The sequence below is a fragment of the Mesorhizobium sp. B1-1-6 genome (assembly GCF_006443035.1).
Classification (GTDB): domain Bacteria; phylum Pseudomonadota; class Alphaproteobacteria; order Rhizobiales; family Rhizobiaceae; genus Mesorhizobium.
On record NZ_VFWR01000025.1, the window covers coordinates 1 to 44,766 of the forward strand.

45 protein-coding genes and 8 pseudogenes are annotated in these 44,766 nt (G+C 61.1%); 38 read left to right on the forward strand and 15 right to left on the reverse strand.

Features of this window, described 5'->3' with window-relative positions; genetic code table 11:
• From FJ979_RS32765 to FJ979_RS30725, 3 genes are all read left to right on the forward strand, one after another.
• Window positions 1-192: hypothetical protein (locus FJ979_RS32765; RefSeq protein WP_181172045.1), on the forward strand; the 192-nt coding region annotated here is incomplete at its 5' end.
• Between the two features lie 1,327 nt (window positions 193-1,519).
• Complete coding sequence (locus tag FJ979_RS30720; protein WP_140584578.1) at window positions 1,520-1,759, forward strand: DUF768 domain-containing protein; 240 nt, start codon at window positions 1,520-1,522, stop codon at window positions 1,757-1,759.
• A gap of 36 nt (window positions 1,760-1,795) precedes the next feature.
• On the forward strand, window positions 1,796-2,620 hold the full coding sequence (locus tag FJ979_RS30725; RefSeq protein ID WP_140562330.1) for a Ku protein: 825 nt from the start codon (window positions 1,796-1,798) through the stop codon (window positions 2,618-2,620).
• Between the two features lie 25 nt (window positions 2,621-2,645).
• On the opposite strand, the gene FJ979_RS30730 is transcribed toward FJ979_RS30725, so the two are convergent.
• Window positions 2,646-3,680, reverse strand: coding sequence for an alpha/beta hydrolase (locus FJ979_RS30730; protein WP_181171903.1), 1,035 nt, complete (start codon window positions 3,678-3,680; stop codon window positions 2,646-2,648).
• 513 nt (window positions 3,681-4,193) lie between these two features.
• Here FJ979_RS30730 and FJ979_RS30735 point away from each other — a divergent pair.
• The 9 genes from FJ979_RS30735 (at window position 4,194) to FJ979_RS30775 (ending at window position 10,465) form a co-directional block, all read left to right on the forward strand.
• Window positions 4,194-4,769 carry a hypothetical protein gene (locus FJ979_RS30735; RefSeq protein WP_140584555.1) on the forward strand — a complete coding sequence of 192 codons (576 nt, stop codon included), beginning with the start codon at window positions 4,194-4,196 and terminating at the stop codon, window positions 4,767-4,769.
• A 41-nt stretch (window positions 4,770-4,810) separates the two neighbouring features.
• On the forward strand, window positions 4,811-5,206 hold the full coding sequence (locus tag FJ979_RS30740; protein WP_140562324.1) for a phage holin family protein: 396 nt from the start codon (window positions 4,811-4,813) through the stop codon (window positions 5,204-5,206).
• Complete coding sequence (locus tag FJ979_RS30745; protein ID WP_140562322.1) at window positions 5,203-6,120, forward strand: hypothetical protein; 918 nt, start codon at window positions 5,203-5,205, stop codon at window positions 6,118-6,120. Before FJ979_RS30740 ends, FJ979_RS30745 begins: the two co-directional genes overlap by 4 nt.
• Before the next feature lie 54 nt (window positions 6,121-6,174).
• Window positions 6,175-6,519 carry a SemiSWEET transporter gene (locus FJ979_RS30750; protein ID WP_224656178.1) on the forward strand — a complete coding sequence of 115 codons (345 nt, stop codon included), beginning with the start codon at window positions 6,175-6,177 and terminating at the stop codon, window positions 6,517-6,519.
• An 83-nt stretch (window positions 6,520-6,602) separates the two neighbouring features.
• Entirely contained in the window at window positions 6,603-7,520 is a 918-nt protein-coding gene (locus tag FJ979_RS30755; protein WP_224706175.1) for an NAD(P)/FAD-dependent oxidoreductase, read from the forward strand.
• A gap of 285 nt (window positions 7,521-7,805) precedes the next feature.
• Window positions 7,806-8,324 carry a ferritin-like domain-containing protein gene (locus tag FJ979_RS30760; RefSeq protein WP_140562320.1) on the forward strand — a complete coding sequence of 173 codons (519 nt, stop codon included), beginning with the start codon at window positions 7,806-7,808 and terminating at the stop codon, window positions 8,322-8,324.
• Between the two features lie 34 nt (window positions 8,325-8,358).
• Window positions 8,359-8,697: a hypothetical protein gene (locus FJ979_RS30765; protein WP_140584556.1), complete on the forward strand. Its 339-nt coding sequence runs from the start codon at window positions 8,359-8,361 to the stop codon at window positions 8,695-8,697.
• 2 nt (window positions 8,698-8,699) lie between these two features.
• Entirely contained in the window at window positions 8,700-9,986 is a 1,287-nt protein-coding gene (locus FJ979_RS30770; RefSeq protein WP_140584557.1) for an SDR family oxidoreductase, read from the forward strand.
• Window positions 9,986-10,465, forward strand: coding sequence for a DUF2269 family protein (locus FJ979_RS30775; protein WP_140584558.1), 480 nt, complete (start codon window positions 9,986-9,988; stop codon window positions 10,463-10,465). The genes FJ979_RS30770 and FJ979_RS30775 overlap by 1 nt, the downstream gene beginning before the upstream one ends.
• Window positions 10,466-10,625: 160 nt before the next feature.
• Here the strand turns inward: FJ979_RS30775 and FJ979_RS30780 are convergent, their stop codons facing one another.
• Both FJ979_RS30780 and FJ979_RS30785 read right to left on the reverse strand, forming a co-directional pair.
• A complete protein-coding gene (locus FJ979_RS30780) occupies window positions 10,626-11,507 on the reverse strand; it encodes a manganese catalase family protein (protein WP_140584559.1) in 882 nt (293 codons plus the stop codon).
• 227 nt (window positions 11,508-11,734) lie between these two features.
• Window positions 11,735-12,555, reverse strand: a pseudogene (locus tag FJ979_RS30785) (SIR2 family protein).
• Window positions 12,556-12,952: 397 nt separating this feature from the next.
• On the opposite strand from FJ979_RS30785, the gene FJ979_RS30790 reads away from it, so the two are divergent.
• Entirely contained in the window at window positions 12,953-14,128 is a 1,176-nt protein-coding gene (locus FJ979_RS30790; RefSeq protein ID WP_246678976.1) for a beta-glucosidase, read from the forward strand.
• A gap of 73 nt (window positions 14,129-14,201) precedes the next feature.
• On the opposite strand, the gene glf is transcribed toward FJ979_RS30790, so the two are convergent.
• Entirely contained in the window at window positions 14,202-15,344 is a 1,143-nt protein-coding gene (gene glf / locus FJ979_RS30795) for a UDP-galactopyranose mutase (protein ID WP_140584560.1), read from the reverse strand.
• Window positions 15,345-15,346: 2 nt separating this feature from the next.
• Window positions 15,347-16,405 (reverse strand): glycosyltransferase family 1 protein, encoded by a 1,059-nt coding sequence (locus FJ979_RS30800; RefSeq protein WP_224706177.1) that lies wholly within the window; start codon window positions 16,403-16,405, stop codon window positions 15,347-15,349.
• A 508-nt stretch (window positions 16,406-16,913) separates the two neighbouring features.
• Here FJ979_RS30800 and FJ979_RS30805 point away from each other — a divergent pair.
• Window positions 16,914-17,837 (forward strand): hypothetical protein, encoded by a 924-nt coding sequence (locus tag FJ979_RS30805; protein WP_140584562.1) that lies wholly within the window; start codon window positions 16,914-16,916, stop codon window positions 17,835-17,837.
• A gap of 242 nt (window positions 17,838-18,079) precedes the next feature.
• On the opposite strand, the gene nadE is transcribed toward FJ979_RS30805, so the two are convergent.
• On the reverse strand, window positions 18,080-18,919 hold the full coding sequence (gene nadE / locus FJ979_RS30810) for an ammonia-dependent NAD(+) synthetase (RefSeq protein WP_140584563.1): 840 nt from the start codon (window positions 18,917-18,919) through the stop codon (window positions 18,080-18,082).
• Between the two features lie 155 nt (window positions 18,920-19,074).
• On the opposite strand from nadE, the pseudogene FJ979_RS30815 reads away from it, so the two are divergent.
• The 5 genes and pseudogenes from FJ979_RS30815 to FJ979_RS30830 all read left to right on the forward strand — a co-directional run bounded on the left by FJ979_RS30815 (window position 19,075) and on the right by FJ979_RS30830 (window position 22,122).
• A pseudogene (locus FJ979_RS30815) lies at window positions 19,075-19,592 on the forward strand (DUF2243 domain-containing protein).
• Between the two features lie 94 nt (window positions 19,593-19,686).
• Window positions 19,687-19,848 (forward strand): hypothetical protein, encoded by a 162-nt coding sequence (locus tag FJ979_RS32770; protein ID WP_181167365.1) that lies wholly within the window; start codon window positions 19,687-19,689, stop codon window positions 19,846-19,848.
• Between the two features lie 367 nt (window positions 19,849-20,215).
• On the forward strand, window positions 20,216-20,455 hold the full coding sequence (locus FJ979_RS30820) for a hypothetical protein (RefSeq protein ID WP_181171902.1): 240 nt from the start codon (window positions 20,216-20,218) through the stop codon (window positions 20,453-20,455).
• 275 nt (window positions 20,456-20,730) lie between these two features.
• Window positions 20,731-20,913, forward strand: coding sequence for a hypothetical protein (locus FJ979_RS30825; RefSeq protein WP_140584564.1), 183 nt, complete (start codon window positions 20,731-20,733; stop codon window positions 20,911-20,913).
• 309 nt (window positions 20,914-21,222) lie between these two features.
• Window positions 21,223-22,122 (forward strand): DUF3991 and toprim domain-containing protein, encoded by a 900-nt coding sequence (locus FJ979_RS30830; protein ID WP_140584565.1) that lies wholly within the window; start codon window positions 21,223-21,225, stop codon window positions 22,120-22,122.
• Between the two features lie 114 nt (window positions 22,123-22,236).
• On the opposite strand, the gene FJ979_RS30835 is transcribed toward FJ979_RS30830, so the two are convergent.
• Window positions 22,237-22,485, reverse strand: coding sequence for a hypothetical protein (locus tag FJ979_RS30835; protein WP_140584566.1), 249 nt, complete (start codon window positions 22,483-22,485; stop codon window positions 22,237-22,239).
• Between the two features lie 473 nt (window positions 22,486-22,958).
• On the opposite strand from FJ979_RS30835, the pseudogene FJ979_RS30840 reads away from it, so the two are divergent.
• Window positions 22,959-23,563: pseudogene (locus FJ979_RS30840) on the forward strand (DUF1419 domain-containing protein).
• 9 nt (window positions 23,564-23,572) lie between these two features.
• A complete protein-coding gene (locus tag FJ979_RS30845; RefSeq protein WP_140584568.1) occupies window positions 23,573-23,938 on the forward strand; it encodes a DUF3085 domain-containing protein in 366 nt (121 codons plus the stop codon).
• Window positions 23,939-23,964: 26 nt separating this feature from the next.
• Here the strand turns inward: FJ979_RS30845 and FJ979_RS30850 are convergent, their stop codons facing one another.
• Window positions 23,965-24,462 (reverse strand): RES family NAD+ phosphorylase, encoded by a 498-nt coding sequence (locus FJ979_RS30850; protein WP_140501385.1) that lies wholly within the window; start codon window positions 24,460-24,462, stop codon window positions 23,965-23,967.
• Window positions 24,463-24,470: 8 nt separating this feature from the next.
• Window positions 24,471-24,821, reverse strand: coding sequence for an antitoxin Xre/MbcA/ParS toxin-binding domain-containing protein (locus tag FJ979_RS30855; protein WP_140501383.1), 351 nt, complete (start codon window positions 24,819-24,821; stop codon window positions 24,471-24,473).
• A gap of 343 nt (window positions 24,822-25,164) precedes the next feature.
• Here FJ979_RS30855 and FJ979_RS30860 point away from each other — a divergent pair, with 343 nt between their 5' ends.
• The 6 genes and pseudogenes from FJ979_RS30860 to FJ979_RS30890 all read left to right on the forward strand — a co-directional run.
• A complete protein-coding gene (locus FJ979_RS30860) occupies window positions 25,165-26,904 on the forward strand; it encodes a ParB N-terminal domain-containing protein (RefSeq protein WP_140584569.1) in 1,740 nt (579 codons plus the stop codon).
• A gap of 89 nt (window positions 26,905-26,993) precedes the next feature.
• A complete protein-coding gene (locus tag FJ979_RS30865) occupies window positions 26,994-27,470 on the forward strand; it encodes a hypothetical protein (RefSeq protein ID WP_140584570.1) in 477 nt (158 codons plus the stop codon).
• Entirely contained in the window at window positions 27,467-28,351 is an 885-nt protein-coding gene (locus tag FJ979_RS30870; RefSeq protein ID WP_140584571.1) for a hypothetical protein, read from the forward strand. The genes FJ979_RS30865 and FJ979_RS30870 overlap by 4 nt, the downstream gene beginning before the upstream one ends.
• 778 nt (window positions 28,352-29,129) lie before the next feature.
• Window positions 29,130-29,717, forward strand: a complete 588-nt coding sequence (locus FJ979_RS30880; protein WP_140501375.1) for a hypothetical protein — start codon at window positions 29,130-29,132, stop codon at window positions 29,715-29,717.
• A gap of 332 nt (window positions 29,718-30,049) precedes the next feature.
• Window positions 30,050-30,976: a zincin-like metallopeptidase domain-containing protein gene (locus FJ979_RS30885; protein WP_140584572.1), complete on the forward strand. Its 927-nt coding sequence runs from the start codon at window positions 30,050-30,052 to the stop codon at window positions 30,974-30,976.
• 6 nt (window positions 30,977-30,982) lie between these two features.
• Window positions 30,983-31,316 (forward strand): annotated as a pseudogene (locus FJ979_RS30890) (hypothetical protein); the annotation flags it as partial.
• 148 nt (window positions 31,317-31,464) lie between these two features.
• Here FJ979_RS30890 and FJ979_RS30900 read toward each other — a convergent pair.
• A pseudogene (locus FJ979_RS30900) lies at window positions 31,465-31,617 on the reverse strand (type II toxin-antitoxin system VapB family antitoxin); the annotation flags it as partial.
• A gap of 827 nt (window positions 31,618-32,444) precedes the next feature.
• On the opposite strand from FJ979_RS30900, the gene FJ979_RS30910 reads away from it, so the two are divergent.
• From FJ979_RS30910 to FJ979_RS30930, 4 genes and pseudogenes are all read left to right on the forward strand, one after another.
• Window positions 32,445-32,753 (forward strand): DUF736 domain-containing protein, encoded by a 309-nt coding sequence (locus FJ979_RS30910; RefSeq protein WP_140501371.1) that lies wholly within the window; start codon window positions 32,445-32,447, stop codon window positions 32,751-32,753.
• Between the two features lie 321 nt (window positions 32,754-33,074).
• Window positions 33,075-33,239 (forward strand): hypothetical protein, encoded by a 165-nt coding sequence (locus FJ979_RS30915; RefSeq protein WP_224647530.1) that lies wholly within the window; start codon window positions 33,075-33,077, stop codon window positions 33,237-33,239.
• Window positions 33,240-33,247: 8 nt separating this feature from the next.
• A pseudogene (locus FJ979_RS30920) lies at window positions 33,248-33,605 on the forward strand (zincin-like metallopeptidase domain-containing protein); the annotation flags it as partial.
• 613 nt (window positions 33,606-34,218) lie between these two features.
• Window positions 34,219-34,530, forward strand: coding sequence for a DUF736 domain-containing protein (locus FJ979_RS30930; RefSeq protein WP_140562286.1), 312 nt, complete (start codon window positions 34,219-34,221; stop codon window positions 34,528-34,530).
• Window positions 34,531-34,593: 63 nt separating this feature from the next.
• Here FJ979_RS30930 and FJ979_RS33420 read toward each other — a convergent pair whose 3' ends face one another.
• On the reverse strand, window positions 34,594-34,749 hold the full coding sequence (locus tag FJ979_RS33420) for an HU family DNA-binding protein (protein ID WP_140584573.1): 156 nt from the start codon (window positions 34,747-34,749) through the stop codon (window positions 34,594-34,596).
• 254 nt (window positions 34,750-35,003) lie between these two features.
• Here FJ979_RS33420 and FJ979_RS33255 point away from each other — a divergent pair.
• Window positions 35,004-35,263 (forward strand): annotated as a pseudogene (locus FJ979_RS33255) (type II toxin-antitoxin system prevent-host-death family antitoxin); the annotation flags it as partial.
• A gap of 20 nt (window positions 35,264-35,283) precedes the next feature.
• Window positions 35,284-35,682: pseudogene (locus FJ979_RS33520) on the forward strand (hypothetical protein).
• Here FJ979_RS33520 and FJ979_RS30950 read toward each other — a convergent pair.
• The 4 genes from FJ979_RS30950 to FJ979_RS30965 all read right to left on the reverse strand — a co-directional run bounded on the left by FJ979_RS30950 (window position 35,657) and on the right by FJ979_RS30965 (window position 38,533).
• Window positions 35,657-35,929 (reverse strand): WGR domain-containing protein, encoded by a 273-nt coding sequence (locus tag FJ979_RS30950; protein ID WP_140562283.1) that lies wholly within the window; start codon window positions 35,927-35,929, stop codon window positions 35,657-35,659. The pseudogene FJ979_RS33520 and the gene FJ979_RS30950 overlap by 26 nt on opposite strands.
• A 226-nt stretch (window positions 35,930-36,155) precedes the next feature.
• The gene (gene traG / locus FJ979_RS30955; RefSeq protein WP_140584574.1) at window positions 36,156-38,072 is read right to left on the reverse strand and encodes a Ti-type conjugative transfer system protein TraG; all 1,917 of its coding nucleotides are present in this window, start codon (window positions 38,070-38,072) and stop codon (window positions 36,156-36,158) included.
• Window positions 37,993-38,277 (reverse strand): conjugal transfer protein TraD, encoded by a 285-nt coding sequence (traD, locus tag FJ979_RS30960; protein WP_318012573.1) that lies wholly within the window; start codon window positions 38,275-38,277, stop codon window positions 37,993-37,995. The genes traG and traD overlap by 80 nt, the downstream gene beginning before the upstream one ends.
• A 7-nt stretch (window positions 38,278-38,284) precedes the next feature.
• On the reverse strand, window positions 38,285-38,533 hold the full coding sequence (locus FJ979_RS30965; protein WP_140584575.1) for a TraC family protein: 249 nt from the start codon (window positions 38,531-38,533) through the stop codon (window positions 38,285-38,287).
• Between the two features lie 198 nt (window positions 38,534-38,731).
• On the opposite strand from FJ979_RS30965, the gene traA reads away from it, so the two are divergent.
• From traA to FJ979_RS30990, 5 genes are all read left to right on the forward strand, one after another.
• Window positions 38,732-42,100, forward strand: a complete 3,369-nt coding sequence (gene traA / locus FJ979_RS30970) for a Ti-type conjugative transfer relaxase TraA (RefSeq protein ID WP_140584576.1) — start codon at window positions 38,732-38,734, stop codon at window positions 42,098-42,100.
• A 2-nt stretch (window positions 42,101-42,102) separates the two neighbouring features.
• Entirely contained in the window at window positions 42,103-42,639 is a 537-nt protein-coding gene (gene traF, locus FJ979_RS30975) for a conjugative transfer signal peptidase TraF (RefSeq protein ID WP_140562278.1), read from the forward strand.
• A gap of 13 nt (window positions 42,640-42,652) precedes the next feature.
• Window positions 42,653-43,792, forward strand: coding sequence for a conjugal transfer protein TraB (locus tag FJ979_RS30980; protein ID WP_140584577.1), 1,140 nt, complete (start codon window positions 42,653-42,655; stop codon window positions 43,790-43,792).
• A gap of 109 nt (window positions 43,793-43,901) precedes the next feature.
• The gene (locus FJ979_RS30985; RefSeq protein WP_140501355.1) at window positions 43,902-44,153 is read left to right on the forward strand and encodes a type II toxin-antitoxin system Phd/YefM family antitoxin; all 252 of its coding nucleotides are present in this window, start codon (window positions 43,902-43,904) and stop codon (window positions 44,151-44,153) included.
• 2 nt (window positions 44,154-44,155) lie between these two features.
• Window positions 44,156-44,599 (forward strand): type II toxin-antitoxin system VapC family toxin, encoded by a 444-nt coding sequence (locus FJ979_RS30990; protein WP_140501354.1) that lies wholly within the window; start codon window positions 44,156-44,158, stop codon window positions 44,597-44,599.
• Window positions 44,600-44,766 lie beyond the last annotated feature (167 nt).

Genomic DNA, 44,766 nt, shown 5'->3' on the forward strand with positions numbered 1-44,766 from the left:
GGCTTCCAGGCTCTTCCCGCCAGCAGCTTCACCATCGGTGGCGCCGAGCCCAACCGCAACGCCCTGCTCGTCGACGCCGGCGCCCAATACACCTCTCCCTCCGGCGTCTTCGCCGCAGCCACCTTCCAGGGCGAGTTCTCCGGCAACGTGAAGAGCTATTCCGGCAAGCTCAAGCTCGGCATCACCTGGTGAACGATGGTGTCCATGGCCCTACGAAGTTGCAGGCGGACAAACAATACCCGTGGCCATCGGGGCAGCCGAGATGCGGTCGATTTTGCCGGTCGGGTTGGACCGTCTGAGGGCAAAGAATCGGTTTTAAGATCCTCCAATTCGGGGGATTCCGGGAGCCGGGCAGATGGGTAGAAAAGTCGATGTCACGCGGACTCGCTTGACGGCTGCCCTGCTTGGGCAAACCTGTCTGTCGACGTCGGGAACACGCCTGACGCTGGCATCCTTCTAACAGCAGGCACGCTGTGGACAGCGTTTCCGGCAAGAGCCACCGACTGGATTGTCCAAGACGAGACGGATCTCAGGAGTGCTATCATCCACGCCCACGACGGCGACAGCATCACGTTCACCCATGGACAGCACCTTGCGTGCCAACCTGCCGATCATGCAGAAGGACGTGACCGTCATCGGCGGCAACCACACGCTCTCCGGCGACAACCAGCATTGTAGCGTATTCGTGCAGTCCGGCAACGTCGCGATCAACGATCTCACCATCGCCAATGCCAAGGCACTGGTCGGCAAGGGCGGCGACGGTGCGGTCGATGTCGGCCTCGACTGGGCGGTGGCGGCGGCGGTAGCGGTACAGCTGGGTCCGACGGTTTTGGCGGCGGCGGTAGCGGACTGGGCGGGACCGGTGGCTGCTGCAATGGCGGCGGCGTTGGCACAGTGGCTGCGCACGGTGGCTTCGCCGGCGGCAATAGCAACAGCAACGACCGCAATGTTGGTGGCGCATTGCGGTGCCGGCAGCATTGCTGGCCGTGGCGATCTGGCTTGGAGGCGGGAAGGAAGGGGAGGCCGGCTCTCTAGCTTGAGCGACTGGGGTGTGCACGTGTATTGCCGGGACAAGCGATATATCCATTGTGCCCCGGCAGTATTGAGGTTGCGAGGCAGAAGCGCTGCTCCACGGTGTTCCGTCGCTTCCTCGCCTCGACATCTATTTGGTGAGATACAACAGTCGCTGAACGACATCTGGAAGGTAAAAACCGACGGCCTGTCGCTTTCGCGCCTGGTGCGGGTGCGTGCGGCAAGTCTCGGCCTGGTTGCCGCACTGGGTTTCGTGCTGATGGTATCGCTGGCGGCAAGCGCAGCGATCACTGCGCTAAGCGAAGTCATCAATCACCACCTGCCGTTCGACGAACTGGTGCTCAGCACGGTCAACACGGTTGTCTCTTTCTTGCTAATTGGGCTGCTTCTTCGCAGCGATCTACAAGCTCTCCCGATACTCAGGGTCGGTGCTCCGGTTCGTCAATATAAAGCGGAACCTATTAAAGGCTCAAAGCTTGTTGGGGGCATGAGCACCCGGGGCATGAACTTCCTCCGCCAATGGCTGTCGAACAACGTTCCGGAGACGGCGAAGGCGGATGTAATCGTCATCAACGAACTGATCCATAAGCTGATCGCGGACGCAAAAGCGCTTGGCATCAAGCGCGACGAGATTGATGAGGAGGTCGGCCGCCTCGATTGCACGATCCGTGATGCGATCGTGCGCGTCGATGCTGATCAGGCGGGCGGAACGGAACGATCTGGCTGACGTTTGTGCCAAGGATCGGCGCGACAGGAGGACTGCATGGCGGCCCCACGAGCAGTTTGGAAAGGGTTTCTGAAAGTCGGGTCCGTGTCGTGCGGAGTGAAGCTTGTGGGTGCAACCAGTGAGGCATCGAAAATCCACTTCAAGATTTTGAATCGGAAAGATGGATTGCCCGTCAAGGCTGCCTATGTTGACGAAGAGACGGGCGATGTCGTCGATAGCGAAAACCAAGTCAAAGGCTACGAGGCAGACGCGGGCGATTTCATCAAGGTCGAACCGGACGAGATCAAAAAGCTCAAGATGACGTCTGAGCACACGCTTGAGGTCGACGAGTTTGTCGCCATCAAGGATATCGAGACGCGCTACCTGGAAAAGCCCTATTACCTGATCCCTGCCGACGGCGCCTCCACCGAGGCCTTCTCAGTGCTGCGCGAAGCGATGGCCAAGAAGGGTGTGGCGGCGCGGTCCTGCGTGGTGCTGTACCAACGCGGGCGCGAAGTCGTGATACAGCCATATGGCAAGGGAATGCTGCTTACCGAGTTGCGGACCCATGACGAAATGATCTCGGAAGAGACCGTATTCAAAGACCTGAAAAGCCACGAATACGATCAGGAACTGCTCGAAATCGCAGGCCTGCTGATCGACAAAAAAGTGACCAAGTTTGATCCGTCGAAATTTGAAGACACCTACGAGGATGCGCTCATCGCGTTGATCGACGCAAAACGCAAGGGCAAGCAGCCGCCCAAACCGGTGCCCCCGCCGAAGGAGAACGTTATCGATCTGGCGTCGGTTCTTCGCAAGAGTCTCGCCAAGGAAGGCATCAAGGACCGTCCCAAAAGCAAAGCCGGGCGAAAATCGGCATAGTCGCGCCATCTGAACGCCGCGCTGTTTAGATTGGCCGGTCGGGCTCGAGGCTTCCGCTCGAGTCAGGAGCAGAGTGTGAAGCTTTTTCAGGTGACGGCGATCCGGCAGCCGCGATGCTGTCCACCATCTCCAGCACAAGATGCGGCGCTGCATGATGAACCATGTGACCCGCACCTGCAACGATGCGTATCATCGAGCCCGGTAAGGCCCTGTGCCGGCGTTGCGAATGATAGCTGGTGTCGAGCAGGCTGTCGGCTTCGCCGGCCATGATACCTATCGTCGCGTTTGTCCTCCCTGCGGTCTTGGGGGCTAATGCGGCAACGGGGATCAGCAGACCAGACTCCGCCGCGGTCGTTCGCAGGTGAGACGGTGCAGTGACCAGACCTCGCAAGGCCTCGGAAAACTCTGGCGGGACAAGTTGCGGCCTGAACAGGCGGCGCATCAACACGGGCCAGATCAGCCTGACGACGGGCGGCAGGACGGTGTGGCAGATAATGGTTCCCACGATCGGCAGTGCCGGCAGGGCGGCAAGCAGGGCATCGAACCTGGGGGAAGGGAAATGATAGCCGGAGAGGAGAACCGCGCCACCAATCTCGTCCGGATACCGGGCCGCCCACTGGAGGGAGACCGATGCCCCCCAGGAATGGCCAAGAACGATAGGATTGTCTGCCCCGATCCTCTGCGTGGCGCTCCGGAGCAGATCCGCTTGGGCCGCGGCGGTCCACAGACGATCGCGCGGTCGTGTACTGCCGCCAAATCCTGGACGGTCGAAGACAATGACGCGATAACGCTTGGCTGCCTTGTCTACCAGGCCGCTGGTTTGAAAATCCTCAGCGGCGGAACCGTTCCCGTGCAGGAGAACCAGGTCCCTGCCGCTTCCAGCCTCGACATATCGAAGGCGGACACCGTCGACCTCTATGGTCCTTCCTTTCGCGCGGACGGAAAGCGCTTGCTTGGTCGCTGCTCGATTGTTCAACGCTAGCAAGGCCACCGCCGCAACCAGGCCGCCGACCCAGACGCGTGATGATCGTTTCAGTGAGAATTGAAACCGGAAAGACAAGCTGCCGTGCTCCTTGCATAGGTTGAGGCGACTGGCGAATCCGCTGGGACGTCGCACCCCAAAGGCTCACCATTTTTCGCCATCCGAACCGAGACGCCACACGGTTGTTCCGGGCCCCTGATCGCCTGACCTTCGAACGAGGCTACGGGCTTACCTCGGCCCAGGGCTCTTCGAGATTGTGCCCGCGGAAGGTCAAATGACAGCCGGAGGAGGCGTTAGTCTTGCCAGCCGTTTCCACAGACTGGATAGCCAAAGAGCGCCGGTGACGAGTAACCCTTAGGCTCCAAACCTGGCGACGTGCTCGCGTTCAACTCGCACGATCAACCCTCGCAGGGGGTCTGTAAATCTAAGGGAGCTAAAAAAGTTTTGGCTAATGGAACATCGCGCGGTTCAGCGTGTTTGCTTTCGACGAAAATGGAGAAATCAGGCCGTGAACAGCGTCATTTATCTGATAGGCCTCGTTGTAGTCGTGCTGGCAATTCTCTCCTTCCTCGGTTTTCACTAGGAGCCATTATGCAACGCGAAGGCGATCCAGGACGTCCAGCATCCGATTTCGATACGGCAAAGAGCGAGCTCTCCGACCGGCTCCAGGAAGAAACCCAAAATGCCACCCGGTTAATTCACGACGCCAGTGACGAAGTCGTAAGCAAAGCTGGCGAGTACACGTCTGAAGCGCAGGAGGCGTTGTTAGGGAAGGCGCAGGAAACGCAGCGCGACATGAGCGCGAGCTTAGCTGCTTTTGGGGGCGCGCTGCGGGCGGCAAGTGAGCATCTGGCCAACAGCGATCAAGCCACCGTTTCGAAGGTCGTGCTTACTGCCGCTGGCGGGCTGGAGCGCCTCTCGTCCTCGTTGCGCGACAAACCAGTCGAACAAGTGTTAGGCGAGGTCAGGTCATTCGGGCGCGAAAACTCTGGAGTGCTTATCGCCGGCTCGGTTCTCGCCGGTTTGGCTCTGGGACGCTTCATCAAAAGCTCGCCACCCGCTGATTCGAGCGAAGCGGACGGTCGGCTGAAAAGCAGTAGCGCCCCAAAGACTGTGAGGCGCCCGAAGACCACAGGCAGCTCTCCACGGGACGACCTCACGTCATAACGAATGCAGCCACTTTCTTGGCCGAGCACGGAGCATGACCGATGAACAACGATCAGGACGGCCGCAGTCTCGCGAGCCTTGTGAGCGACCTCACACAGCAAGTGACGACCCTGCTACAGACCGAAACAAGGCTTCTGCGGGCCGAAATATCCGAAAACGTCAGCAAAGCCGGGCACGGCGCGGTCGAAGTCGTAGGCGGTGCCGTGTGCTTGCTGGCATCGCTGGTGGTACTGCTCCAAGCCCTCGTGATCGCTTTGGCGAAGGCAGGGCTTGGGGCAGGGTGGGCCTCGCTGCTCGTCGGTGTCGTCGTGGCGATCCTGGGGGTGATTCTCCTTCGCACGGGAATGGCCGGCATTGCGCCTTCCGGATTGGCTCCTGACCGCACACAAGAACAACTCAAGAGCGATGCGCGTGTGATCAAAGGACAAATGAGATGAGCGAGAAATCGGCAGCCGAACTCGAACGCGAAGCCGAGATTGCCCGCGCAGCGGTCGTCGATACCGCCGAATCCATCCGCAGCAAAATGACACCCGGTCAGTTGATCGACGAGTTCACCGGGTTGTTTGCTGGCGGCGCAGGGACCGCCGCCCTCAGCAGATTCCAGACCCAAGTCAGCGACAACCCTTTGGCCCTGATGCTGGTTGGAACCGGCCTGGCTTGGCTGATGCTTGGCAGCGGTGCTTCGGCGGGTGGCTCTCCTGCAACCCAGGCTGTCAACAATCAGGCCGACACGGATGGGGGGACGTTCGGGGTCAGCGATGTGACGGGGGCTGCGGAAGGGCTGAGTTCCGGACAAGAGATCCCCAATGGTGGACCATCGGCGGTCGCAGAGATGCTCTCGGATGCCGGCGGTACCGTTGGCGCGAATGCGAGCAATGCAAGCGAAGCGGTGGCAACTGCGGCTGGCGAGACCAAGGATAAGGTTGTAAACACCGTGGGGCAGCTTGGCTCCAGTGCGGGTGATATGGTTGTGCAGGCGAGTCGAACCGCGCAGGAACTATTTGAGCGCGAACCACTGGCACTTGCCGTCCTCGGCCTGGCGGCGGGTACGGCTATAGGCGTGCTTCTGCCTCGCACAGCCATGGAAGACGAGCAACTCGGCGGCTATCGCGACAAACTACTTGGCAGCGCCAACAGTGCTTTAGAGGACAGCGTGGAGCAAGCGAAAGAGATCGCTGCCGAAGCTTACGAGACAGTCAAGAGCGAGGCGGACCGGCAGGGCTCGAGCGGCACCGCCGACACGTTAGCCGGTAAGGTCGGTGAGGTCGTCAAGGCCACCGCAAAAACTACCGAAAAGGCTGTTCGAGATCGACTTCCCGAATCGGATCAGTCCTCCACGGCCAAGCCCTAAAGCCATCTGCAGGGTGCCAGGGCAGCGGTCAAATTGAACTTAGAGACACCCGTCGTGAACAAAACCGCGCGCCGACGGTTTGATTGCATGGAAACTGAGACACTGGTCGGCTATCTCGCGGCACTATGTTCGATGGTGAGCTTTACGCCGCAAGCCTGGAAGATCATAAAGACGCGAGACACGGGCAGTATCTCCGCGCCTATGTATGCGATTACGGCAGCAGGGTTCGCCCTCTGGCTCATCTTCGGGTCCATGAAAGGCGAGTGGCCGATCATCATCACAAACGCCGCCTGTCTCGTTCTCTCGGCATTCATTCTTCTGATGACGCTCCTTCCTCGCGCGAAGAAGGACGCGGTCGCGGACGTGCTGGATCCCGCTGCCTCAAGGACTGAGCGATGATCTTCGTTTGGTTGCGTTCTGAGGTTTACGAGGCGCTCAGCGGTGGCAGCCAGGAATGACGCGCTCATGTCGGGAGTTCTCTTGTGGTTTCAGACGATGAAATCCGTCCTGGCGAATCATACGACTGCCTGGTCATCGGCGGCGGACCGGCCGGCCTGACCGCCGCGACCTACCTGGGGCGTTTTCGGCGCCGGATCGTCCTTGTGGATGCCGGCCAAAGCCGCGCAAAGTGGATACCGGTAACCCACAACTGTCCCGGGTTTCCTGACGGTATTGCCGGTGTTGAGCTGCTTGATCGTCTGCGGCAGCAGGCACTGCTGAGCGGAGTCGATCTCGTGGACGATACGATCCACGACATTAAGCGGGGTGGGACCGATTTCATCGCCACGGCATCGGTTCCCATTCGGGCTCGCGCGGTGCTCATGGCCACCGGTATTGTCGATACGCTTCCAGACACGCCCGACGCCGCCGATATGATCAAGGCCGGCACGTTGCGGCTGTGTCCGATCTGTGACGCCTACGAGGTCATCGACGGACGGGTTGCGGTGATGGGCCCGGCAGATCACGCAATGAAGAAGGCGTTGTTTATGCGAAGCTACACAAGTGACGTCACCATGTTGGTGGAGACGACAACTCGACTCGACCCCGCCGCCGACGCCTTGCTCAAAAAGGCTGGAATCAAGGTGCACGCGTGCCTCCCGGGCTCGATCCGCTCTGCCGGCCATCAGGCGACCATCAGGCTCGTTGCCGGAAACACGCTGTCTTTCGATACCATCTATCCCGCATTGGGCTGCACGATGCGATCGAAGCTGGCCACCAACCTCGGCGCGGAATGTGACGAAATCGGCAATCTTGTCGTGGATTCGCGCCAGCGAACCGCAATTGCGGGCCTCTACGCCGCAGGCGATGTGGTTGACGAAATCAACCAGGTCGCGGTCGCCTTCGGACACGCGGCGATCGCCGCAACCGATATGCACAGCTATCTTGCGCAAAACGAGTGAACAGGTCCGCCCTCGTTCAGTCGTACAGGATGGCGCGTGGCGCAGCCCTCGCGGGGATATTCGTCGCTTCCCCGGCATCCTGGTGCCCCATTGGCGCCGTAAGAGCCTCAATGCGGCATTGGCGAGACAACACCAATTGTGTGCGCATTCAGGCACTGCCGTCGATGCCGCTTATTCGCAACCGACGGGGTGCCGGCGTCTGCTGGGGAAAAACGGCGGAACAAACAAGGAGCCGCCTCGTTTGAACGGGGTGCCGCCCGGCGCGCTTTCAAGCAGGAGATGAGGATGGCAACCAAGAAAGCTTCGCAGACAAAGGGACTTGAGGATCTCTTCCACGACGGCTTGAAGGATATCTACTACGCTGAGCGCAAAATCCTTTCCGCCTTGAAGAAGATGGCGAAGGGAGCTGAATCCGAAAAGGTGATTGCTGCCTTTGAGAAGCATCGCGATGAGACGGAAGGCCAGATCGAGCGTCTGCAGCAGGTGTTCGAGATCCTCGGCAAGCGGGCACAGGGAAAGACCTGCCCGGCAATCGACGGCATCATAAAAGAAGGGCAGGAGATCCTGGAGGATTTTCAACAGGCTCCAGCCCTGGATGCCGGGCTCGTGGCCGCCGCGCAAGCCGTCGAGCATTATGAGATCGCCCGTTATGGAACGCTGATCACCTGGGCCGGTTTGCTTGGGCTGAAAAACGCCGTTCCGCTGCTTGAACAGTCGCTCAAGGAGGAGAAGGCGACCGATGAAGCACTGACGCAACTCGGGGAGGCCGGTGTGAACGAGAGAGCGATGCAAAAGGCGGCCTAGATAGCCGCACTGGATCACGCCGAGGAGGTCCGTCATGGATGTCCGGCAATTGATGGCGCTTGACCAAGCAGCGGCCGCGCCTATGTCCGCGGAACCGGCGTCGAGCAAAAGACAGCTCCTGTTCGAACGTCGCACCAAAGCTGTTGAGATCGATGAGATCGACCCAGGCGACGGCCGGGTGATCAACCATGATGGCGAGCAACTCGCTATCAGCGAGGCGGCAGACGGTTCGATTGCCGGCTGCATCGACGGTTGGAACCCGGTCGACCGGACATGGTACTGGTCCTGCCACAAATGGGCCTTCGACGAACAAGACGTGCTTCCGGCAAACAGGCCGCCGGAGGCTCGAGCGCCGGTGCTGGCCGGGCTCTAGGGATGAAGATCCTTGTCACCGGCGCTACAGGTTTGATAGGCGCCTCACTATGCGCGCGCCTGGAGGCGGAGGGACACGAAGTACGGCGCGTGCTCCGCCGCTCCCGACCTGCCGGCTCTTCGAAAAGTTCGGACGTCATTTTGGACATGACGGAGGCGGTCCGACCGGAGGACTGGAGTTCCCCTCTTTCAGGCGTCGATGCCGTCGTCAACTGCGCCGGCGTTCTGCAGGACAACGCGCGGGAAAAGGTTCAGGAGGTCCATGCCATCGCCGCTTCCGCTCTCTTCAGGGCCTGCGAACGGGCCGGCATCAAGACGGTCATCCACTTCTCGGCGATCGGTGTCGACCGCGATCAGCCGTCCGCCTTCTCCGCCAGCAAGCTGGCCGGCGACAAGGCATTGATGGCGCTCGATGTCGGCTGGGTGATCCTGCGTCCCTCGGTGGTGCTGGGGCGCGGCGTCTTTGGCGCAAGCGCATTGTTGCGTGGGCTGGCCGCGCTGCCATTGTTGCTGGCCATGCCCAATACCGGCCGCCTGCAAGTCGTTCAGCTCGATGACATTGTCTCCACCGTTCTTTTCTTCCTCCAGCCCGCGAGTCCTACTCGCTTGACGCTGGAACTTGCGGGGCCGGAGGCACTCACCATGACAGAGCTCATCAGTCGTTACCGCCAGTGGTTCGGATGGAAAAAGGCAACCGTATTCACCGTGCCTGGCTGGGCGGCGAGAGGCCTCTATCGTCTGGGCGATCTGGCTGGATGGCTCGGCTGGCGACCGCCGATCCGCAGCAATGCGCAAAAAGAAATCACGCGAGGCGCTGTCGGTGATCCGCAGCCTTGGATCGCGACGACAGGCATTCACCCGGCAAGCCTCGCATCAGCATTGGCGGCAGATCCGGCAACGGTCCAGGAGCGATGGTTTGCCGGGCTCTATTTCATCAAGCCGGCGATCTTCGTTGTGCTGCCATTCTTCTGGATCATGACCGGCATCATCTCGCTCACGACAGGCTGGCGTAATGGCGTCGAACTGCTGATCGGCACTGCGGTGGCGCCCCACGCCGAGGCCGCGGTCGTGGCCGGTGCAATCGCCGACGCGGCTGTCGGCGCGCTAATTGCCTTCCGGCCGACAAGCCGCCCGGGTCTTTGGGGTGCGATCGCGATCTCGCTGTTCTATGCCATCGCCGGCACCATCCTGCGTCCGGATCTCTGGAACGAGCCACTCGGCCCGCTGATGAAGATCCTGCCGATCCTCGCTTTGCACTTCGTTGCGCTGGCGATCCTGGAGGAGCGCTGATGCTTTATTTCGTGGTCAAATATCTGCACGTCATCGGCGCAGCCGTGCTGCTTGGGACAGGGGCGGGGATCGCCTTCTTCATGCTCCTCGCCCACCGGACCGGCAATGCCGCAACGATCGCGGCAGTTGCCCGCATCGTGGTTGTCGCTGATTTCCTCTTTACCGCGACTGCCGTCGTCGCGCAGCCGATCACCGGGGTAGCCCTTGCCTGGCAGGCTGGCTATTCACTGAGGGAGGGATGGATCGTGCTGTCGATTGTGCTTTATGTCGTGACCGGCCTGTTCTGGCTGCCGGTTGTTTGGATGCAGGTGGAGATGCGCAATCTGGCGGCGCGCGCCGCCACATCTGGCGACCCGCCGCCGGAGCGATACAACAAGCTGTTTCGGTTGTGGTTTGTCTTCGGCTTCCCAGCCTTCGCCGCCGTGCTCGCCATCTTCTGGCTCATGATCACGCGTCCCCTCATCGATTTGTTCGATTGACGGTGACGATGGTTTCGCTGGCCGAGTGATGGGCAGCAGGTGAGTTCCGCCAACACGGCTTCTTCACCCTGAGCAGAGGCGCGACGCCATAGAGTGCTTTCCCCCGGGATTGGCGGCACGGGAGAAAGCGTTGGCGTCAGCCCTGAGCTGAAAGGTGTCACTAGGCGCGAGCGCCGTTGCCGTCTGACCCCCTGGCGCGACTGGAGCCCTGGGTAGAACCGATCTGTTCGCTCTGTGCTCCGCTGTCCGCGCGGGGGGAGCCAAGCATGGGTTCCTCACCCATCGGCTGGCCCGGGACGGTCGTGAACTCTCCGTTGCCATCAATGGATTTGCCGCTCGACCAACGGCCCTCGGGCGGCGGCACGCCGTCGACGAAACAGTTGACGAATGCATAGCTGACGTCGCGAAGTTCCTGTTCCTGGGGGAAGGAATTGGGAACCGGCAGTGAAGCCGCGAGCCCGCCCATGTCCTCGATGGCTGCTAACCATTGCTGCTGGTGCATCGTGTCGCGGGCGATCAGGAACGACAGCATCTCCTTCATGCCGGGATCGTCGGTCATATTGTAGAGGCGTGTGGCAAGCACTCTGCCACTGCTTTCCGCCGTGACATTGGCGATCATGTCGGCGGCGAGATTGCCGCTGGCGTAGACGTGTGAAGCATTGAAGGGCACGCCGTTTGAATTTTCCGGCAATGCCGCGAGTCCGGTGGAAAGGATGTGGCGGAAGTTCATGCCGTTCAACACGGAGCCGCCGATCGTATCGGCTGAAATGTCTTCTTGCAAAGACAGCGGCGCCCCTTCCAGATTCAACGCCACGGCCGTCGCGAGCATCTCGATGTGGGCGAGTTCCTCAGTGGCGGTGTTCAGCAGCAGGTCCCGATACTTGCTTGGGCCGCGCGCGCCCCAGGCCTGGAAGAAGTACTGCAGCGCAACTCGTATCTCGCCTTCGACGCCACCGATCGCCTGCTGCAAAGCACGAGCAAAGATCGGGCTGGGCGTTTCCACGCGCACAGGGAATTGCAATTTCTTGTCGGTGTAAAACATCTCATATTATCTCCGTTGATCTCGCCCAACCGACCGCAGAACCAGATGTTCCTTCTGTTCGACAGTATTTATCCTGACCATGTCGAGTTGGACGCGCGTGCGCGAAACGTGTGCAATCCGCTTCGGCAGGGCGCGGTTGTTTGGCGCAAGACCAAGATGAAGCGATCCGCGGGGTGATCGCCTTCACCCCGCCCTCAAGGCGGCCCTGGTGCCCGGTTCGTCCCCCCTCATGGACCCCTCATGGCGTCAAGCAGCTTGGAAAGAAACGCTGCTAACGCTTGTTCAGGCTGAGCCGCCTCTTCGCTCAACATTTCGATGCCCCATCGACCCAGCACCGCCTCCTGGACGACGCTCGGGCTAGGCATGAATACGAACGATCTGGGGCGGTCGGTCTCATAGCCGGACAGCCTCCAGGTCTGCCACAGGCGGTGCAAAAGCAGGCGGATGTTCATATCCGACTGCTGTAGCCGATGAAAAGGATCGTCCGCCCCAATGCATCCGCGCGGAATTTCACATCCAGGGGTGAATCGAAGGACAGCCGGTCGAAATAGTCGGTCTCGGCCAGAATGAGGGAGGAGTCGTCGTCGAAGTCGCCGTGGTATTTGACGATCTGGGTGATACCGTTGCTGGCTTTGGCGATGTCTTTTGCGTTTGCGACCTTCACGTAGTCGCGGCTATGGACCTCGAAGGCGACCTCAAGGTTGCGATCGTAGTTGGTCGTGTAGATGATCGGGAAGTCCAGTGCCACGATCAGGCGGTGGATCTCCGAACGTCTCACTTTCTCACGCGAGACACTCCAGTTCCGATCCATCCAGCTTCGCAGCGGTCCGATGGTGCCCCGCTTCAACCGGTAGAACTCCGCCAGGGTCTGGTAGCTGACGTCCGACGGCGCGATGATGCCGTGATCGATGCCCAGGTCCTCGACCAGATGATCAATGAGCTTACGCCAGGAGGGCAGGCCGACACTCATTGACACGCCAGCCCCAACGAACAGGATCGCGCGCCGCTCCCTGACGGAACGCGCGAGCTCCTCGATGGGGGAAAGCATGGACAAACCTCTGACCGATAATCATCCCAACTACCGGGACGGTCGCCGGTTCCATTCTCGTGCAGGCGGTGACCCGCCGTGGGGTTTGCGACGCGCCGGGGAACAATCATCCGCATGGGGTTCGTAACGGGCGCAGCCGGAACAAAGCATTGTGCTCGCGGTTTAGCTCCGGCGCCGATCGCCAGCGGAGAAATGCATCAATGACAATCAAGGAGCCGGCACACTCGGGTAGGCTAGCCTGGCCGCACACAGCCAAGCGCGGCATGGACGAGCAGGACAGAAGCCAAGCAGAGGCTCGCGCCAGTCGGCATCCTGAAGCCGATCCTGTCGACGAATCGCGTAGCACCGTGAACTGTAACGAGCTACGGGCAAATCGCCAGACCCGCGAGAGAGCATGATGGCCAGGCCGGCCCCCACCGAACGATCCGGCCCGGTCCAGGATGTGGTAGACGGTGGTCAACACCGAGCGGTCGGCCGAACCTTCGAAAGCTTCTTCATGGCCGGCTTTGAATGTTCCTCCCACAGGCGGAACGACGGTGTCCGGCTCGATCTTGTTCGCGCTACCTCGCACAACATCCATGCCTTGGCGGACTACCGGAGCTGTGCCGAGCTCGGGCTTCGAACGATCCGAGACGGGTTGCGCTGGCACCTGATCGAAACGGCGCCGGGCATCTATGACTGGTCGAGTTGGGCGGCCATGATCGAAGCGGCTCGTGCCGTTGGCGTGCAGGTGATCTGGGATGTTTTTCATTACGGGTCGCCCGATCACATCGATCAGGGATCGCAGGAATTCATCGACGCCTACGCCGCTTTTGCCGCGGAGGCCGTGCGGTTCCATCGCTCCTTCACGGGCACCTCTCCGCTGCTTTGTCCAATCAACGAAATCTCGTTCTTTGCCTGGGCCGTCGAAGTCGGCTACTTCCCGCGTGTCGGCCCAAAGAAGCGCGGATGGTTCAAACGGCATCTCGTTAAGGCAGCGGTCGCGGGCATCCGTGCAATGCGACAGGCCGACCCCGACTGTCGATTCGTCTGGGCTGAGCCGCTGATCCATATCGCGCCTCGCGACGGCAGCCGAGCGGAACAGCAACGCGCGCAGAACGCCCGGCGAGGTCAGTTCGAGGCGTATGAGATGCTGATGGGACAGGTCGAGCCTGAACTGGGCGGCAGCCAAGATCTTGTCGACGTGATTGGCCTGAACTTTTATCCTCACAACCAATGGTATCTAAACGGTCCGACCATTCCCATGGGCCACCATGAATATCAGGCGCTGTCCGAGATGTTGCTCGAGGTCGCTCACAGGTTCCGCAAGCCGATGTTCATTGCTGAAACCGGGTCCGAAGGATCCGCCGGGCCAGCATGGCTGCATTATGTCTGCGATGAGGTCCGCGCCGCGATGAAGCTGGGCGTCCCCATCCAAGGCATTTGCATTTATCCCGTGACAGCCTATCCGGGGTGGGACAATTCCCGCCACGCCGAAGTCGGCTTGTTTTCTACCGTGCACGCGGATGGTTCGCGCAGCATCCGGCAGCCAGTTGCGGACGAGCTGGCGCGCCAGCGCCTTCTGTTCGCGTAAGCCCGGCCATCACGCGTGCAGCATGGGCCTGTCGGGTAGAACGGCATCGCGTTCGGCTTCGTCCGGCAAATGGTTACGGCGCGAGCACAGCAAATGTCGGCGCCTCCAACGAAGCCGAGGCCGGCAGGGTCTTCTGTATCCTCGCGAATGTGGCCAAGGCCTGACCCACCACTTGATCCATGTTGTAATAACGGTAGGTCGCTAGCCGTCCAACGAACCAGACGTTTGGGCAGGCGTCCGCCATTGCCTCGTAGCGTTTGTACAGCTCCTCGTTTTCGGCTCTCGGAACAGGATAATAGGGATCGCCTATATCGGTCGGGTATTCGTAGGTGAGGCTGGTTTTCGGATGCCGTTGGCCTGTCAGATGCTTATACTCCGTGACGCGGGTGTAGTTTTCCGTCTGCGGATAGTTCACCACCGCCACTGGCTGGAATTGTTCGCAATCCACTGTCATATGGTCGAACCGCAAGGAACGGTAAGGCAGACGGCCGAGCCTCCAATCAAAATATTCATCAATCGGCCCAGTATAGATCAGCTGCCGAAAGCCGATCTTGTCGCGTATCTCGCCATAGTCGGTCTGCAGCATCACCTTGATTTCAGGCCTGTCCAGCATCCGCTCGAACATCCGCGTATAGCCGCCGGCGGGCATGTTCTGGAACGTATCGCCAAAATAGCGGTCGTCGCGGGTCGTGCGGGTCGGCACCCGTGCCGTTACGGATTTACTCAGTTGGGACGGATCCACGCCCCATTGTTTGCGAGTATAGCCGCGAAAGAATTTTTCGTAGAGTTCCCTGCCCACGGTGCTGACCACCACGTCTTCGGCGGTTCGGACCTCCTCCACCGTTTCTCGTCGCGAAGCGAAAAATTCTTCCAGTTGCTCGGAGGTGAGATCAAGTCCGTAGAGACGATTGATCGTGTCGAGATTGATCGGAATGGGCAGCAGTTTGCCGTCTACCGAAGAGAGGACGCGATGTTCGTAGGGCCGCCACGCCGTGAACTGCGACAGATAGTCGACGATGGATTGCGCGTTGGTGTGGAAGATGTGGGGACCATAGCGATGGATCAGGAGTCCCGCTTCGTCGTAGCAGTCATAGGCGTTGCCGCCGACATGATTTCTGCGGTCTATGAGCAGGACACTTTCGCGGCGTTGCGATGCAATGCGCTCGGCAAGCACGCTGCCGGCAAAGCCGGCTCCGACGATCAGCCAGTCGAACATTGTCAGGCTCTCCTGCGCAGCGGAACGACAGTTTTCATCGCCTGGACACCCTGGATGTGTGAGGCCATGGCATCCCAAGTACGTTCCCACGACTTGTCGGCGAGGTAGGCATCAACTTCCCTCACCTGCAGGTCTTTGGGGCGGGCCAGCATGCAGCGAAGCTTGATCGCAATATCGTCGGCGTCGACGATCTCGACGAGACCCGCCGCACTGTAGGTGCGAACGACATCGACGATGGCGGTGGAGATCACCGGCAGTCCGGCCGCAAGAAACTCGGGGGTCTTGGTTGGGCTGATGTATCGCGTTGCCTCATTGAGTGCGAATGGCATCCATCCGCCTGCCCAATGACGGAGATAGCTCGGCAGGTCGGCATAGTTCTTGGGACCGAGCCAATGCAAATTGCCTGCCCGTGGCAGGATCGCCGAATCGATCTTGACCACCGGCCCCAGCATGACGAACTGGATGTCGGGCATTGCCGCAGCCGTCTGGCCCACAAGGGCGATGTCGAGCCGTTCATCTATCACGCCGAAATAGCCGACCCTTGGATGGGGAATGCCTGCCTGGTCGGCCGGTTCGTCGCCACCCCCTCTCGCCCTGCTGAAATGAGCAGCATCGATGCTGCTTGGGAACGGAAAGATCGAACGATGCTGACTGCGCTTTGCCTCATAAAGGCTTTGCCCGCCCGTGAAGACCAGATCGGCACGGCCGAACAGCTCCCTTTCCAGCTGTGCCAGTTCCGCGGGCGCGTTCCGGAAGGCGGACAACTCGTCCATGCAATCGTAGATGCACACATTGCAGCGAAGATGGCTGCTGAAGCGCAGCGCCATTGGCGTGTAATACCAGGCAATCAGCCGGTCATGAGGAACCGGCGCGACGAGTTCATTGACGAAACTTCGCTGGATCGCATCCACCTTTGTCGCTGATGTTCCAATGGGGACGACCGGCGTGACAACCCTGATTGCCGGAGCTACGTCGTTCATGCGCATGAAGGGACCGCGGACATCTTCGAAGGCTGGTTCTTCGAAGTAAATTACCTGTTGCTGCCGGGCGGCGAGGGTCATGAGGTGCTGTGGCCTTTGAAATACAAAGTTCCATCGGAGATGTGAAAAGCAGATAAGTACTGAATTATACGCCTGGGAAGTGCTTTTTTTTGTTTTTGAAAGCGCGATGTCCATATATTTTCCCTTTTAATACGAGTTATAACCGCGAAAATTAACGTAGGTTAATTTTTCACGTTGCCATCTGATGCCCATCAGTTCTATCTAACTTGCGATTCAGTAAGTTGTTCCAACGGGATTAATTGACCCGCGTAGGTCGATCGCCGGCCCCGACGATCAGAGGCAGGGTCGCCCGACTGCTTCGCAGGAGGTGTCGGAATGCGGCATGAGATCCGCTGGAATTGGGACTACGGCGGCGCCCTAACGTGGCGCTTTGCCACTTATCCAGCTGTTGAAGGCCAGCGGGAAAATCAACACGTGTTAGCCGACGCTGCTAGAATACGAACGCCTCGAATCAGTTTGTTTGGACCTGGGTGTCGGAAGCTGAGAGAGGCGGTCGAGGTTTGTGGACATGAAGATCAATTTCGAATCGCACGTCTTTCCGTTGTTTCACCCACAGCAGGTGGACGACCTGAAAGACCCTTGTCCCGTATTCGACGGGACGCTTTGGCACATGTTCGGATCGAGCGGCACCGTCACGAGCGAGGAATGGAAGATACTGCACGCCACAGCGCCGGATCCGCGTGGCCCCTGGACCGAGCATGAACCGATCGCCTTGCCGATCACCGGCTCGGGTGTGGCGGCGCCCGGTGTCATCCACGAAGGCGGGGTTTTCCACATGTTCATCCAGACCGAATTCATGAAGTCGGGTGGGCGGTGCGAGCATGCGGTGTCTAATGATGGTTTCCACTGGGTTGTTTTGACGTCGGCGATATTATCCCTGCCGGACACCGATGAAGATGGCATCTACGATCCCCATCCGGCGGTCATCGGCGGCAAGCGCTACATCGTCTACTCGGGAATGCCGAAATTCAGCAGGGTCCCGCAACCCGACGTCTATCTCGCACGCAGCCAGTCCGACTCCTGGTTCGGACCATGGAAGCGCGCTGGCAAGATCCTGGACCACCTGGACGTTCCGCATCACAACGCACGCGAGCATCCCGACTATGAATGGGGCATCGAAGGCGCTCAACTGGTCGAGTTGCCGGATGGACGCGTGCTGCTCAATGCAACCTGCTTCCTGCCCGAGGGGCCGCGCGGCAGCCGCCAGCGTGTATTCTTCGCAATTGCCGATCGCGTCGAAGGACCTTACGTGTCCGTCGGCCCAGTGCTGGATCCGGGCGAGCCGGGAGAGAACGGGCACTCGACTGTGATGATAGAGGGCCGGCAACTGACGCTGTTCTATCAGAGCCGGCGCGAGGCAACGAATCACAGGTGGCGCTATGGGCTGGCCACGTGCGACCTGGATCAGCAGATTTTTTCAAACGTCGCTTAACCCAGCGCGCCCGGAAAGGCGCCATCACCGCGACGGACAACCGTCCCTACGCAGTGCTCGTTTCGATCGAGAGTCGCCCTCGGGGCCGACCGCCGATGCACTGCGCGCGATAGGACGGCTCAACTTATTCGCTGAATCCAAGTGAGCCCGAGGGCGGGATTCGGCACCTGACGCTGTCGGATCGGACGTGGAAGATCTGGCGGCGGTCGCAGCAATAGTGAGCATCCATCCCGAGAGTCCGGCTACTGTCGTGATGGACCGGACGAGGCGACGGGCGCCACTGGAAGCGCGCGCTTGTGTGCGGTGCCGGCGTGCGCTTGAAATATGCGCGTGCGCGCGGCTTCGTCGATCTCTCGACCTTCAAGGAAGTCATCGATTTGATCGTAAGTTACGCCATAGGCATCTTCGTCCGGGCGAAGCGGAATTAGGTTCTCCAGGTCGGCAGTCGGAACCTTGGCAACTAATTGAGGCGGAGCGCCCAGATGCGCCGCCAAGGCGCGAACCCTACGCTTGTTCAACCCGGAAAGAGGAAGGATGTCGGCAGCACCGTCGCCGAACTTGGTGAAGAAACCCATCAGTGCTTCGGCCGCATGATCGGTACCGATGACCAGCCCTCGGGTGGCGCCGGCAAGCGCAAACTGGGCAATCATCCGCTCACGAGCCTTGATGTTGCCAAGCAAAGTGTCCTCTCGGCCGGCATCGCCGAGTTCGGTGCCCGCAAGCTTGATCGAATCCAGCATCGCGTCGGCGGCGGGCTTGATGTCGACCCGGCGCACTTCGTCTGCTTGTATTGTATCCAGTGCCCGCTGCGCGTCGCTCTCGTCGGCCTGTAAGCCGTATGGAAGCCGAACGGCCAGGAATCTGGCCTCATATCCTGCCGTTCGCAGTTCCTCCACCGCCCGTTGCGCAAGAAGAGCGGCGGCAAGCGAATCCACGCCACCGCTTACGCCCAGAACGTAGGTGTTGAGATTCGAGGCACGCAGATAGGTGCCGAGAAAGTCGGTGCGTCGGCGCGCTTCAAGCGCGACGTCAAAACTGGACGAGACTCCCAATGCTTCGATAATCAGTTGTTGGTCGGTCATGCGCAGTTGCCTCCTGACATCATAGCGTTCTGTCCAGTCGCCATACCACAAGGCCGGTGGCAGTCACCGTCTCGGTCTGCCAGCTGAAGCGGTTCTCGAAAAGATCCGATGACGACGCGCCGGTAGCGCAAAAACGGTGATGTACGGGCTCGACGTTGGGTCCCCTTAGGAGAAAAAGGAACAGCGACGAAGAGCCTCACAGGTTCCCGACCTCGCCCGGGATCCTGCTCGGGCTTGGCTCAGGCTGGTTCTTCGAGGGAATCGTTCTGCATCAGTTGCTCCAGTGGCATCATATGGCGACTAGCCGGCTATCCCGCCGGCAGTCTTGAGAACCTTCGGTTCAACACGTCCCTCGATGGCTGGTTCCACGCCGGCACATACGTGTTCGTCGCACTAGGTCTCATTGTGCTATGGCGTGCGACGCGCCAACCTCATCTCGGGTGGTCAGGAAAGTTGCTACTTGCAACGATGCTCATGGGCTTTGGCATATTCAACCTGGTCGAGGGAGTGGACGATCACCAGCTTCTCGGCACACACCATGTCAACGAAACCGTCCCGCGGTCCCAGTGGGTCTACTGGGAGATCGGGTTGTTTGATTTGGGGTGCGCTGATGCTGCTCGGCGGGTGGGCCTTGTCAAACGGCAAGCGGAAATCCCGGCTGTGGCAGCTATGAAGCGTTGGACTCTAGCGCTTATTTCAGTTTGCCTTGGAACCGGATTGTAGCAGCGATGTTATAGACCTCTCGAGAACGCGGGGAAACATCGCACATGCTGACTGCCATTCGATCCTTCTTTGGCCGCAACACCCGGAGGAGGAACGCGGAAGAGCAGACCGATCGAGAACTGCCCATCAGGAAGGAACTCGACACCCTTGAGGCTATCCGCTTGACCGACATGGCCGGATTGGGCTCCTGGTCGCTCCACCGCTAGCCATACCTCTGATATGCCGCTACCATCAGATCGCCCCGAGCGTGCGTGCCGAGCATGTTGAGCCGGCAGCATCAGACCGCGGCACCGGCGGCTTCCAGCGGTTAGCGCCTGCCGTCCGAAGCATGCTCACGGAGGCCGCATCCAGCGATTGAGAGTGTTCGACGGAGTGGCTGGCGTCCATTGCGAAGCCCGAGGCCTTGATGACATAGATCACGCCGGCTTCAGCACCCCCTTGCCAGTTCGACTGCGGCTGACGGGTGATTGCATCCGAAGTCAAGTGTACCGATGCGACGCCGGAAGCGCGCCATCTTGCACGGCTCGCAAGCGATAGCCGTTCGGCCACCGGGAAGATGCGACGGGAGTCTAGATGTTTGGAGTACACGGGCTCCTGCTCCAAGAGCGCGGTGCCCGGGCTCAAGCGGCCAGCCCCGACGACTTAGAGGGCTTGCTTGCACTTTCCCCCGGAGTGCTGGTTGTTACCCATGAAGCCTTGGATCCCAAGGCTATCGGAACCATTGGGGTTTTCCTTCAGGCCCAGCCGAAATTGGTCATCCGCCTGCTGTTTGGTGATGCCGGTGGAAGGCATGGCGCAGTGACGTTGAACTGAAGGCGAACGGGCTCGGTATGAACGGCTCTCGGGCGAGCACGTGAAGGAGTGTGAGACGGGGGACAGGGCGGCCGCCATTGAGGAGGTGCAATCCCGCTCTCATGTCCGGCTTTCCTGGTTCAGGTCCTGGCCTTCCACAATCAACCCGCAAGGGGTTCGCTACGCAAGCGTGCGACCTCTGCGGCTGCGCCTTCAAGGTGACCGCGGCCATGCCCTGAACACGTCGGGCGCCTGTCGAGCGGGGATGGACCCCGCCCAAAGACGGGAGCCAAACGATGTCGCACAATTTCACCCTTGCTCAGCACCATGCCTTCAATCTCGCGCAGACCTTGATGGTCCCGGTCACGCTCTTCCAAGTCGATGGCGAGTTCGGCGTCATGGTGTCGAGCGAATATGACGGTGACGAGGGCACGGTGGTCCACGAATACGATCCCTACGAGTACCGCCCGGCTCACTAAGCGGGGATCGTTGCCTGCCACTTGCGCCCGACAGGGCGCAAGTGAGGCTTCGCCGCGGACACGCCCCGGCAATGACGACGAGGTCAACGGCCTCTACCTGTACGACCCCCCGGGTAGTAAGCCGGTTCACTGAACCGGCTTTCGTCCGGCGTGTCGCTTACGAGCGGCAGGCCGCAAGGGAAGCTGCGCCGCAGCCGGAGCCGCGCCCTTGCGGCCTTTGCTCTTCGCGCCGGTCGCTAAGGTGTTCCGCAAAGTGTGCGGAGAAGATAACTGGATGAAAGGTCGGCCGAAGGCGGCCGGGAGAACAGAATGGAAAAGGCGGATATCGAAGAACTGCGTAGCCGGGTGGGGTGTGATGCCGTGCTGGAGACGGGCGGTTTTGCGATCGACTTGAAGGAAAGCACGCGCCAGGCGATGAAGTACCGCCGCGCCGATGACATCATTATCGTCATCCACAATGGCAAAGGCTGGTTTGACCCGCTCTCCGACGCCAAGGGCGATGTCTATTCGCTGGTTCAGCATCTGGGCGGCTGCGATTTTCTGGAAGCCTTTGTCAAGGTGGCATCCCTGGTCGGCTTCGAGCCCCGCGAGCCGGAATGGAAACGACAATCGCCTGAAACGGAACCTGATCGATCCATACCGGATCGTTGGGCGGCTCGGCGCAAGCCATGGCGCGGATCGGCGACCTGGCGATATCTGCGCGACCAGCGGCACATTCCTGAAGAGGTCATCAGCGCAGCCATCGCCCAGAACCTTCTGCGGGAAGGGCCGTGCGGGAGCATGTGGGCCGCTCATCAGGGCGCCGACGGCGCGGTTACCGGCTGGGAGGAGCGTGGTCCCGAGTGGCGCGGCTTTGCCACCGGCGGCAGCAAGGTCTTGTTCCGTTTCGGGTTCAAACCTGCCACTCGCATCTGCGTGACCGAAGCGGCCGTCGACGCCATGAGCCTTGCGGCGATCGAGAAGATCCGGCGCGATACGCTTTATGTCAGCACCGGCGGCGGCTGGTCGCCGGCCACCGATGGCGCCATTCGCCTGTTAGGGGAACGGCCCGACGCGCGCCTCGTCGCGGCCACCGATGCGAACACGCAGGGTGAGGCGTTCGTGTCGCGGCTGCGTGAGCTTGCCGGTGAACTCTCCTGCGACTTCGAACGTCTGAGGCCGCTCGCCGAGGACTGGAATGCGATGTTGAAGGAGGCGGCAACCGCTTGACCGGGCAGAAAGCGAGCTCCCGCACTTATGGTGCGAGATCGAGGATCGCGAGCCCGACCTTTGTCGTCATCTCAATCTGCAACGGCGCGCCAAGCCGCGACTCGGCCTCCAGCTTTAGCGCTTCGACACCGACCCCTGAGCCTCTGGAGTGTAGATTTCAAGGACAATCCCGCCTGTACGTTCGTCTGCATAAGTTACCTGCAGGCCAGCGAATTTGCCCCGAAACCATTCCAGATCGTCGCTGTGAAGCTTGTGGAGCTCTTCCCTCGTACGCAGCAGGTCTGAGAGGAACTCGATGGTCAGCGACTCTCCGCACACCATGATTCTGTCGACAGGCTCGTCGCCTGTCAGCCGCAGGACCAATCTGCGTTCGTCTCCTCCGTCTGCCAGGATAGCCCGCCCAGCCGAGAGGCGTTGGTCTCTCGTAACTGGCGCACGAGTGCGTCCGCCGTACTGCACTCGCAACAGTTTTGCTGTCTCCGGTGTGTCGGCATCGAGAACTGTTGTTGAGCAATCCAAGACTGGATCCACCGGTGCGGCGCTTCGGCTTCCGTGGCCGTGGGTGCGCCCGTAGCGACAAGGACGAAGGCTAAGACGAGCGTGCGGTTCATCGCCGGAGCCCGGCCATGCGGCCAAAGAGGGGAAGAAAATAAATGGACCCGGCTGCCGCATGCCCGCCTGCCGCGTCAAGTGTGAAGCTTCGCCCGGCTTTGCCGGCACTTGACCCGCCCGGACGGAGAGGCGGCCGCTGGGGAGGGGTCAGGAAGGGCTGAAGATGATGGTGATCCCCGAGGATGCGCCGCGCTCCAGTCCGACGAGGCTGAAGGAGCCCGCCAATGAACCCCTTTTCTCCGATCCGTAAAGTCTACCAGGGTATCGCCGACCCCGGCAGATGTTCCGCATGTTCGATCGCCATGCCCAGCGCTCCAATCGGTTCGAGGATGCCAACGGCAGCCTTTATAGCGGCGAGTGGTTCGAGCTTGCCCAGCCCGAGCATGCCTACATGTTCAACATCCCGCCGCCGCTCTTCATCAAGGGCGAGATGTTCGCCATGCGCGAATTCCTGACAGGCAGCATCACCAGCGTCTTTTTCACGTTAAAAGTCGACGACCGCATGCGGTTCTTCCACGCCTATTGCGACCTTGCCGACAAGGGTTCGCCCGCAAACATGCGAGCGGCGATCGTGGAGCGGGAGAGCCGGCCCGTCCGTGCAATGACACGCGAAGAGCGGATCGAGCATATCTGGAGCGCGAGCCACGATGAATATCGCGGCTATGCCGATTGGCGTTTTCCGCACGCACAGCGCGGCTGGCGGACGGTCCTGTTCTTCGGTCCCGACCGAAGCCGCGACGTAAAGCTGCTTAACGACCTCACCGACGCGGAGATCGCGGCCAAGCTGCCGGTCCATCTCCGCCACCTTCCTTTTGCCGTTGCAGCGTGAGGGGCGGCGATGTTCACGTTTCCGATTGTTGTCGTTCGCAAGGTCATCGATCGAGGTAAGGCGGATGCCGCAATCAACGGCGGAGTCCGCAATCCGTACTATGGCATGAAGCCGAGCGAGGGCGAGATTCCTGGGCTCTGGCTCGTTGGAGACCAGGGCGTCTACATCATGTCAAATGGAAAACTTCCCGATGGCGAGCGCCCGCTCGTCGTCTACTCCGAGGAGTGCCATCCGGTCGGAAATCCGGACTGGTTTCACTACAAGCATCGCCATTTCGGGGGCGATGACAGCATCGAATTCATCAGTGCCGAGCAGTTGCTCCCGATGTGCTGGCCGGTCACGCCTCGCGGCGTGGCCGGCCTTTCTTTTTGTTAACCATAACGGGCTGTCCTCGATCGCCGCTATCGCGACAGGCGGTTTTCATCGTCGATCAGGGTGAGACGGCAGGGCGCCACATCGCTCCATGTCCAGAGGACGAGATTAAGGTCGTCGTCCGTCGCTCCGGGGGCGAAGCTTCTGACGAGCAATCCATGATAGCCAGCCGCGACAAGTCTTCGTGCGAAGGCTTGCGTCTTCGCCTCTCCGGTTCCTTTCATCTGATCGCGCCAGGTCGTACCGGCGAGCCCCGCCGCATCCATCCCCTCCGCACGCAGGCGCTCATGGTCGCGGCTGTCAAAAACCGCCTCGATATCCGCATCATAAGACACGAGTGTCGTCGGCTGCAAACTGCCGGCCTGATTGGCTTCGCGCAACGCCGTCATGACCGACAAGGACATATAGAGCGCTGGCGTTCCCTTCCGGTTGAAACGGCCACCGTAAAGCTCCGCGCCATGGCCAGACATCGGCTCGCGTGCATAGATCGGATTCAGCGCCCGATAGAGTTCCCCCTTGAAATGCATCGACCGGATCAGGCGTGAACGCCGGCGTCGACCGCGTCGATATAGTCGAGCACGTCATCGGCGCGCCCATCACGGACCAGTTGCATCGCGGTCAGGCCGGAAAAGCCGGGCAGGGGCTCGGAGCGATACCAGGCATAGGCCATCAGCGCCGAGCCGAAGCGGGGCTCGACCTTGTTGACGATCTCCGTCATCTCGCGCAGCCGTCGCTGCGTCTTGTCCGAGCCAATGCGGTCCTTGCGCTGGATGGCATCCTTTCCGAGACCGGCGGTTCGGGCGATCTCCTCGCTGGTAGTACGCAAGGCGTCCGCGATTTTGCGCGGTGAAAAAAGTCCGCCGTCAGCATATTGGGCAAGTCCCATGACGCTTACCTCCATTCCTGTATGCCAATTATTATGACGCAATATAGCGTCAGGAATAGCGGAGTTCAATCCAAATTTGGGAAGAAGGCTGAAAAGGAAGGGGAGGCGAAAACCTGCTCGCAGATCGGGCGGACCGCTGACGCTTGCGCTGAACCGCGCCGCTCGCGATCCCGGCCACGTCGTCCTTCGCAGGGCTGTTAGCCCCGCTTGTCCTGCCGGGCAGGGATGCTCGGCCGCAGTTGCACCGGCCCGCTCGCTCCGCGGGCCGGGGGTGTCTTCGAGAAGAAGACGAGAAAGGACGCAGCGACGGGCTGTGTCCGGCAACCCCGTAAGGAGCATTTCCATGGAACTGAAATTTGTCGATCCGCGCGCGCTGAAGGGCAACCCCGACAAGGCGCGACGTTCCAAGTCCAGCCCGCAAGCCGACGCATTGCTGCTGGCGACCATTCGCGCCGTCGGTATCGTGCAGCCGCCCGTCGTTGTACCCGAATCCGATGGCGGCAACGGCTTCGTCATCGATGCCGGCCATCGCCGGGTCAAGCAGGCCATTGCCGCCGGGCTTGAAGAGATCGCCGTGCTGGTGGTCGAGCGCGCCGAAGATGGCGGCGCCATGCGCTCGCTCGCCGAAACGCTTGCGCATGAACAGCTCAATCCCGTCGATCAGTGGCGGGCGATCGAGCGTTTGCTCGCGCTCGGATGGACCGAGGAAGCGATCGCCGTCGCCCTGGCTCTGCCGGTCCGCCAGATCCGCAAGCTTCGTCTGCTCGCGAATGTCCTGCCGGCGATGCTCGATCAGATGGCCAAGGGCGATATGCCCAATGAGAGCCAGCTGCGCACCATCGCTTCTGCCTCGCTCGAGGACCAGAAGGAGGTCTGGAAGAAGCACAAGCCCTCGAAGGCCGACCCCAAAGTGTCCTGGTGGAGCGTGACACAGGGCCTGCAGAAGACCCGCATGTATGCCCGCGATGCCAGCTTCGGCGACGAGCTGGCGCAGGCCTACGGCATTGCCTGGGTCGAGGATCTGTTCGCCCCGGCCGATCAGGACAGCCGCTACACCACCGACGTCGAGGCGTTCCTGGGCGCGCAGCAGGAGTGGATGACGCAGAACCTGCCCAAGAAGGGGGTCATCACCGAGACCAACAATTGGGGCCAGCCGGAACTGCCGAAGAAGGCGGAGCGCGTCTATGGCAAGCGGGGCAAGTCCGACCATACGGCCCTGTACCTCGATCGCGAGGGCAAGGTGCAGACGGTGCATTTCCGTATGCCGGAGGCGAAGAAGCCGAAGAAGGGCGAACAGCCGGTCGGGGAGGGCGACGATGCTGCGATCGTCGTGAAGGCCCGTCCAGATGTCACCCGCAAGGGCATCGAGATGATCGGTGATCTGCGCACCGATGCTCTGCATGAAGCGCTGTCGCGGGCTCCGATCGATGACGACACGCTGATGGCGCTGTTGGTTCTGGCGTTCGCAGGGCAGAACGTGACGGTGGCGTCCGGCACGCGCGACATCTCGTATTACGGGGCTGCCGGCCTAGGCGAACATGCCGCCTGCCTGTTCGACCAGGAGGGCAAGCTCGACTTCGACATGGACACGCTTCGCGTCGCCGTGCGCTCGCTCCTGATCGACGTCTTGTCGTGCAGGGAAAACCGTTCGGACAGCGGCGTCGTGTCCCGTGTGGCTGGCGATGTGATCGGCGCGGACGGCTACCTGCCGAATATGGGTACGGAAGACTTTCTCTCGTGCCTGTCGCGACCGGCGCTGGAGGCCTCGTGCGCGGACACATCGGTCCTTCCTCGTAAGAAGGTCAAGGACACCCGCGCGGCCCTGGTCGAGCACTTCAAGGAAGGTCGCTTCGTCCATCCGTCAGCGCTATTCGGTCCCGACCAGACCAAGCTCGCGTCGTGGCTGAAGAAGAACGAGTGCGCCGAGCAGCCTAAAGACGACGGCACGCCGGAGGACCAGGACGAGCTCGATGGCAATGCGGTAGTCGAGCCGGCGCATGACTACGCCGATGAAGCTCCGGCTTCGGCCGACCAGGATCTCGCCGACGAGCAGCGCGAGGCCTACAAGGTCGCCGCCGAATAAGCCTCACATCTTTCCTCCTGAACGATCATCCCGCCGCCGGTCCATTACCGGCGGCGGTTCTGTTTTCCACCCGACATCATGGAGAAACCATGTCCGCTCAGTTGATCTATGACCTCGTGCCCCTGGGCTCGACTCTGATATATTCCGACGGCTCCCCGCGTCCGCCGGAACGCCATCGAAGGAAGCTTCCCGCCTGGGAAAACAGCAACTCTGGTGGCCGCCTGATCCGCAAACAGGCCGAAGCGCGTGTCGGCAACACGACAATCCCAGCCTCCATCACGCTCCACGACGGCGACTATGGCAGCCAGGAGACGATTGTCCTGCGCGTCCACCGGAACTTTTCGGTGAACAGCGAACTCAAGTTCGCGGTCAAGGAACGGCCCGCGATCGGCTCGGTCCTCGTCCTCGATCGGGCTGGAGACGACGCCGAGCTTGTCCATCTTGCCGCCAATCGCGCGGCCGCCGAGGAATGGCTGACCCGCCACGGTTATCCGCATGCCGTGCTCCAGGAAATCAGAGCCGACGTGGAAGCGGCGGACATTATCGAGGGGAGAGCGGCGGCATGAGCGCACTTGATTTCGAAACCAACGTCATTGAAGCCCCCGGTTGTCCGGAGGTTTCTTTTGGAAAAAGTGCCGATGGTCTCGTCGTTGCACTTGTCGGCGAGCACGCCTTTGCCATGGCTCCCGCCCGAGACGGGCGCCATTTCCTTGTCACCGGCTGGCGCATCCGACGGCCCATCGCCGAATGGACGCGGCGCGACTTCTATGGTCATAGCGGCGACCTCGCCGATGAGAATGCGTTCCGGGTAAAGGTTCTGGAAAACGCCGAACACCAACGCGAGAAGATTGCGCTCGGCCGACGCGAAGAGCGATCCACGGCCAATACGCCGTGGGGTCAATCGCAGGGAGCGACCGTCTATGCCGATGGCGTTGTCTTCCACTCAACCACCGGCCATGGCGGGTTTCTTCTTTCGCCCGACCGCAACCGCAGGATACACCACTTGATCCGCGTCGCCGGCGGAGCCTATGAGGAGGATGAGGCCTGGGCGATCGTCGCATTCAGCTTTCCTCATTTGTTTACCGCCTTCGAGCGGCGGGCTGCTGAAAAGACGATGAAGGACAGCTTCCCGGACGCCTGGGAGGCGATTACCGGCAATGTGCTTGGTCCGGGTGAGTCCTGGAAGAAGGATGAACGTACATTCTTCGCGGAGCACCGCGATGACTGGATCGTCATCTCGGCGATCATCTCACAGCAGCAATCCGGCTTCACCGAGGTTATCGCCACTCCCGGCGGCAAACGCGGGCCGGGCAGCGAGGAACGTCGCTTCCTCGTCCCCTCAGGCGAATATCGTGTCGGCCGCTTCGGCTTCGTCATCGATCCGGAGCGCCACGCCGTCTATGGCGGGCCGTCGAGCTTTGTCAGCTGGCAAGGGAAATCAGCGTGATGGTCGCGCGAGGTCGCCGCGCCCGGCCCTTTCGCATGGACGAAGCTCGCCGGCAAATCCAGCGTCAGCTGGACATGATCGACCGGTAGATCAAGGTGTGGCGGCGCTAATACCGGAATTGCATCGGCGCCAGACCACGTATCGGCGCGGGAAGTCGCCTGACCCCGGCGCTTTCCTCGAACGGTATCGTGTCAATCTGGCGGCCATTACGCCAGAATGTCAGCCGGAATCGACAAACTGGCACGCCAGGAACGCGCCATAGCGGCGTTGCGGGCGCAGCTCGAACCGGAAGAGCTCTGTGCGTGACGCGAATATAGTTCTCTCACCGGCCGGCATTCATCCATGGCGATGATGCTGAGCCACGAGATACGACAGCGTCGCCATGCCGTGGATGCCTCCCGGCAGCGCGGCAGGCCATGGAACGCCATGGCGGTGCGGGTCGACCAGGCGCTTACCGATCCCCATGCCGGTGTCGCAGATATCCCTCGCCGCTCTTCCCCGCGGGTTTGCTGCGGTCTGGACCAGCGGCTGGCCCCTTCAAGGCCGCTATCGCGCCGCAGAGCGGCCGGAACCCCGCCGATCTCGGCAAGGCCGGCCCGCGTCCCGCGCGGGGACCAGTTAAGAACTGGCCCCCGCTTCTCCGCAAGCCGACCTCGCTCGCCTGGCAGGGCCCGGACCCTGAAGCGCCCAGCTCCCGCCGGTTCCTTTTGACCGCACCCGCAGGAAAGAACGGCCGAGGGCCGATCACCTGAAGGGCATCGCCAGAAAGGTAAGCTCAATGTCCAGTTCAATCCGCTCCCCCAAGTCCAAATCCCTCGTCCTCCCGCTCCGCAAGGGCACGACCCTCGAAATGGCCCGGCTCTGCTGTCCGGACAGCAGCCAGGCCGCAATCATCTCCGAAAGCTTCGGCCTTCCGGTCCTCGACAGCGACGGCATCCGCGACTTCCACGAGCGCAGCCTCATCGAAGGCGCCGACACCCTCTCCGAGGGGGTTTCCGACAAGGCGATGCAGATCCACCTGCAACGGATCGTCGGCTCCTATGTCGGTTCCGCCTACGGGGCAGGCCAGTTCTACTCCAAGGCCGTCACCGAGGCGAAAGACGCCACGGCCAAGCTCGCCAACGACATCCGCGACGAGGATCTGGACGGACCGGTCGGCTTCGACAGCAACGCCCAGCGCAAGCGCGAATTCGCCGCCGACATGGGCCTTCAGTCCCACGCCCTGCGCATGGCCGCCGAGGGAGCCGTCGCGGCCTACGAGCATATCGTCGGCGAGGCCTGGAAGCCCTACGAGCGTCAGGTCGAGAATCCCGGCCAGACTGTCAGCCGGCAGGCAGCCGACCTCCAGATGGCGGCGCTCGGCTAGCCGCACCGGCCGGAGCTACGGCTCCGCCCCATCTTCTCACATCGAGGCTGGTGTCCTTGCGGACACCGGCCTCTTCGCGTGTGCGTCGCCAAGGAACCCGACAAATGAATGTGATCCTGCTGGCCGCGCCACTCGCGGCCGTCACGAACGTTGGTCCTGCTTCGGTCCTCGCCCCGCGAAACGGCTGCGCCGTCCTTCACTGACGTTGCGGCCCGCACACGACATCTCTCCTCCTTCCGATCGCTCGCGGCGGGTTCGCGAACCTGCGGTCCTGCGCATGCGGACCTCGTGACGGCCGCGACTGGCGCGACCTCGAATGGAGGTTTTGGAAAATGAGCAGGAAAGAGAGCAAACCCCGTCTCGATATCTACGCGAAGATCACCGATCGGATCGTCGCGGATCTAAAAAGGGGGGTGCGCCCGTGGGTGAAGCCCTGGAGCGCGGGAAATAGGACGGGTCGCATCACGCGACCGCTCCGCCACAATGGGCTGCCATACCAAGGCATCAATACACTGCTTCTCTGGTCGGAGGCGATGGCGCGGGGGTTCGTCTCGCCCACCTGGATGACGTTCAAGCAGAGCATTGAGCTCGGCGGTCATGTCCGCAAGGGTGAGACCGGCTCGATGGTCGTTTACGCCAGCCGTTTCACCCGCACCGAAACCGATGCGAAGGGCGAGCAAGTCGAACGCGGCATCCTCTTCCTCAAGGCCTATACCGTTTTCTGCGCCGATCAGATCGACGACCTGCCCGCGCAGTGTTACGACAATCCCGCGCCTGGGGCCGATCCGGTCGAGCGGATCGAGCATGCGGATGCCTTCTTCACAAATACCGGTGCCGTCATCCGCCACGCTGGCGACAAGGCGTTTTTCAATCCGGCGCTCGATATCGTGCAAATGCCGCCCTTCGAGAGCTTTCGCGATGCCCCGAGTTATTACGCCACCTTAGGGCACGAGCTGACTCATTGGGTGGGCGGGGAAAAGCGGCTCGATCGCAATCTCGCGCGCTACCACAAGGATCGCTCCTTTCGCGCGCACGAAGAACTGGTCGCCGATCTGGGCGGTTGTTTTTTAGCGGCCGATCTCGGCATCGTCCCCGAGCTGGAGCCGAGGCCCGATCACGCAAGCTATCTGGCGAGCTGGCTTGAAATTCTCAAGAACGAGACGCGCTTCATTTTCGCCGCGGCGGCGCATGCCCAACGTGCCGTCAACTATCTGCACGATCTCCAGCCAGGGGCGACACAGGTCGCGGAGGCGGCGTGATGCTGCATGCTCCGACCATCATGGGGAGGGCGCCGAGCCTTCCCCATGCGCCTGCGCGCGCTGTCGCTTGGCGCCAGCGTGCAATCCACCACGCTCGCCCTGATGGCGGCCCATGGCGAGATCGGCCCCATGCTAGATTGCGCGATTTTCGCCGATACCGGCTGGGAGCCACAGGCCGTCTACGATCATCTCGCACGGCTGGTGTCGCCCAAAGTCTTGCCGTTCCCGGTCCATATCGTCTCGGACGGCAATATTCGCGAGCAGCTGATCGCGGCCGGGTAGGGCAACCGCTGGGCCTCGATCCTCGCCTTCGCCAAAGACCGTCACGCCGGCTGGCGCGGTAGTTCAATGTCAACAATCCGGAGGCTGATGCGGCCGCCGACAGCGCCAGCCTGGTGGTCTCGGGCGCGGGCGGCAAGTCTCGAACCTCGATCCTCCGCTCGTCGAAAAACTCGCGGAAGCGGCTTCTTAGCCGCCTTCCGCAGCTAGACGCCACGTTTTTCACGCAGACGTGCAGCCGTCTGAAGCGGGCTCTCGGCATCACGCCGGCGCTCGATCGCCTCCTTCATCGCGATGACGATGGCATCGGTGATGCTGACGCCGGCCATATCGGCGAACCTGCGCGTAAGCGACACCGGCATCGGTCCGGGGCCGATGGCCTAAATCTCGGGGATAGTCCCCATTATGCGTGCGCGAAATATTTCTCGACGCCCATTCTTGCGGCGGCAGGTGAGCTTCGGCAAACCGATCTCATCAAGGTTCCTTGAAGAACGACCGGCCGCTGCGGCTCGGACGACGCGAGTCGGCTGCTGGATCGACTATCAGGTATGCGGCTCCGCACCAAAACTTGCCGATTAACGAACCTCCGCCGGTGCGCCCGGCTCTATCGGTTGCCGATTCCGTTTGAGACGAGAGCCGGATAGGCAGTTGCTGGCCGCTTCCCCAAATTGCGCGCCATAAACGCAGCGTCGTTTCAACGGGTGGGTCAGTCTGGCACGTAGCTCGCGCGCTTCTGTCGCTGATCTCCCGGTGCATCACCGTTTCGAAGCCGGTGCGAGACAATGGGGCTGCGGTTCTCGCCTTTGGGATCGGAGGCGATCCGTTGCCTGACCGTGGCGGCGAGGGGGCTCTCGAACGAACAGTCGCTGACTTGCGGGTATAATGCCGTCGACGGAAACGCCGGTCTTCATTTCGGTTTCGACAAAGGCCACGTCCATCTGCGTCCGCGATGTGACTGGTCTGACCGAAGGCCGATCCCGCTATCGCGGGCTCTCGATCTTGTCCGGCAACGGCCTTCGCGACTTTCTTCCCCTGACGGCTGCGCGGCCATTCCTCGCGGATCAAGAAAGTCTCTCACGACCGCCTTCCACTTCGTTCCAGCCCTGCGGGTGCCAGTCGATCGCCTCCGGTCCACTGACCGTCATCGAGGTCGCGATGGGCGCGGCCCGAGCAACAAAGGATGAGACTTATGGCTACCATCGGCACCTTCGCTTCCACCGGCAATGGCTTCAGCGGTTCGATCAAAACCCTCAACCTCAACGTCAAGGCCAAGCTAGTCCGCATCGAGAACCCTTCCGACAAGGGGCCGCACTTCCGCATCTTCTCCGGCAATGTCGAACTCGGCGCCGCCTGGCAGAAGACCTCCGCAGAGGGTCGCGACTATCTCTCGGTCAAGCTTGACGACCCGAGCTTCCCCGCTCCGATCTACGCCACCCTGATCGAGGTGGAAGGCGAGGAAGGCCTGCAGCTGATCTGGTCCCGCCCAAACCGGGACTGATCGCCCGCCAGGGGACCCCGCCACAGGCGGGGTTCCTCCTACCAATGGTGAAGCCGGAACCAGGCATCGAGCCCGGCCCCGCTTTTTTGCTGCCAACCGGGTGGGGGAGGTCTGCTCAGATCGTCCGAGGATGCCATGGCGTTCCGAAGGCGCCCAAGGACTTCGTGGTATCTCCAACAAGTTGACGCATTTCGGCTCCCCCACTCGCCGGCTCCGCCGGTCGCTGCGCGCCCTGGCCCCTCCGACCCATCATGACCGGCGGTGTCGCCCTCCACCAACGTCAAGGAGACGAACATGTCGATCGATTAACACATTGAGGAATTGCGCGCCGAGCTGCGGAACGCTGTCTGCCGCGACGAGCGCCGCGAGACCGAGGCCGCTCTGGAGCTCGCGCTTGCCGGGAGCGAAGTCATCTGGGCCGAGCAGGAGGCGCTCATGAAGCGCTTTGAACGACAGGTCGAGAATCCCGGCGCCGGCATCAACTGACAAGCAGCCACATCCAGATACCGGCATTCGAGAGTTTTTGCGACGCGGGTTCCTATGTCGCGGTGCTGAGTGATGAATTTGACCACCGGACGGCGGCACCCCATCGGGTGAATCGCGATGTCAGCCGCTATCCGAAGGATCGTAGCGAGCGGGCGAGGGAGGAACTCATTGCCGAATTTGGCAGCTGCTTCCTTTGCGCCGATCTCGGCATCGTACCCGGACCATACCAGCGATCTCGCATCCTAGCTCGAGGTGCTCTCCAACGACAAACGGTTCATTGTCTCGGCCGCAGCCCACGCACAGAGTGCCGTCGCCTTTCTGCACGATCGCCAGCCCAACATGGACAAGATCGGGAAGGCAGCTTGATGTTGCACGCGCATATCGTTGCTATCCCCGATTGGCCTTCGCGACCTCGGCGCCGGTCCAACTCCGGATCGGTGGACATCCCGCTTCTTGTTGACGTTATGGGGCTCTGGACCAGGCAGCGAGCTTTCCGGCATGTGGCGGTCACGCGTCGTTTCGTTCCTGTTTCCGGCGTGCCGCCCGTTATCTCTCAAACCGGCCCGTGTAATGCGGAAGGTCCGTTCCTGTTGGAGCTGCCTTTTCCGATGTGCCAGAGCATGTCGGGAGGCGGGTATGATCATGCCCGGCCATTCCTGCGATTTCGGTAGGTGACGCTGATCGCCTGCTTTCATTCCGGTGCTTTCACACAAGACACACCCACCTACGACTTCGATGTGGCCTGTCTGACTGGAGGCCGCCTTCGCTGCGCTCCGTCTCGCTCTCACACCCGCAACGGCCGCTCGCGACTTTCTTCCCCTGGTCGCTGCGCGTCCATTCCTCGCGGAACAAGAAAGTCTCTTCCATCCGCCCTTCACGATGTTGCGGCCCCTGCGGGGTGCAGGTCGATCGCCTCCGGTCTGTCGGCCCTTATCGAGGTCGCGATGGGCGCGGCCCGAGAAACCAAAGGAATGAAACAATGGCCACCATCGGTACCTTCACCTCCACCGGCAACGGCTTCAACGGGACGATCAAGACCCTCAACCTTAACGTCAAGGCCAAGATCGTTCGCGCAGAACGCACCAGTGACAAGGCTCCCGACTTCCGCGTCCTCGCCGGCAATGTCGAGTTCGGTGCCGCCTGGCAGAAGACTTCGAAGGAGACGGAACGCGGCTACCTCTCGGTCAAACTGGACGACCCGAGCTTCCCCGCTCCGATCTACGCCACCCTGATCGAGGTGGAAGGCGAGGAAAGCCTCCAGATGATCTGGTCGCGGCCGACCCGGGACTGAGACTCCAAAGATCGAGGCCCCGCCACCCGGCGGGGGCCTCGATCTTTGACTTGGCAGCAGCGTTCAGCCGTTGAGCGCGTCCTTGGCGGGTGTGAAAGTCAGCTTTTTCGAAGCGGCGATCTTAGTGGCGGCGCCCGTCGAGGGATTGCGCCCCTCGCGCTCGGCGCCGCCTTCACCTTGAACTCGCGGCGGCGTCGGCAATCGTCTTGAAGACGCCATCGACGACGATTTTGCTTACGCTTTGTTCAGGCGGTAGTCGGCGGCGACCTTGTCGCCGATTTCGTTCGCTGTCGCCATGGAGGTGGCTCCTTTTTGTGTTGTTGCCTCCTCATGTTTGACACGCACAATCCAGAGAATGAGTAGCTGACGGCACCTACGAATAGCCATTTTCCGTCGGGCCCACCGCAGCTGGGGCGCAGCAATTACGTGACTTACGTATACAACATCAAATATAGCAATCATCAGGAGGGCAAATGCTCCAGCTAAGTGGTTCCTACTCAACCAGTGACCTGTCGCGGAAATCCGGCGATATCATCGCAGAGCGCTACGCCACCCGGTGACGATAACTCAGCGCAACAAGCCTCGTCTGGTGCTTCTCAATATCCAGGACTTTCAGCGGCTGATGAGCCAGGCCGATGCGCGGGCAGCAGGGACGATCGAAAAGATGTCCGATAGCCTGCTCACCGAGTTCGAGGATGCGGTTGAAGCCTGTTCGGAAGTGGAACAAGCTGGCGGCAATGAGCTACCGACCAAATCGAGACGTGGTGCCTCATCCGCTGTCCATATTTGTGGGCACGCGAAACCAGCCATGGCGAAACCGAAGGTCGTAAGAACAGGCCGATCGCCGTTGGCGTTCGTCTGGCACGCCCAGGCGGCGATCTGATGCTGTTCTTTCCGATCAGTACCAAGCAGCTGTAACCGGCCAGGTTCGCCGTTGAGGTTCCGTCCATCGAGGAACGACGAGCAGGGCTTGATCCTGACATGCGTCTTTGGATCATCCTCGACGAGTTCAATACGGGCATCATCGGTCGATCGTTTTATGTTGAACCTGAGCCCCCGGTCGGCCGCTTCAGCAAGGCATTCTTCCTTCCGCTGCTGCGCGGGTTCATCGCACGCCGCAAAACACTCACCGAGGTAAATCGGCACCGGTAGCGCGCGGGTCAACGTAACCTCGCCGTCGCTTTGCGCGCTCAAGCCGGAGGAATGCGCCGTCGACCTCTTGCGGGTCATCAAAGGTTTCGACTTTGACTTGGCCGTTCGTGCCGATCCGTCCCCAGTTGCGGATGAGCGACGCACCACCGAACAGGGTCGGCTGAATCGAGAGCGAATAGAACCGCGCCATGTTGCAGGCGGCGTCGATACGGTGAAGATAGGCCGGTCCTGTCTCGGAGCTAAGCATGGGGCGAGTCTCGCTCCCGAAACACACAACGTCCAACGAGTTCGTCGAATCGATCTCAGCCAAATGATTCATTACGCTGATGGATTGCTATCGAAGTGGCTGCCCAAAGGGCCGCCGCCGGCGTTGCCGGCGGCGAAGCGGAGGGGCTGAACGCGCTATCCAAACTGCGCCGAAGAGAAGCCCCGGAGCTTCCATGGGGAACAAAATTCGTGGCCGATCGGCCGGGTCATTTCCTCTTCGGCTCGAACCTGTTCGCGCCAGCGATTGCGATCATCTCCTTGCGCCGGAAATAGATCGCGCGGCCGCACCGCAGTGGCGGATTGCCAGCGGTGAAGACGATCTGTTCGTCCGTGCGCATTTGCATGACTTCGTGTGGAAGGATCAGCGGGCGTCGGGCGAGTTGCTTCGAGCGGGTTCTCGACGTGCCGTTCATCCGTGAGGAAGTGCTGGTCTGATCGACCTCGACCGTCGTGTCGCCGCAACGCTTCGAAATGTATTCGGCCGTTTCAGGGTCATTGATCGCGGCGAACGATGTCCACGAGGCGGATTCGAACCATTTCGAACAGGCGTCGCGTCCGCCATAGGCTTCGCGCATCTGCCCGATCGACTGGAACAGCATCAGGAGACTGATTCCGTATTTGCGGCCTGCGTCACGGGCGGTTTCGAGAATGCGCATGTAGCCGAGGCGCGCTACCTCGTCGAGCAGGAAAAGGGTGCGGTCTTCGACGTCGCCATTGCGATTGTAGATGGCATTCATTAGCGACCCGATGATTACCCGCGCAAGGCCCGGATGGTTCTCGAGTGTCTTCAGGTCGAGGTTGATGAAGATGTCGGTGTTTCGCACTGCAACCTCGTCCGTCGCAAAACTTCTGCCAGAGACGAGCGCGGCGTAGTTCTCGTAGGACAGCCAGTGCGTTTCCTTGGACGCAGCGCCATAGATGCCCGAGAATGTCTCCGGTGTCATGTTGATGAAGGGCGCGACGTTCTCGCGGACAAATGCGCTTTGCGACGAGTCGTAGATTTCCTGTAACCGGGTTCGCAGTTTTGGTTCCGGCTCGGCAAGATTGGTCCGGACCTGGCGTAGCGTCTGATTCCCGGTTGGCGTGTGCCCGGAGAGGCAGACGTCCGCTATCAGGGCCGTCACCAACTGCTGCGCCGATCCACGAAAGAAATCGTTTCGGCTGGCGTCGACCCGCGGATTGTCGGTCATGATCCAGGATGCAACCGCGGCGATGTCCTCCTCTTTCGTGCCGCCAAACCTGCCAATCCAGTCGAGCGCATTGAAGCCGGTGCCGTCACGTCCCGGATCGATGACATAGACCTGTCGATTGAGCGATTTGCGATGCGCGGTAACTATCGGGGCGACCTCGTTGGAGGGATCCAGAACCACTAGTCCACTCCTCCATTGAAGGGTGGTCGGAATGGTCACCGACGTTGTCTTGAAGCCGCCGGACCCGGCAAAGACGATCGCATGACCCGATCCGAAGTTGCCCGCGAAGCCGAGCAGTGGTTTGCGCCCGCCACTGCCCCAGCTGTCGTGATCGCTCGCCTTGAACGATCTGGGGGCAACTGTGTCGCGGTCGACACGATAACGCTCTCCGACGACGATGCCGCCTCCTGCGGGAAAAAGTTTTGCGGCCTCGGTCAATCTCATCCAGTCAGCGTCGCCGTGGATGGAGCGCTTGCCCGGGATCCGCTTCGGCGCAGGTGATACGAAGGCCGCGTTGCCGAGAAGTGTAACTCGAAGGGCGAAGATACCAGCGCCCAAGGCGACCATTGCGCCGCCGAACGCAAAAGGATCGGCATATGACAACAGCGTTCCCTCGGCGACGCGATCCGACAATGAAAGGAGCCTGCCGCTTTCATTGATGACGGCGATCACCACCACGAGCATCGCGCCGAGGAGCGCGCTGAGGCCCGCCGATCTGATCGATGCCGAGCCGGCGGCAGCAAACAGAAAAATCAGTCCGACGCCGCCCGCCGTCGCGTAAGGAAGAGCCAGCCCGACCTTACCGAGAAACTGATATGCGGAACGTGATGTTCCAAACGAAGCGAGCCAGGTCTCAATCCCGGTCAGGCCCCACAGCGTTGCCATCATAAGTGCCGCCGGCGCGATTGTGAGTACGAGTTTCTTCCATATCATTGCCGAAGGCAGCCTTTCCGATTGCGCGCAGGCGCGCCCATTCCATCTGGTTGTCAGTGCGGCGCGCCAGATCGACGAGAGCACCCAGGATCACGGCGCGATCGGCCGAGCGAAGGCCGGCCTTCACGACCAGACCGCCGAGTTGGATTTTCTCGCGGGTATCGCGCTTGCGCTCCTCCGCCGACTGCCGTCGCTGCATGTTCATCACTCGCTCAAGCATCGCCTTCAGCAGGCCGAGCCGGCTTCGGCGCGGCTTGCCGGCGTTTCTCGCTTCCCGCCTGAAATCGTCCGGCGATCTCCGCGAAAACGTCCGAGAGCTTCGCCTCGTCAATATCGAGATCGCCCAAGCCGGCCTTGACCGCGATGCGGCCGATCCGTTCGGCCTCCTTGGCCTCGGCAGCCTTCAGTTGATCGTGCAGGCGCTCGATCTCCTCTTTGATCTTCGACGATGATTTTCTCATGGTGTTTGCTCCGGCTCATGTCGCTCATTTCGAGAAGCCGATCATTAGGGTGAAGCCTGGTGCCGACACCTGCGGATTTCCGAAGCTGTCGTGCGGCAAGCGCTGCCGCAGTATCCCGCCGAACAAAGAGAGGATTGAAGGGCGCACTTATACGTCGCTTGCGCGACGGTGTGCTCCCGGCGGGAGCTTTGAAGCCGGATGGCCATCTACCACTTGCATGCGCAGATCATCGGCCGGGGAGAAGGCCGCAGCGCGGTCGCGTCCGCCGCCTACCGGCATTGCGCACGGATGGAGATCGAGGCGGAGGCGCGGGTCGCCGACTATTCGAACAAGCACGGGCTTGCCCATTCCGAGTTTGCCTTGCCTGAAGCAGCGCCAGCATGGCTGCGCAGCCTGATCGACGGGCGCGACGCGGCAGGCGCTTCCGCGGCCCTCTGGAATGCCGTCGAGGCTTTCGAGAAGCGAGCCGACGCGCAATTCATGCGCGAGATGGATCTGGCGCTTCCAATCGAATTTTCTCGCGAGCAGAACATCGCGCTGGCGCGGGCATTCGTGGCGGAACAAATTCTTCCGCGCGGCATGGTTGCCGATTGGGCCTATCACGACAGTCCCGGCAATCCGCATATCCATCTCATGACGACGCTGAGGCCGCTGGCGCAAGACGGATTCGGGCCGAAGCGGATCGCGGTGCTTGACGAGGATGGCAACCCGCTTCGGATCAAATCGAAGCTGAATCCGCGCGGGAAGATTGTCTACCGCCTGTGGGCCGGAGATGAGAAGACCCTGAATGAGTGGCGCGAAGCCTGGGCGGCCCTGCAAAACCGAGATCTCGCCAAGCAAGGGCTCGACATTCGTGTCGATCACCGCTCCTTCGACGAACGGAGACTGGAGCTCGTGCCAACCTCCAAGATCGGCGTCGGTGCAACACACATCGCCCGGGAGGCGGCAGCCAGGGGGCGCGGCGTCGATCTCGACCGGATGCGTATATTCGAGGAGCAGAGACAAGAATCGGCGAAACGGATTGAACGCCGCCCAGAAATCATTCTCGACATGATCGCGCGCGAACGCAGCGTCTTTGCCGAGCGCGATCTGGCGAAGCTGGTGCATCGCTATGTCGATGATCCGGCAAGGTTCTCGAGCGTCATGGCGCGGCTGGTGACTAGCCCCGAGCTGGTACGGCTGCAACGCGAGACGCTCGACTTCGAGACTGGCGAACGCATTCCGGAAAGGCTTGCCACAAGAACGATGATCCGCACCGAGGCCGAGATGGCTCGGCAGGCATTGCACCTGTCTGGGGAGGAGACTTTTGCCGTCTCGAACGACGCGCTCGCGGTCACGTTCCACGAGCATGCCTATCTGCACGACGAGCAACGCGCCGCGGTTGAATATGTGACTGGTGCATCCCGCATCGCTGCGATCGTCGGCCTCGCAGGCGCGGGAAAAACGAGCGCGCTGAAAGCGGCACGGAAGGCTTGGGAACGCGAAGGTTTTCGCGTCGTTGGCGGGGCGCTCGCCGGCAAGGCGGCCGAAGGCCTGGAAAAGGAAGCGGCAATCGCGGCGCGCACATTGGCGTCATGGGAGCTTCGGTGGGGGAGGGGTACTGACCTCCTCGACGGCAAGACGGTTTTCGTAATGGACGAGGCCGGTATGGTCGCATCGAGACAGATGGCGTTGTTTGTCGAGGCGGTCGCCCGCGCCGGGGCCAAGCTCGTCCTGGTCGGCGACGGCGAGCAGCTTCAGCCGATCGAAGCGGGCGCTGCTTTTAGAGCGATCCATGACCGCGTCGGCTATGTGGTGCTCGAAAATGTCCGCCGCCAGAAGCAGGACTGGATGCGCAAAGCGAGCGTGGATTTCGCGCGCGGCAGGACGGCGGATGCGATCAACGCCTATCGCGCCCGTGGCAAGGTTCTCGGCAGCCAGACCAAGGCTGAAGCGATCAAGATGCTGATCGGCGACTGGAACCGCGATTTCGATCCTGCAACCTCGTCGATCATCCTCGCGCACCTTCGCCGCGATGTGAGTTCGCTGAACGAGCAGGCCCGCGCGGCACTTATCGAGCGTGGCGTGATCGGCGAAGGGTTTCGATTCCAGACCGAACAGGGACCACGGAACTTCGCAGGCGGCGACCAGATCGTATTCCTGCGAAACGAGAATTCGCTAGGTGTGAAGAACGGCATGATAGGCCGCGTCGCCGAGGCGAAGCTGGGTTGCATCATCGTCGAGGTAGGCGACGAAAGACGCCGGGTCGAGATCGCCCAGACATTTTATCGCGATATCGATCACGGCTACGCAACGACGATCCACAAGTCGCAAGGCGCGACCGTTGATCGGGTAAAAGTGCTCGCCTCGCTCTCGCTCGACAAGCATCTTTCTTATGTTGCCATGACCCGCCATCGCGAGGATGTCGCGCTGTATTACGGGCGTCGATCCTTTGAGAAGGCGGGCGGCCTGATCCCGCTCCTGTCACGCCGCAATGCCAAGGAAACGACGCTCGACTATGCCGGCTCGCGCGAATATCTCGATGCTCTTCGCTATGCGATGAACCGCGGCCTCCATGCGTTCCGCGTCGCCAGAGCCCTGCTCGACGACCAGCTGCGTCTCATCGCTCGCGCCAGGGAGAAGGTGGCGAGACTGGGTGTCAAGCTCGCGGCGTTCGCCTCAAGCGCTAGCTTGCGACCGGTCAAGCAAGCGTCGGCTCCGAATGCTTCTTCCCGCTCATGGGTCCTGAGACCCGCTTCCACGGCCAACGCGCCCACCAACGTCGTCGAACCACTGGTGCGCGGTGTGACGCAATGGGTGCAATCGCTCACTGAGATTGTGAAGGAAAATGTTTTGTCCGAAACGTCAGTGAAGCTGCAATGGCGCGAGGTGTCGGACCGCTTTGCGCAGATCTATCGGGATCCGCATGCGGCCGCGAACGCCATGAAAATCGACGCGGTGGTCGAAGCGCCCGATCGTCATCGCGCCGTGCTCGATCGACTTGCAGTCGACCCCGAAACTTTCGGCGAGTTGCGAGGTAATGTCGGGCTCTTCGCCTCGAAGGCCGAGAAGCAGGAACGGCAGATGGCGATCGAAGGAGGTGCCGCGCTCAACACAGAGATCGAGCGCTACATCCGCCTTAGGTCGGAGGCTTCCAATCGGTTTGAGGTCAAGGAAACGGAAGCGCGTCAACGCGCATCGATCGATATACCGGCGCTTTCTCAGTCCGCAACCGTCGTCATGGAGCAGGTACGCGATGCGATAGACCGCAACGATCTGCCGGCCGCGCTCGGCTTCGCACTCGCCGACCGCATGGTCAAGGCCGAGATCGATCTGATGAATGCCGCACTCGGCCAGCGTTTCGGGGAGCGCGCCCTGCTGGGACTGGACGCACAAAAGATCGATGGTCCAGCCCATAAGACGCTGTCAGCGAGTATGCCCGCCGCCGAGAAAAAGAAACTCGCGGAAGCCTGGCCGACCTTGCGTGCGGCACAGCAGCTCGCCGCGTATGAGCGATCCGTCCAGGCAATGAAGCAGGCAGAAACCGCCAAGCTCGTTCAACGCCCGACCCTCAAATCTGGTTTGTGACGATGCACCATCAACGTCGAAACGCTTTCACCATTCTTGGCGCCGGCGCCGCACTACTGCTGTTGATCGCCGCGGCCGGAGCATGGGGTGGTTATCGGCTGAACATGACGCGGAGCTATCCGCTTGGTCTCTGGCGGATCGAGGTGATGCAACGGGAAGCAAAGGTGGGTGACATCATCTTCATCTGTCCGCCGGAAGCATCGGTCTTCGAACTGGCGCTCAAGCGCGGCTATCTCCCGCGAGGTCTGTGCACCGGAGGAACCGGTCCGCTGATCAAGAAGGTCGCGGCAATCGCCGGACAGGACATCGCCGTCGATGCTCGCGTGCATATCGATGGCCGCCTCCTCGATCATTCCGAACTCCGCGCGGTCGATGGCAAGGGCAGGTTGCTCCCAGCCTTCGCCGGCGGCGTGGTTCCGGCCGGCAAGGTCTTCCTTTACTCCAGATTTCCAGGTTCATATGATTCGCGCTATTTTGGGCCGGTTTCGGCCGCTGGCATTCTCGGCCTTGCGAAACCGATCCTCACCTTCACGCCTTGATCGACTTTGTTCGATGATACTCATCGCCGGGGGTGTCGCTGCTGGCGCGATCGGCTGGAGCGGAAATCCGCTTGCTCTTCCGATGGCCATGGCATTTCCTGCGCTGTGGGCGCTTTCGCCTTCGCGCCTGGTTGCCGCCTGCGCGTCCGCAGGTTATTTCCTGGCGGCGTCGCGGGGTCTGCCGCAGGGCGTAGCGAACTTCTACGGCTCGCAGTTCGCGGTCGGCATCGCGCTTTGGTTTACTGCGTCGCTCGCTTTCGTAGCCGTCCATGCGGTCCTCTGGACGTCGAGCCAGGGCTGGCGCGTGCTACGCTACGCGATCGCCGCGGTGGCGATCAGTATCCCGCCCTTCGGTGTTGTCGGCTGGGCGCATCCAATCACGGCCGCCGGAATTCTGTTTCCAGCATGGGGTTGGTTCGGGCTAGCTGCGGCTGCAATCCTCATGCTCACCATGGCGACGAAGCGATGGCCAATCGCGGCCGCGCTGCTGGGTGGGTTTTGGACTTGGTCCGCCGCACATTGGACGCCGCCAAATCCGCCAGAAGGTTGGGTGAGTGTCGATACACGGTTCCGGGGTTCGGCCGGTCACTATGCCGGCTATGCACAACAAGGCGAGACGATCATTGTCGCCAAAACAGCGGCCATGGACGGCGCGCGCATCATTGTCCTACCGGAAAGCGCCGCTGGTCTCTGGACACCGACTGTCGAACGGCTCTGGACACGGGCGCTGACTGGGAGCGGCGTGACTGTCATTGCTGGGGCCGCCGTGGTCGACCAGGGTGGCTATGACAACGTCATGATGCGGATATCGGCCGAGGGAAGTGAAATCCTCTATCGAGAGCGCATGCCGGTGCCGATCTCCATGTGGCAACCATGGCTCGCGTGGGTCGGGCAGCGCAGCGGGGCGAGGGCACATGTCTTTGCCAATCCTGTCGTCGATGTCGAGGGCGTGAAGGTTGCGCCGCTGATCTGCTACGAGCAGCTCATCGTCTGGCCGGTGCTACAATCCATGCTCTATCGCCCGGATGCCATCGTCGCGAGCGGGAATGGCTGGTGGACGGCAAGCACCAGCATCCTCGCGATCCAAGAGGCGAACGCACAAGCCTGGGCGTCTCTGTTCGGCTTGGCGCTCGTTTCGGCGGTCAATCGCTGACGGAAAAGGCCGGTCGTATCGAGGGACTGGGCGATAGCGTAGGCTACGGCCTTCTTGTCAAGGCTCGCTCCATGAGTTATATGACTACTTTGGTCACAGGGTTATCAAGATGAAAGAGGTTCAGCTTAAAGATGTGAAGGCGACGTTCTCGCATGTCGTCGACGAAGCGGTTGCAGGCGCCCCGACGGTTGTCACCCGTCACGGCAAAAGAGAGGCTGTCGTAATCAGCTATGCGGAGTACCAGCGCCTTTCCCGTGTGCCATCGCTGGGTTGGCTGCTTACAAATTCGCCGTTGGAGGACGGTGACCTGCTAGCGCGAAGCCGAAAGCCCGCACGAGCTCTGCGTGACCCGGCGTTTTGACGTTGTACCTTCTGGATACGAATGTCGTCAGTTTGCTCGCCCCCTCGAGACGCAGGACACCCTCCGATGAAAGACTAGTTGCCTGGATCGTCGACAGATCCTCCGACCTTTGGCTGTCCGTCATCACCTCGGCTGAGATCGAGGACGGTATTGCGAACGCCAAGCGAACCGGTGCCACCAAAAAAGCGGCCGCGCTCGCTGAATGGTGGGGAGAAATTCGTCACTACTACGGTAGCCGCATTCTGCCTCTTGATCTCGAGACGGCAACGATAACCGGGCAACTTATGGCAGTCGCCCGCGGAGCTGGCATCTCTCCCGGTTTCGAGGATATCGCGATTGCTGCCACAGCCACGCAACACGATCTAGTCGTGCTCACGGACAATGAAAAGGATTTCAGACCGCTCGGAGTTCGGTGTCAGAATCCGTTCATCGGGCTTCCCGGTTAGCTTGCTCGACCAAAATGTTGAAGTTCACATAAGTATCTGAATAGTAATCACAAATGTTAGTTCCATAATACATGTTATGCAACTCTAAGCTATTGCCGCAAAATAGAAATGTCTTGATTCCGCAAAGTAGGAATGTCGCCCTGCTCGCCGATGAGCGAGGGAGACGG

Coding starts and splice junctions, on each gene's coding strand:
- FJ979_RS30965 (WP_140584575.1), bottom strand. CDS start 38,533: ATGAGAAAATCATCGTCGAAGATCAAAGAGGAGATCGAGCGCCTGCAC.
- FJ979_RS30865 (WP_140584570.1), top strand. CDS start 26,994: ATGTCCGCTCAGTTGATCTATGACCTCGTGCCCCTGGGCTCGACTCTG.
- FJ979_RS30880 (WP_140501375.1), top strand. CDS start 29,130: ATGTCCAGTTCAATCCGCTCCCCCAAGTCCAAATCCCTCGTCCTCCCG.
- FJ979_RS33420 (WP_140584573.1), bottom strand. CDS start 34,749: ATGGCGTCTTCAAGACGATTGCCGACGCCGCCGCGAGTTCAAGGTGAA.
- FJ979_RS30725 (WP_140562330.1), top strand. CDS start 1,796: ATGGCGGCCCCACGAGCAGTTTGGAAAGGGTTTCTGAAAGTCGGGTCC.
- FJ979_RS30985 (WP_140501355.1), top strand. CDS start 43,902: ATGAAAGAGGTTCAGCTTAAAGATGTGAAGGCGACGTTCTCGCATGTC.
- FJ979_RS30910 (WP_140501371.1), top strand. CDS start 32,445: ATGGCTACCATCGGCACCTTCGCTTCCACCGGCAATGGCTTCAGCGGT.
- FJ979_RS30745 (WP_140562322.1), top strand. CDS start 5,203: ATGAGCGAGAAATCGGCAGCCGAACTCGAACGCGAAGCCGAGATTGCC.
- FJ979_RS30930 (WP_140562286.1), top strand. CDS start 34,219: ATGGCCACCATCGGTACCTTCACCTCCACCGGCAACGGCTTCAACGGG.
- FJ979_RS30830 (WP_140584565.1), top strand. CDS start 21,223: ATGGAAAAGGCGGATATCGAAGAACTGCGTAGCCGGGTGGGGTGTGAT.
- FJ979_RS30740 (WP_140562324.1), top strand. CDS start 4,811: ATGAACAACGATCAGGACGGCCGCAGTCTCGCGAGCCTTGTGAGCGAC.
- FJ979_RS30950 (WP_140562283.1), bottom strand. CDS start 35,929: ATGCTTAGCTCCGAGACAGGACCGGCCTATCTTCACCGTATCGACGCC.
- traG (WP_140584574.1), bottom strand. CDS start 38,072: ATGATATGGAAGAAACTCGTACTCACAATCGCGCCGGCGGCACTTATG.
- FJ979_RS30805 (WP_140584562.1), top strand. CDS start 16,914: ATGAAGATCAATTTCGAATCGCACGTCTTTCCGTTGTTTCACCCACAG.
- FJ979_RS30885 (WP_140584572.1), top strand. CDS start 30,050: ATGAGCAGGAAAGAGAGCAAACCCCGTCTCGATATCTACGCGAAGATC.
- FJ979_RS30845 (WP_140584568.1), top strand. CDS start 23,573: ATGTTCACGTTTCCGATTGTTGTCGTTCGCAAGGTCATCGATCGAGGT.
- FJ979_RS30775 (WP_140584558.1), top strand. CDS start 9,986: ATGCTTTATTTCGTGGTCAAATATCTGCACGTCATCGGCGCAGCCGTG.
- FJ979_RS30780 (WP_140584559.1), bottom strand. CDS start 11,507: ATGTTTTACACCGACAAGAAATTGCAATTCCCTGTGCGCGTGGAAACG.
- traF (WP_140562278.1), top strand. CDS start 42,103: ATGCACCATCAACGTCGAAACGCTTTCACCATTCTTGGCGCCGGCGCC.
- FJ979_RS30760 (WP_140562320.1), top strand. CDS start 7,806: ATGGCAACCAAGAAAGCTTCGCAGACAAAGGGACTTGAGGATCTCTTC.
- FJ979_RS30770 (WP_140584557.1), top strand. CDS start 8,700: ATGAAGATCCTTGTCACCGGCGCTACAGGTTTGATAGGCGCCTCACTA.
- traA (WP_140584576.1), top strand. CDS start 38,732: ATGGCCATCTACCACTTGCATGCGCAGATCATCGGCCGGGGAGAAGGC.
- glf (WP_140584560.1), bottom strand. CDS start 15,344: ATGTTCGACTGGCTGATCGTCGGAGCCGGCTTTGCCGGCAGCGTGCTT.
- FJ979_RS30765 (WP_140584556.1), top strand. CDS start 8,359: ATGGATGTCCGGCAATTGATGGCGCTTGACCAAGCAGCGGCCGCGCCT.
- FJ979_RS30735 (WP_140584555.1), top strand. CDS start 4,194: ATGCAACGCGAAGGCGATCCAGGACGTCCAGCATCCGATTTCGATACG.
- FJ979_RS30800 (WP_224706177.1), bottom strand. CDS start 16,405: ATGACCCTCGCCGCCCGGCAGCAACAGGTAATTTACTTCGAAGAACCA.
- FJ979_RS30980 (WP_140584577.1), top strand. CDS start 42,653: ATGATACTCATCGCCGGGGGTGTCGCTGCTGGCGCGATCGGCTGGAGC.
- FJ979_RS30820 (WP_181171902.1), top strand. CDS start 20,216: ATGTTTGGAGTACACGGGCTCCTGCTCCAAGAGCGCGGTGCCCGGGCT.
- traD (WP_318012573.1), bottom strand. CDS start 38,277: ATGAACATGCAGCGACGGCAGTCGGCGGAGGAGCGCAAGCGCGATACC.
- FJ979_RS30850 (WP_140501385.1), bottom strand. CDS start 24,462: ATGCATTTCAAGGGGGAACTCTATCGGGCGCTGAATCCGATCTATGCA.
- FJ979_RS30720 (WP_140584578.1), top strand. CDS start 1,520: ATGAGCACCCGGGGCATGAACTTCCTCCGCCAATGGCTGTCGAACAAC.
- FJ979_RS30825 (WP_140584564.1), top strand. CDS start 20,731: ATGTCGCACAATTTCACCCTTGCTCAGCACCATGCCTTCAATCTCGCG.
- nadE (WP_140584563.1), bottom strand. CDS start 18,919: ATGACCGACCAACAACTGATTATCGAAGCATTGGGAGTCTCGTCCAGT.
- FJ979_RS32770 (WP_181167365.1), top strand. CDS start 19,687: ATGCTGACTGCCATTCGATCCTTCTTTGGCCGCAACACCCGGAGGAGG.
- FJ979_RS30855 (WP_140501383.1), bottom strand. CDS start 24,821: ATGGGACTTGCCCAATATGCTGACGGCGGACTTTTTTCACCGCGCAAA.
- FJ979_RS30790 (WP_246678976.1), top strand. CDS start 12,953: ATGGCCAGGCCGGCCCCCACCGAACGATCCGGCCCGGTCCAGGATGTG.
- FJ979_RS30860 (WP_140584569.1), top strand. CDS start 25,165: ATGGAACTGAAATTTGTCGATCCGCGCGCGCTGAAGGGCAACCCCGAC.
- FJ979_RS30870 (WP_140584571.1), top strand. CDS start 27,467: ATGAGCGCACTTGATTTCGAAACCAACGTCATTGAAGCCCCCGGTTGT.